44 protein-coding genes and 1 rRNA gene (1 of these 45 running past the window's edge) are annotated in these 57,671 nt (G+C 35.5%); 19 read left to right on the top strand and 26 right to left on the bottom strand.

Annotation, left to right across the window (positions count from 1 at the left end):
* The 6 genes from D0817_RS22360 to D0817_RS22335 form a co-directional block, all read left to right on the top strand.
* Positions 1 to 124, top strand: partial view of a BamA/TamA family outer membrane protein gene (locus tag D0817_RS22360; RefSeq protein WP_127340573.1) — the 3' portion only. 1,703 nt of this gene lie to the left of the window's left edge; 124 of the gene's 1,827 nt are visible here — the last part of the coding sequence; the start codon falls outside the window, past its left edge; it ends in the stop codon at positions 122 to 124.
* Between the two features lie 220 nt (positions 125 to 344).
* Complete coding sequence (locus D0817_RS22355; protein WP_127340572.1) at positions 345 to 878, top strand: hypothetical protein; 534 nt, start codon at positions 345 to 347, stop codon at positions 876 to 878.
* 215 nt (positions 879 to 1,093) lie between these two features.
* Positions 1,094 to 2,716: an LVIVD repeat-containing protein gene (locus D0817_RS22350; protein ID WP_127340571.1), complete on the top strand. Its 1,623-nt coding sequence runs from the start codon at positions 1,094 to 1,096 to the stop codon at positions 2,714 to 2,716.
* A gap of 181 nt (positions 2,717 to 2,897) precedes the next feature.
* Positions 2,898 to 5,429: a PIG-L family deacetylase gene (locus D0817_RS22345; protein ID WP_127340570.1), complete on the top strand. Its 2,532-nt coding sequence runs from the start codon at positions 2,898 to 2,900 to the stop codon at positions 5,427 to 5,429.
* Positions 5,430 to 5,550: 121 nt separating this feature from the next.
* Positions 5,551 to 7,281 (top strand): sodium:solute symporter family protein, encoded by a 1,731-nt coding sequence (locus D0817_RS22340; protein ID WP_127340569.1) that lies wholly within the window; start codon positions 5,551 to 5,553, stop codon positions 7,279 to 7,281.
* A 130-nt stretch (positions 7,282 to 7,411) separates the two neighbouring features.
* Complete coding sequence (locus tag D0817_RS22335; RefSeq protein WP_127340568.1) at positions 7,412 to 8,038, top strand: MCP four helix bundle domain-containing protein; 627 nt, start codon at positions 7,412 to 7,414, stop codon at positions 8,036 to 8,038.
* Positions 8,039 to 8,296: 258 nt separating this feature from the next.
* Here D0817_RS22335 and D0817_RS22330 read toward each other — a convergent pair whose 3' ends face one another.
* From D0817_RS22330 to D0817_RS22310, 5 genes are all read right to left on the bottom strand, one after another.
* The gene (locus tag D0817_RS22330) at positions 8,297 to 9,139 is read right to left on the bottom strand and encodes a DUF2911 domain-containing protein (protein WP_127340567.1); all 843 of its coding nucleotides are present in this window, start codon (positions 9,137 to 9,139) and stop codon (positions 8,297 to 8,299) included.
* Between the two features lie 73 nt (positions 9,140 to 9,212).
* Entirely contained in the window at positions 9,213 to 9,875 is a 663-nt protein-coding gene (locus tag D0817_RS22325; protein WP_127340566.1) for an HAD family hydrolase, read from the bottom strand.
* 191 nt (positions 9,876 to 10,066) lie between these two features.
* Positions 10,067 to 10,783 (bottom strand): tRNA threonylcarbamoyladenosine dehydratase, encoded by a 717-nt coding sequence (locus D0817_RS22320; RefSeq protein WP_127340565.1) that lies wholly within the window; start codon positions 10,781 to 10,783, stop codon positions 10,067 to 10,069.
* A 72-nt stretch (positions 10,784 to 10,855) separates the two neighbouring features.
* A complete protein-coding gene (locus tag D0817_RS22315) occupies positions 10,856 to 11,503 on the bottom strand; it encodes a TatD family hydrolase (protein ID WP_127340564.1) in 648 nt (215 codons plus the stop codon).
* Positions 11,503 to 12,102: a DUF1684 domain-containing protein gene (locus D0817_RS22310; RefSeq protein WP_127340563.1), complete on the bottom strand. Its 600-nt coding sequence runs from the start codon at positions 12,100 to 12,102 to the stop codon at positions 11,503 to 11,505. Before D0817_RS22310 ends, D0817_RS22315 begins: the two co-directional genes overlap by 1 nt.
* Positions 12,103 to 12,199: 97 nt before the next feature.
* Between D0817_RS22310 and D0817_RS22305 the strand changes: the two genes are divergently transcribed.
* The 6 genes from D0817_RS22305 (at position 12,200) to D0817_RS22280 (ending at position 18,548) form a co-directional block, all read left to right on the top strand.
* Entirely contained in the window at positions 12,200 to 13,417 is a 1,218-nt protein-coding gene (locus D0817_RS22305; RefSeq protein WP_127340562.1) for an MDR family MFS transporter, read from the top strand.
* A gap of 153 nt (positions 13,418 to 13,570) precedes the next feature.
* Positions 13,571 to 13,939, top strand: coding sequence for a BlaI/MecI/CopY family transcriptional regulator (locus tag D0817_RS22300; RefSeq protein WP_127340561.1), 369 nt, complete (start codon positions 13,571 to 13,573; stop codon positions 13,937 to 13,939).
* Positions 13,940 to 13,945: 6 nt separating this feature from the next.
* Positions 13,946 to 15,790: a M56 family metallopeptidase gene (locus D0817_RS22295; RefSeq protein WP_127340560.1), complete on the top strand. Its 1,845-nt coding sequence runs from the start codon at positions 13,946 to 13,948 to the stop codon at positions 15,788 to 15,790.
* 112 nt (positions 15,791 to 15,902) lie between these two features.
* On the top strand, positions 15,903 to 17,348 hold the full coding sequence (locus D0817_RS22290; RefSeq protein ID WP_127340559.1) for a serine hydrolase: 1,446 nt from the start codon (positions 15,903 to 15,905) through the stop codon (positions 17,346 to 17,348).
* Positions 17,349 to 17,433: 85 nt separating this feature from the next.
* Complete coding sequence (locus D0817_RS22285) at positions 17,434 to 17,574, top strand: SsrA-binding protein (RefSeq protein WP_127340558.1); 141 nt, start codon at positions 17,434 to 17,436, stop codon at positions 17,572 to 17,574.
* 128 nt (positions 17,575 to 17,702) lie between these two features.
* Positions 17,703 to 18,548, top strand: coding sequence for an EamA family transporter (locus D0817_RS22280; RefSeq protein WP_127340557.1), 846 nt, complete (start codon positions 17,703 to 17,705; stop codon positions 18,546 to 18,548).
* A 79-nt stretch (positions 18,549 to 18,627) separates the two neighbouring features.
* On the opposite strand, the gene D0817_RS22275 is transcribed toward D0817_RS22280, so the two are convergent.
* Positions 18,628 to 19,182 (bottom strand): fasciclin domain-containing protein, encoded by a 555-nt coding sequence (locus tag D0817_RS22275; RefSeq protein WP_127340556.1) that lies wholly within the window; start codon positions 19,180 to 19,182, stop codon positions 18,628 to 18,630.
* 209 nt (positions 19,183 to 19,391) lie between these two features.
* On the opposite strand from D0817_RS22275, the gene D0817_RS22270 reads away from it, so the two are divergent.
* Positions 19,392 to 19,922 carry an ExbD/TolR family protein gene (locus D0817_RS22270; protein WP_127340555.1) on the top strand — a complete coding sequence of 177 codons (531 nt, stop codon included), beginning with the start codon at positions 19,392 to 19,394 and terminating at the stop codon, positions 19,920 to 19,922.
* A 75-nt stretch (positions 19,923 to 19,997) separates the two neighbouring features.
* Here the strand turns inward: D0817_RS22270 and D0817_RS22265 are convergent, their stop codons facing one another.
* The 12 genes from D0817_RS22265 to lon all read right to left on the bottom strand — a co-directional run bounded on the left by D0817_RS22265 (position 19,998) and on the right by lon (position 41,857).
* Positions 19,998 to 22,301, bottom strand: coding sequence for a DUF7619 domain-containing protein (locus tag D0817_RS22265; protein WP_127340554.1), 2,304 nt, complete (start codon positions 22,299 to 22,301; stop codon positions 19,998 to 20,000).
* Between the two features lie 52 nt (positions 22,302 to 22,353).
* Positions 22,354 to 25,953 carry a DUF7619 domain-containing protein gene (locus D0817_RS22260; RefSeq protein WP_127340553.1) on the bottom strand — a complete coding sequence of 1,200 codons (3,600 nt, stop codon included), beginning with the start codon at positions 25,951 to 25,953 and terminating at the stop codon, positions 22,354 to 22,356.
* Positions 25,954 to 26,088: 135 nt separating this feature from the next.
* On the bottom strand, positions 26,089 to 28,887 hold the full coding sequence (locus D0817_RS22255; RefSeq protein WP_127340552.1) for a DUF7619 domain-containing protein: 2,799 nt from the start codon (positions 28,885 to 28,887) through the stop codon (positions 26,089 to 26,091).
* A 58-nt stretch (positions 28,888 to 28,945) separates the two neighbouring features.
* On the bottom strand, positions 28,946 to 31,651 hold the full coding sequence (locus D0817_RS22250; RefSeq protein ID WP_127340551.1) for a DUF7619 domain-containing protein: 2,706 nt from the start codon (positions 31,649 to 31,651) through the stop codon (positions 28,946 to 28,948).
* A 141-nt stretch (positions 31,652 to 31,792) separates the two neighbouring features.
* Positions 31,793 to 33,571, bottom strand: a complete 1,779-nt coding sequence (gene rpsA, locus D0817_RS22245) for a 30S ribosomal protein S1 (RefSeq protein WP_127340550.1) — start codon at positions 33,569 to 33,571, stop codon at positions 31,793 to 31,795.
* A 175-nt stretch (positions 33,572 to 33,746) separates the two neighbouring features.
* Positions 33,747 to 34,625 (bottom strand): hypothetical protein, encoded by an 879-nt coding sequence (locus D0817_RS22240; RefSeq protein ID WP_127340549.1) that lies wholly within the window; start codon positions 34,623 to 34,625, stop codon positions 33,747 to 33,749.
* A 260-nt stretch (positions 34,626 to 34,885) separates the two neighbouring features.
* Positions 34,886 to 35,536, bottom strand: a complete 651-nt coding sequence (locus D0817_RS22235; RefSeq protein ID WP_127340548.1) for a hypothetical protein — start codon at positions 35,534 to 35,536, stop codon at positions 34,886 to 34,888.
* Between the two features lie 198 nt (positions 35,537 to 35,734).
* Positions 35,735 to 37,111 (bottom strand): nucleoside permease, encoded by a 1,377-nt coding sequence (locus D0817_RS22230; protein WP_127340547.1) that lies wholly within the window; start codon positions 37,109 to 37,111, stop codon positions 35,735 to 35,737.
* 68 nt (positions 37,112 to 37,179) lie between these two features.
* Entirely contained in the window at positions 37,180 to 37,872 is a 693-nt protein-coding gene (gene cmk / locus D0817_RS22225; RefSeq protein ID WP_127340546.1) for a (d)CMP kinase, read from the bottom strand.
* Positions 37,873 to 37,993: 121 nt separating this feature from the next.
* Positions 37,994 to 38,149, bottom strand: a complete 156-nt coding sequence (locus D0817_RS25740; protein ID WP_161568457.1) for a hypothetical protein — start codon at positions 38,147 to 38,149, stop codon at positions 37,994 to 37,996.
* An 8-nt stretch (positions 38,150 to 38,157) separates the two neighbouring features.
* Positions 38,158 to 39,177 carry a type IX secretion system protein PorQ gene (gene porQ / locus D0817_RS22220; protein WP_127340545.1) on the bottom strand — a complete coding sequence of 340 codons (1,020 nt, stop codon included), beginning with the start codon at positions 39,175 to 39,177 and terminating at the stop codon, positions 38,158 to 38,160.
* 226 nt (positions 39,178 to 39,403) lie between these two features.
* Positions 39,404 to 41,857, bottom strand: coding sequence for an endopeptidase La (lon, locus tag D0817_RS22215; RefSeq protein WP_127340544.1), 2,454 nt, complete (start codon positions 41,855 to 41,857; stop codon positions 39,404 to 39,406).
* A gap of 283 nt (positions 41,858 to 42,140) precedes the next feature.
* Between lon and D0817_RS22210 the strand changes: the two genes are divergently transcribed.
* From D0817_RS22210 to D0817_RS22195, 4 genes are read left to right on the top strand one after another with little or no spacing between them, the layout of a single operon-like run.
* On the top strand, positions 42,141 to 42,695 hold the full coding sequence (locus D0817_RS22210; protein WP_127340543.1) for an RNA polymerase sigma factor: 555 nt from the start codon (positions 42,141 to 42,143) through the stop codon (positions 42,693 to 42,695).
* Positions 42,692 to 43,231, top strand: coding sequence for an anti-sigma factor (locus D0817_RS22205; RefSeq protein ID WP_127340542.1), 540 nt, complete (start codon positions 42,692 to 42,694; stop codon positions 43,229 to 43,231). The genes D0817_RS22210 and D0817_RS22205 overlap by 4 nt, the downstream gene beginning before the upstream one ends.
* Positions 43,215 to 44,276, top strand: a complete 1,062-nt coding sequence (locus tag D0817_RS22200) for a hypothetical protein (RefSeq protein WP_127340541.1) — start codon at positions 43,215 to 43,217, stop codon at positions 44,274 to 44,276. Before D0817_RS22205 ends, D0817_RS22200 begins: the two co-directional genes overlap by 17 nt.
* Positions 44,277 to 44,295: 19 nt before the next feature.
* Complete coding sequence (locus D0817_RS22195; RefSeq protein ID WP_127340540.1) at positions 44,296 to 45,027, top strand: head GIN domain-containing protein; 732 nt, start codon at positions 44,296 to 44,298, stop codon at positions 45,025 to 45,027.
* Positions 45,028 to 45,169: 142 nt separating this feature from the next.
* On the opposite strand, the gene D0817_RS22190 is transcribed toward D0817_RS22195, so the two are convergent.
* From D0817_RS22190 to D0817_RS22165, 6 genes are all read right to left on the bottom strand, one after another.
* Positions 45,170 to 46,495: an MFS transporter gene (locus tag D0817_RS22190; RefSeq protein ID WP_127340539.1), complete on the bottom strand. Its 1,326-nt coding sequence runs from the start codon at positions 46,493 to 46,495 to the stop codon at positions 45,170 to 45,172.
* A gap of 236 nt (positions 46,496 to 46,731) precedes the next feature.
* Entirely contained in the window at positions 46,732 to 47,541 is an 810-nt protein-coding gene (locus tag D0817_RS22185) for a M48 family metallopeptidase (RefSeq protein WP_127340538.1), read from the bottom strand.
* A gap of 85 nt (positions 47,542 to 47,626) precedes the next feature.
* The gene (locus D0817_RS22180; protein ID WP_127340537.1) at positions 47,627 to 50,026 is read right to left on the bottom strand and encodes a glycoside hydrolase family 31 protein; all 2,400 of its coding nucleotides are present in this window, start codon (positions 50,024 to 50,026) and stop codon (positions 47,627 to 47,629) included.
* A 198-nt stretch (positions 50,027 to 50,224) separates the two neighbouring features.
* Complete coding sequence (glgB, locus tag D0817_RS22175) at positions 50,225 to 52,129, bottom strand: 1,4-alpha-glucan branching protein GlgB (RefSeq protein WP_127340536.1); 1,905 nt, start codon at positions 52,127 to 52,129, stop codon at positions 50,225 to 50,227.
* Positions 52,130 to 52,165: 36 nt separating this feature from the next.
* Positions 52,166 to 53,446, bottom strand: coding sequence for a glucose-1-phosphate adenylyltransferase (locus tag D0817_RS22170; protein ID WP_127340535.1), 1,281 nt, complete (start codon positions 53,444 to 53,446; stop codon positions 52,166 to 52,168).
* Positions 53,436 to 54,863, bottom strand: coding sequence for a glycogen synthase (locus D0817_RS22165; protein ID WP_127340534.1), 1,428 nt, complete (start codon positions 54,861 to 54,863; stop codon positions 53,436 to 53,438). Before D0817_RS22165 ends, D0817_RS22170 begins: the two co-directional genes overlap by 11 nt.
* 143 nt (positions 54,864 to 55,006) lie before the next feature.
* On the opposite strand from D0817_RS22165, the gene D0817_RS22160 reads away from it, so the two are divergent.
* Positions 55,007 to 55,873, top strand: a complete 867-nt coding sequence (locus D0817_RS22160; protein WP_127340533.1) for an alpha/beta hydrolase — start codon at positions 55,007 to 55,009, stop codon at positions 55,871 to 55,873.
* 87 nt (positions 55,874 to 55,960) lie between these two features.
* On the top strand, positions 55,961 to 56,557 hold the full coding sequence (locus tag D0817_RS22155; protein WP_238160928.1) for an endonuclease III domain-containing protein: 597 nt from the start codon (positions 55,961 to 55,963) through the stop codon (positions 56,555 to 56,557).
* On the opposite strand, the gene D0817_RS22150 is transcribed toward D0817_RS22155, so the two are convergent.
* On the bottom strand, positions 56,558 to 56,992 hold the full coding sequence (locus tag D0817_RS22150; RefSeq protein WP_127340531.1) for a nuclear transport factor 2 family protein: 435 nt from the start codon (positions 56,990 to 56,992) through the stop codon (positions 56,558 to 56,560). It abuts the gene before it with no gap.
* Between the two features lie 559 nt (positions 56,993 to 57,551).
* A 5S ribosomal RNA gene (gene rrf / locus D0817_RS22145) occupies positions 57,552 to 57,661 on the bottom strand.
* Positions 57,662 to 57,671: the final 10 nt, after the last annotated feature.

The raw sequence follows: 57,671 nt of genomic DNA, 5'->3' as shown, positions 1-57,671 counted from the left end.
GTCCTACTATCCTACCATTCCGTTGCAGGGCGATAATGTTACGAAAACCAATACTTTTGAAACGACAGATTATGGACTGCAAACTTTTGAGCTGGCCAAACCAAGAGTTGTAGAATATAAATAAGTTTAAAATGAGAATCCTTTCTCTTATTTTTCTTTAAAAAGTAATTTTCTTTTAAATTTTAACCATTTTATAAGATATTAATAATCAAACATTTCCAAAACAATTAAAAATAACCCATCGATAAAACAGCTTTTTTATCGGTCGAATGCATTTAGTTTTTATTTTTGGCACAGTATATGAATATCGATCATTACGATTAATTAACATAAAACTAAAAAAAATGAAAACAATTAAAATAGCAATCGCGGGACTGTTTCTTTTGGTTGCAAGTGCTACACAAGCTCAGGTATCTGTAAACGTAAATATAGGAAGTCCTCCTGCATGGGGTCCTTCAGGTTATGCCGAAATGGAATACTATTACTTACCGGACATCGAAGCATATTACGATGTAAGAGCTTCACAATTTATTTATTTTGGAGGAGGAAGATGGGTCAGAACTGCTCGTTTGCCAAGACAATACCGCAATTATGATTTGTACGGGGGGTACAAAGTTGTTTTGACAGACTACCACGGCAGAACTCCTTATACTTATTTTGACAGACATAAAGTAAGATATTACAAAGGGTATCACGGTGCCCCACAAAGACCTTACAGACCAAGACCGGTTTATGGTTATAATGATCGTCACGATCATCATCGTAATGATTACAGACATGATAGACACGATAGACGACATGATAGACATGATGATAGAAACCATCATGATAAACACGACAGACATGACCACGATGATCACCATGGTGGAAGAAGATAATACTAAATTGCAAATTATTAAAGGGAAGAGAGTATCATAATCAGGATACTCTCTTTTTTTTGCTTCTGTTTTTTTCTAATTTTAGTTAAATCATTGCATTTTTTACATAAATTCATAACATAGTGATTTTGAGTGAATTATTAACAATTCGGATGTTATTTTAATCGAATTAAAACCTACATTTGCACCGAATTTTAAAAAACACCAAAAGATTTATGAAAAAGAATATTTATTTATTTTCATTTTTAACTTTGTTTCTTTTTGCATGTTGCGATAATAACGACAATAATGCAAATGATAATCAACCCGTTAATAACGTTACCATCAACAATGATGTAACAGAATTAGGTAAAAGAATAGATTTCACTACATCAGGTGTAATTTCAATCGAAAACACTTCAGTTACAGGAAAATCTGCTGCAACTGCTTCGACATCTTTTCCTTTAGTGCAAATTGGTGAAATAAAACCACCGGTAGACAGCCAGGGCAGAACATTACAAGCGAGTCATGTTGCCGTAAACGGAAACTACGCCTATGTATCTTATATTATGAGAGGCGATGCATATTCCGGAGCCATTGATGTTATTGATGTTTCAGATCCTTATAAACCAAAATTAGTAACTTCGGCCTTAATTGCCAATACTGATATTACTTCACTTACCTATTCGAATGGGAATTTAATTTTGGGAGGAGCAGCAGATATTGATAAACTTCAGTCTGTACCAAATCCTGCCATTGTAATTAATATGCAATTGAGCTCAGGTTTACTTACAGATAAATATACCACTAACTATTTAGAAAGCAGAGTTACCACTGACGTAGCTTCTAATGCCACTTCTTATTTTGCTGTAACCGGTGACAATGGAAGTTTGTTTAAACTGAATGCTTCAGGCAAAGCAGTAGAAGGAAAAACACCTATGGCAGATTTGCGTTCAATAGCCTTAAACGGAGATAAAATTGTAACCTTAAGCGGAACTAAGGGAGTCAATATTTACAGCCAGTCGACGCTGGCATTGCAAAAAAGCTTTACAGTATCTGCAGATGTAAGCGGTGCAAAAAGAACAATGGATTTTGACGGAACAAAACTTTTGATAGCTGAAGGATATAAAGGTCTTGGTGTTTATGACAGCAATAGCGGATCAAAATTGCAGACTATTGCCATAGCGACTGCAGGAGAAGATAATGTTACCAATGCTGTTGCCGTAAACGATGGTTATGCATTTGTTGCCAATGGTGCATTAGGCCTTAATGTATACAAAACGGGTACGCAACTAAACTTATTAGGAACCTTAGGAATTGCAGGTTCTACCAACTATGTAAAATCAAGTGGTGATTATATTTATGTCGCCAGCGGAACAGGTGGTTTAAAAATTATTAAGATGGAAAAACCAAGTACAACTTTTGCGAGCTGTACACTATTTGGAATCTACAATCAGGGCGCTAATCTGATTTTAAATTCAAATGAAGTAAAATCATATTCGGGAGCAACAGCTATTAATTCGGCTATTGTAAACTCCGGTGCAGTTTTAACACATTGTGGTTCTATCAGTATTTTAAATGGTTTAACCTTAAACAGCGGATCTACTTTTAATATGAGAGGAACCCTTGCACAAGGTAAATACCTGCCTTTAAGTTCAACAGAACTGATCATAAATAACAACGCCTTACTTCAAATTGAAGGTTCAGTAGTGATTTGGGGAGATTTACGATTAAACAACGGTGCTAAAATTAATTTTATTGGTAACGACTCTTCTATAACAATTTACGGCAAAGTGATCAAAAGCGGTACGGTTACGATTACCGGAACTTACAAAGACACAGAAAATAAATTAAAATAAATGCAGACTGCTCAGGCAGTTAAATAGATTTTTCATAGAAAGCTGTCAGATTAGTTCTGACAGCTTTTTTTTGTTTTTATTAAAAAATTAAATCAATTATTGACCATTAACATTTCATTTACATAATCTTCAAAAATATAATTAGTATTTTTGAAGCTCTTTCAAAACACCTAATTACAATATGCGAAAAATTCAGATACAGATTCTTTTTATTTTTTTAGCTGGAACTTTCATTTCTTTTGCACAACAACCACAAAAACCAAATGCTGTTGAAATTTACAATCAAATCAAAAAATTAAACTTTTTAGGTTCCGTATTGTATCTGGCGGCACATCCCGACGATGAAAACACGCGTCTGATCTCGTATTTGGCCAATGACGTAAATGCAAGAACAGGATATTTGTCATTAACGCGGGGCGATGGAGGTCAAAATTTAATTGGTCCGCAACTGCGTGAATTATTAGGTGTTATAAGAACGCAGGAACTAATCGAAGCCCGAAAAATAGATGGCGGAGAACAATTTTTTTCCCGTGCAAATGATTTCGGCTATTCCAAAAATCCGGATGAAACGCTCAAAATCTGGGACAAAGACAAGGTACTTTCGGACGTAGTCTGGACCATACGAAAATTCCAGCCGGATGTCATTATCAATCGGTTTGATCACAGATCTCCGGGTACCACACACGGACACCACACATCCTCTGCCATGTTAAGCGTTGAAAGCTTTAATCTGACCAATGACCCGAAAATATACCCTGAGCAGTTAAAATACGTAAAACCATGGCAGGTTAAGCGTCAGTTTTTCAATACTTCGTGGTGGTTTTACGGAAGCCAGGAAAAATTTGATGCAGCCAGTAAATCCAATTTCACCAAATTAGAAACAGGGGTTTATTACACCGGAATCGGAAAATCCAATCAGGAAATTGCCGCACTGAGCCGCAGCCGTCACCAATCTCAGGGATTTGGAAGTACCGGGGCGCGTGGAAATGAAACAGAATATCTGGAACTTATCAACGGTGATAGCCCAAAAGACCGCGATCAGTTATTTGATGGAATTGACACAACGTGGAACCGTATTAAAAACGGAAAACCGGTTGGGGAATTAATTTCTAAAATTATAGCCAAATATGACTTCAGTAATCCATCGGCCAGTATTCCTGACTTAATAAAAGCCTACACGATGATCGAATCGCTCGAAGACGATCACTGGAAAAGCCTGAAATCTTCTGCCATTAAAAACATCATTGCATCCTGCTCGGGACTTTATCTTGAAGCAGCTACCAGCGAGCAGGAAGCCACTCCCGGAAGTACCGTTAAATTAAGTCTTGAAGCCATTAACAGATGTGCTGTCGAAATGGAATTAACAAGTGTGACGACACTGCCGGATCATAAAAATACCATTCAAAACAGTATTTTAAAAAACAATGCTGATCTGAAAACTACTTTACAGCTTCAGCTTCCCAATACAATCGAATATACGCAACCGTATTGGCTAAAAGAAAAAGCCAGTGTCGGAATGTATACGGTATCCAATCAGGAAAATATTGGAATTCCGGATATTATCAGAGAAGTCAAAGTCATTTTTAACGTAAAAATCAATGGTGTTGAAATTCCGTTTGAGCGAATCGTTGTTTACAAATACAATGACGGTGTAAAAGGCGAAATGTATAATTTCCTTGATATAGTCCCTGAAGCTACCACTTCAATCCTGGAAAAAGTTTTGATTTTTAAGGATACCAAAAGTAAAATGGTCCCTGTAAAAGTCCGCGCCGGAAAAGATGACATCAAAGGAAACGTACAATTGGAATTGCCGAAAGACTGGCTGGTTTCCCCAAAACAAATTCCGTTTGCGTTAGAGAAAAAAGGAATGGAACAAACGTTTTATTTTGAGGTAACAGCACCAGTTCACCCGGAAGAAGCCGTTGCAAAAAGCATTGTCACAATAGAGAATCAGCGTTTTGACAAAGATGTGACGATTATAGATTACAGTCATATTACGAAGCAAATGGTTTTAAAATCTGCAGAATCAAAATGTCTCCGCATTGATCTGAAAACTTCGGGAAATGCAATCGGATATATTATGGGTGCAGGTGATGAAGTTCCTGAAAGCCTGACTCAGATGGGCTATAAAGTAACTATTTTGAAACCGGAAGAAATCACACCTGAAAAACTGGATTCATTTAATGCAGTCATTACAGGAGTTCGTGCTTACAATACCGTTAATGCTTTAGCCAACAAACAAAAAATACTTTTCGATTTTGTAAAAAGTGGTAAAAACATGATTGTTCAGTACAATACGTACGGCAGAACGGTAACCGATCAGATTGCACCGTATCCTTTAAAAATATCAAATGACCGTGTGACGGAAGAAAATGCAAAAATCACGTTTCTCGCACCCAATCACCCGGTTTTAAATACTCCCAATAAAATCAGTACTAAAGATTTTGAGGGCTGGACACAGGAACAGGGCTTGTATTATCCGGATCAGTATGACCCGGCCTTCACTCCTATTCTATCCTCACATGACAAAGGGGAATCTCCGAAAAACGGAGCCTTATTAGTCGCGCCATACGGGAAAGGATACTATATTTACACAGGTCTTAGTTTTTTCAGGGAACTGCCTGAAGGAGTTGCCGGGGCGTATCGGTTACTATCGAATATCATTTCACTAAAACAGCCTATAGAAGCTCCTAAACAGGAATTAAAGAAATAAATATTCAAAAATGGAAGATAAAAAAACAAAAAAATGGAAAAAAAGCTACACCTATGTTTTGGTAGCCAATGCTGTTTACATTCTGATTTTTTTCCTAATCATGCAATTATACTCATAACTTATGCAACTATTTGACTGGATCGTACTTATCGTTACACTTTTGTTTATTGTGGGGTACGGCTCCTGGAAAACCAAGGGAAGTAAAAATGTCGAGGATTTCATTTTAGGAAATCATGAAACCCCCTGGTATACCGTTGGACTTTCTGTAATGGCCACTCAGGCAAGTGCGATTACCTTCTTGTCGACTCCGGGACAGGCGTATCATGACGGAATGGGTTTTGTGCAATTTTACTTTGGATTGCCGATTGCCATGATTGTCATCTGTTTTACTTTTATTCCGCTGTATCATAAAAGTAAAGTTTTTACAGCCTATGAATTTCTTGAAAAACGTTTTGACATAAAAACACGATCGCTGGCGGCCATTCTTTTTCTGGTACAACGAGGCCTCGGAACCGGACTTACCATTTATGCTCCCGCCATTATCCTGTCGGCACTTTTAGGCTGGAACCTGACTTTTATGAACATCATGATTGGGGTATTGGTTATTATTTATACTTTTTCAGGGGGAACCAAAGCGGTGAATGTCACTCAAAAACAGCAGATGTTTGTGATTATGACCGGAATGTTTATCACTTTCTTCCTGATTTTGCATTACCTTCCAAATGATATGACTTTTACCAGTGCACTTCATATTGCAGGAGCAAATGATAAAATGAATATTGTTGATTTTTCCTTTAATCCCGAAGAAAAATATACGTTCTGGAGTGGCATTACCGGTGGTTTTTTCCTGGCGCTTGCCTATTTTGGAACCGATCAGTCGCAGGTGGGACGTTACTTATCCGGAAAATCAGTTCGTGAGAGCCAGATGGGACTTATCATGAACGGCTTGTTGAAAGTGCCAATGCAGTTTTTTATCCTGCTTACGGGTGTAATGGTTTTTGTATTCTTCCAGTTTAACCCGGTACCGTTAAATTTCAATCCGAATAATAAAATTGTCATTGAAAAATCCGCTTTTAAAGAAGAATATCATGTTTTAGAAAAAAAACTGAATACCCTTTCTGAAGATAAAAAAGTAATCAATTTATTATACATCGATCAGCTGAATCAGGATTATGACAATCCTATCTTGAGAAAAGAACTGGTGGCATTATCCAATAAGGAAAAAGATTTGCGGGACCGTGCCAAAGAAATCATTTCTAAAGCGGACAGTAACAGTGAAACCAATGATAAGGATTATGTGTTTTTTCACTTCATCCTGCATTATTTACCAAAAGGCCTTATCGGATTACTGCTGGCTGTGATTCTTTCCGCTGCCATGTCCTCGACAGCATCAGGGTTGAATGCTTTGGCTTCTACAACCGCCATAGATATTTACAAACGAAATCTGAAAACCGAAAAATCGGAGAAGCATTACTTAAATGCAACCAAATTTTTCACGCTTTTCTGGGGAATTATTGCCATTTTGTTTGCCTGCGTAGGTACTTTGTTTGAAAACCTGATACAGTTGGTCAACATTATTGGCTCCATTTTTTACGGAACCGTTTTGGGAATCTTCTTAGTTGGTTTTTACCTGCGTCGCGTTCAGGCGAAAGCCATGTTTTACAGTGCCATCATTAGTCAGATCACCATTTTTGTAATCTATTATTTCATGATCTACATCTACCCAAGCGGACAGGAAAAACTGGGTTATTTATGGCTGAATTTCATTGGTGCAATTTTGACGATTGTCTTATCATTATTAATGCAGCTTTTGGTATTTAAGAGAAATGAACTTGAAATGAATGAATTGTAGTTTTAGGTTTTATATATAAAGACAGCACACGGATTTTACTGATGTAACGGATTCTTCTCATGTCAATTTGAGGAACTCTGTTGCTAAATTATCTATCTTTGAGAAGCTAATCATTGATAAAGGCATCATTATGAAAGATTTAAAAAAATACAGCAATAAAACCAAAGCTGCTTTCATTTTGCTTGTTGTGATGCTTATCATTATTGTTAGCAATTTCAATACGCTTGAGAACTCGAAAAATGTCAACGAAAATATCAATGCCATTTATAAAGACCGACTGGTTGTGGCACACTATATTTTTCAGTATTCGAAAGAGATTCATTTTATAAAAACAGAAGCAGAACAGCTACATCTGAGCGATACCATCAAAAAGAATGAAATTACTACGACCTTAAAAGTCATTCATTCCATAGATGATTTATACAGCAAAACGGTTTTGACGCCAAAAGAGAAAACGTATTTTGAGGCTTTTTTAAATTCCTGTGAAACCATCCGGTTACAATCGCAAAACAATAACTGGAAACAGGTTTCGCAATCAGGTGCTGAAGCTTTGAGAACTTTAGAATTGTTGTCTGAAATTCAGATCACCGAAGGAAAAGCAAAACTAAAAGCGGCAAATGAGATGTACATCGGGAACAATAGCCTCGGACAGCTTCAGATTGCTTTGCTTATTATTCTGGGCGGAATCACCTTCTATTTATTAATTATAAAAAAGAAAAAAACAATCCGGATCCCGGAACCGCCGAGTTTGAATTGAGTTATGAGTTGTGAGTTGTGAGTTGTGAGTTTTGAGTTATGGGTTTTGAGTTTTGAGTTTTGGGTTTTGGGTTGTGAGTTTTGGTTATAAGTTATGCGTTATAAAAAACACAAATCTCCATAAATTGGAATTTGGTATTTTAATATTTTGGAATTTCAAAAATTCAAATCATGGTTTACAGATAAAAAAAATCCAAATCCCAATAAATTGGAATTTGGATTTTAAATATTTTGGAATTTCAAAAATTCAAAGAATTTGTTATCTGCTCCACTCAGCGATGCTGTCTTTGTTCATTTTTACATAATCCTGATTGTTGGCTGTTTCAGCAGCAGCTAAAGAAAGTTTTGCCGTTTCGATCGCTCCTTTTTTATCGCCTTGTTTGGCCTGGATCAATGATTTTAATCGCAAGATAAAATAAGGTTTATCAGTACTCATATCCAAAGATTTATCAACATAACTTCTTGCGTCTGCAATGTTTCCGTTAGATTGGAACAGGTATTGTGCTGCAGCAAAATAATCGTTTGATGTTGGTCCTGCCAGAGTTTTATCAATGCTGGTTGTTGCCGTTTTTGCAGTCGGAACTTCAAATTTTAAAGCCACATGTGAATTTTCCCAGGCAATTTCAAGAAAGGCAAAATTTGGATCTAAACCATTAATTCCAATCGTAAAAGTTTCAACCGGAGTTGGTAAAGCATTTTCTTTAACGGTCGTTCTCAAAGCCACATAGGCATCATTCCAGTTTTCCGGTAATCCCCAATTATCAGTGGAAAGATAGAAAATCACTTCCCAGCTTTCAATTTTAGGAATAGTATAAATTGCATATTTTCCTTTTTTTAATGTTTTACCATCAATCACCACATCATCGCTAAAGTTGATTATAGTGTTTTCGTTAGCACCGGTTCTCCACAATTTTCCAAACGGAACTAAATTTCCGAATACAGCTCTTCCTCTCGCACCTGGTCGTGAATAGGTAACTTCAACATCTGTTAAACCAACGGTTTGTTTGATGTAGGCTTTTGGACTCGCTTGTGGTGTTTTTATCTGCGCTTCCGATACAAAAGGTGCCATTATAATGGTTAATGCAATAAGTAATTTTTTCATTTAGTCTTAAGTTTATTTGTTTTGTTCAAATTTACAAATTCAATCCCCTAACAAATGTTAAATTTTATATAATTCAGGTTCCAAACTGTGATATTTTTTCAGCATTTAATTCCTTAAAATCATTAATAATGAAATCTGCAGTAGACAGGTCCTGTAATTTAGAATGATGGCTATTATAACCTATACACAACAGATTTGCGGCTTTGGCTGCCTTTACGCCATTGGTGCTGTCTTCAATTACAATACAATTTTCCTTTGGTGCGACTGACAGCGAGGCTGCATGAAGAAAAATAGCGGGGTCGGGTTTTGACTGCGGAAAATCTTCACCACTTACGATATCCGTAAAATACGGGTGAAGTTTAAATCGGGTAAAAACGCGTTCAATTGTTACTTTTGAGGCTGACGAAGCCAGTATTAACTGAATTCCGCTTGCATACAAATCCTTGATCAGATCGTGTACTCCTTCCAGCAGATACAGATCTTCTTTAGTATCAAAGGCATCATTAAAAATATTTCTTTTTCTCTGAATCAAATCCTCTACTTCCTGCTCTATCGTTGGAAAAAATCCTTTTAGGGCCTGAAAGGTATTACGCGTGGAAAATCCCGTAAACGAAGTGTACATTTCTTCCGACACATCAATATCCAGTTCAGAGAATTGTTTGTAATACGAATAACGGTGAACGGGTTCTGTGTCTACAATAACACCATCCATATCAAAAATTACTGTTTTTATCATTTTTTTTTAAGGGGCTAAGTGGCTAAGTGGCTAAGGGGCTAAGGTTCTGAGGTTTATTTTTGTTTTTTTTTGTTTCAGGTTTCAGGTTTCAGGTTTCAAGTTTCAGGTTATATGGTGTGGTAACTTTGTGAATGTTTTAAAACTTCAAACATGAAACTTGAAACTTCAAACTTGAAACCTGAAACCTGAAACTATTCCTTCTTAAGCAAATGTCTTATGACAGTTTCTGCGGCATGAAGTCCAAATAATCCGGGCATATAACTGTTGGTTCCGTAAAATGATTTTTTGAAATTTTTACCGTCTGTCAGTTTTAAGCTTTTGGTGTCCTGGATTTCAGAAGAGAAAACTACTTTCAGCTTGTTGATTTTTGCTTCTCTAAGACGTTTGCGGATTGTTTTGGAGAAATAGCAGTTTATGGTTTTGGAGATATCTGCTACTTTTACTTTGGAGGCCAGCATTTTCCCTCCTGCGCCCATACTGCTGATGATTTTTACTCTTTTGCGTTTAGCTGCAAAAATCAGATTCAGTTTAGGCGTAATACTGTCGATACAGTCCAAAACGTAATCAAACTCGGGCGAAACGATTTCAAAGGCACGTTCCGGAGATAAAAATTCCTGAACACGTGTTAGTTTTAGTTCCGGGTTTATATCCATTAAACGATCTCCTACAATCTTGATCTTGGCTTCGCCAACTGTAGAATGCAAAGCCGGTAATTGTCTGTTGATATTGGTAATGTCTACCACGTCGCCATCAACAATAGTCATGCTTCCTACTCCGGCCCTGGCCAGAAACTCAGCTGCAAATGATCCGACACCACCTAAACCAACCACCAGCACATTGGAGTTTTTCAGGTTTTCTAATCCGTTTTTGGTAAATAAAAGCTCGGCTCTTTCTGTCCACTCTGCCATATCTCTGTCTTTTTGTTTAATTTTTATGTTTTTTGTTTCAGGTTTCAGTTTTTTTTGGGCTGAATACCTTTTTTATTTATGGAATACTCTTTTATAATTACTTGAAATTACCTCTCGTAATTCAGTATCATTTAAGTTTTTATACTTTGAGGCTAAATCGTAAACCTGTTGTATGGTTTCTTCAACTGTATCTGTTTCGAGAAAAAAACGGTCATTAGCGATTTGCTGAAAAACAGTTTTTAATTCCGGATTTCTTAATAAATATTTTCCAAAGGAAAGGTAGAATCCTTCTTTTATCAACTGCTCTGCAAGCTGGCTGTTTTTTGAAAATCCATGAATAATCATCGGCACCGTTACCTTCATCTTTTTCTTAATCGCCATCACTTCCTGAAAAGCTGCCACGCAATGAATCACAACCGGTTTTTTGTATTTTTCGGCAAGAAGCAATTGTTTTTCGAAAACTGAAGTCTGCAGCTCCAGTGGAATTTCAATTCGTTTGTCTAACCCGCATTCGCCAATCGCCAGGCAATTTTGGGTTTGTAATTTTTCTTCTATAATTTTCAGATCGTTATCAACTCTGTCTTCTTCAATATACCAGGGATGAATTCCAATGGAATACAACGGAATTGAAGCATCAAATTCCCACGGATATTGATTCACCAGTTCTAAAATATCAGACTGGTTTGTGAACCGATGGGTATGAAAATTAAAAAAATCCATTAATGAAAGGTTTTAACACCTGCTTTAATTTCGATTTTCAAATCATTTTCCAAAGGCACCAACGGGCAGGAATATTTGTGGTTGTAAGCACAATACGGATTGTACGCCTGATTAAAATCAACTGCGATGGTCTCGCCTTTCGGAATTTTCAAATCAATATATCGTCCGCCTATATAGCTTTCTTTCCCCGAAGTCAAATCCGAAAAAGGCAAAAACAAATGGTCTTTATATTCTTTTGTTTTAGAAAGCTCAATACTTCTGTAAACATTCAATTGCAATGCAACACCATCTATCTTAAAATATAAAGTTCCGTATTTAATGTACTTTGGTGTTCTTGTTCCCGTGGTTTTCATTTCAAAAACCTTTTCGTTTTTCGCTTTTACCAATTTTGCATTCACAAAATATTTACCGTTAACCGGGTAAAAATCCAGCGTTTTAAATGACTTTAGATCTTCTTCCATCAGCGGACTGGTCTTAGCGTCAGCATATTCTGCGTTGATCGTCTTCTGAAATTTTTCGGCATCACTTTTATTGAATTTCTTTTGGCTAAAGCCTAAATTAAAAGCCAGCAGTAAAACAAATGCGATAATTTTTTTCATCTTGGAAATTTTATGCAAAAATAGTTTAAAAGTAACAAAGCAGCAACCGCTCTACGTTACAAAGTTTTCTAACTTTGTTGCAAATAACCTTTTTATAATGCTCAAGACCGCTTTTACCCACTACATCAATAACTTCAGAGGATTTTCGAGGGAAATCTGGATCCTTACACTTGTTACTTTTATTAATCGCGCCGGTACCATGGTGCTTCCGTTTTTATCGAAATATTTAAAAGAAGACCTTCATTTTACCTATAATCAGGTGGGCTGGATAATGGTTTCGTTTGGTTTGGGATCGATGCTGGGTTCCTGGCTTGGCGGTAAGTTGTCCGATAAAATCGGATTTTATAAGATCATGATTTTTAGTTTATTCACCAGTGGGGTTTTGCTTTTCTTTGTACAGTATATCACCACTTTCTGGGCTTTATGCGCTGCCATGTTTATATTGATGGTGATTGCAGACATGTTCCGGCCGGCGATGTTTGTTTCTTTAGGCGCTTATGCCAAACCGGAAAACAGAACCCGTGCTTTGACTTTAGTCCGTCTGGCTGTAAATCTTGGCTTTGCTGCCGGACCTGCCTTAGGAGGCCTGATCATTATGGGAATCGGGTATCAGGGATTATTCTGGGTTGACGGATCTTCGTGTATTGTCTCTATTTTAATCTTTGCCCTTTTGGTAAAGGAAAAGAAAAAAGTAACCCATGAGGATAAAATTGAAAGCGCTAAATCGGTAAAATCGGTTTTTCATGATACTATATTCTGGGCTTTTTTATTCGTGAGTTTTGTAACCGCCATGATTTTCTTTCAGCTTTTTACCACTCTGCCTTTATATCACAATGAAAAATTTGGCCTGAGTGAATTTCAGACAGGATTACTAATGACGCTAAACGGCCTTTTGATTTTTGCGTTAGAAATGCCGACCGTTGGTTTTATGGAACGCAAAGGCTTTCCTAAAATAAAGATTATCATTCTGGGCTCTTTTATCATGTCGTTAAGCTTCTTTTTATTACTGATAAATGTCTGGGCCGGAATATTAGTGATTTCAATGATTTGTATTTCTATAGGTGAAATTCTAACCTTCCCCTTCTCTAATGCATTTGCCTTAAGCCGCGCGCCACGTGGTCAGGAAGGACAGTATATGGCACTTTATACCATGAGTTTTAGTCTTGCACATATTGTAAGTTCCAAAGTTGGTTTCGAAATTATCTCCAGACTGGGGTATCAGATCAATTGGTTTTTTATGGCGTGCATCGGAGTTGCGGCCACACTTTGCTGCTTCTGGATTAGGAAGGCTTTGATAGACGAAAAAATCTCTTAAATTTTAATTCTAGTTTAAACTATTCATTTTCAATTTATTAATCTTAAATTGAACTGAATTCCTACGCTGTAAACTGAAATTTTAGTTAAATAACTATTTTTATAGTTGTGTAACTAGAAAAATAGTTGTAGGTTTGAATTAAAATTAGAAAACATGCAAAAGCTAACGAACAAAGAAGAAGAAATCATGCACATTTTATGGAAGCTTAAAAAAGCATTCGTAAAGGAAGTTCAGGCAGAAATAACCGAAGATCAGCCTCATTATAATACACTTTCGACTATTGTACGAAATCTGGAAGAAAAAGGATATGTGAGCCATAATGCCTTTGGGAACACGCATCAGTATTATCCAATTGTGACTATCGAGGATTACCGAAAAGGGTTTATGAGTACTGCTATTGATAATTATTTTAATAGTTCTTATAAAAGTATGGTTTCGTTTTTTGCCAAAGAAGAAAAAATATCCGCAGCAGAATTACGCGAAATTCTGGCTATGATTGAAAATCCAAAAGAAGAAAAATAATCGTTTATGGAAGCACTTTTCATTTTTATCGCAAAATCAAGTGGATTACTGGCTTTGTTTTACTTTGCATATTATTTATTACTGCGCAAGGAAACTTTTTTCAACAGCAACAGATGGTTTTTACTGGCCGGTCTGATTACAGCTGTGGTACTGCCTTTTTTAGTGTATACTAAAGTAGTATGGATCGATCCTGTACCCGTTTCCAATATGGGCTACTCTCCTGCTTTTACACCGCATGCTATACAGGAAGAGCCTTTTGAAATTGACTGGAATCTGGTTTCTCTTGCCATTTACGCACTTGGTTTTACGGCTTTTCTGGTAAAATTCGGAATAGATTTTTACAGCCTGAATTCGGTTTTAAAAGGCAAAAAAGTACAACAGCAAGCTGATTTTAAATTTATCGATACCAATGAAAATATTGCCCCATTTTCTTATTTTGATTATATCGTGTACAACTCATCACTGTACAGCGCCTCAGAATTAGAAAGTATTATTGAGCATGAAAAGGTACATAGCGATCAGAATCACACTGTTGATGTTCTGATCTCAAGACTCTTTTGTGTACTGTTTTGGTTCAATCCTGTTATCTGGCTTTATAAAAAAGCTATTCTTCAAAATCTTGAATTCATTGCAGATAGCGAAGCGGCCAAAAAAATATCCGACAAAAAAGCGTATCAGTACACGCTTTTAAAAATAACAGCTCATGAAAGCTGTGTTTCAATCACCAATCATTTTTATCAATCATTAATCAAAAAACGAATTGTCATGTTAAACAAAAATCAATCAAAAAAGAGGAATTATTTAAAGTATTATGCCATAATTCCGGCACTTCTAGCCTTTGTTTTATTATTTCAGGTTAAAACAATTGCACAGGAGAAAGCAGCAGACCCTATTACAAACATCGATCCTAAAGGGATAGAATCTATGGATGTATTCAATATTTCCAAAACTACTACTGATGCCGAAATTGAGGAAAGACTTAAAATTTTAAAAGAAAAACATCAGATTACAGCAGTTATTTCCGAATTAAAAAGAGATTCTGATAATCAGATCACTTCCATTCAGATTGAATTGAAAAATAAAAACGGAACTGTTAAAGTAAAAAGGACAGAATCTACCAATGGAATTGACAAAATCGGAATCATTGTGATTAAGGAGAAAAGCGGTAAAATCAGTTTTAATTTTTCTGACGACGAGCAAATAAAAAACATTGACAGGTCTGATGAAGACCAGGATGATGAAATGAGAGAAGTCGAAAATATTGAAGCTCCTGATGCTCCCAATGCTCCTGATGCTCCAGGTGCTTACGGTACTCCCACTCCGCCAACACCACCTACACCTCCCTCTTTTCCGGGTGGTCCTATGCCTCAGGTCCCTGCATCGGCTATGGCCAATATGCCAAAACCACCCACACATCCAGGAAATGTGAACGATAAAGCAGCCATGAAAAAATTCGAAAAGGAAATGGCTGAATTTGAGAAAAAAATGGAGGCATTTGAACCGGATATGGCTTCCTACGAAAAAGAAGTAGAAGAAGTAATGTCAAAACGTGAAGCTATTTTTGAAAAAGAAATGGAGAAATATGACATTGCCATGGAGAAATTCAATGCTGATATGGAAAAATTTAACCAGCAAAACAATCAAAATGTCAATTTCAATAAGAGACAATATCAAATCGACATGAAACAGCATGCGATTGATATGAAGCAATATGAAAAAGACATGAAACAGCACGCTAAAGATATGAAGCAACAGGAGAAAGACATGAAGCAGCATCAAAAAGACATGATTCAACATCAAAAAGATATGGCTAAACAGGAAAAAGAAAGAGCCAACAGACAAAATAATTAATGCGTAAAAGTTTAAAAACGTATAACTTATCAGAATCATAAAAAAACCAGTGCACCACACTGGTTTTTTTTACGTCAAAAAATCAATTCTAATTTATTTGAATCCTGTTACAATGAAAAAAATAGTATGTATTTTATTTTTAATACTTTGCTTTTCAGGTAAGGCGCAACAAAAATCAGAAGCCCTGACCGAAAAAGAGATTTTATTCCTAATGGATAAAAGTGCCGCAGATTTGCTGAAAGAAGCAAAAGCAAATTCAGTTTCTGTAGGCGTTGTGAAAGATGGCAAAACCTATACGAAACATTATGGGGAAATAGACAAAGGAAAGGGTAATACCGCCACCAACGCTACGACTTTCGAAGTGGCTTCCATTACAAAATTATTCACGGGTTTGCTCGTGGCTCAAGCCGTTTTAGAAAAAAAAATAAATCTGGATGATGATATTCGAAAATACATTACCGGTGATTACCCTAATTTAGAATATGAGGGAAAAGCGATCAGGTTTCGGGATTTGTTATCGTTCAGAACGGGATTTAGCCATGATTTGCCTGATAATTCGGAAATCAGAAAAAACATAAATGACACCAGCTATCTTGCCTTTAAAAGACTGGACGATTCGTACAACAAAGCAACCTTTTTTCAGGGCTTACATGCCATGAAACTGGATACTTTACCCGGTAAAAAATTTAAATACAGTAACGGCAGCGTTCAGCTTACTGCACACATTCTGGAAAATGTGTATCATAAGAACTATGAAACTTTACTCAAAGAAAATATTTTCGACAAATTAGCCTTAAACGATACGCAGCTTCATCTAAGTCCGAATACCATAATTGCCAACGGATATAATTCAAAGAATATTCTAATGCCAAATTTATCAGATAATTTATGGGGAGCAGCCGGTGGTATCAAGTCGACTTTGGGAGATTTGGTAAAGTTGCTGGCCTTCGAACTGGATACTAAAAATAAACTTGCTGTAGAATCACAACGAAATCTTCTGGATAGCGAAACCATGTGGAACGGTTATTTTTGGGATGGAATTGAAGTAAGCGGTTTTGGGAAAAACAGCTGGAAACATGGTGGGGCTTTCGGTACACAAAATATGTTTTTGGTATATCCTGAAAGTAAATTGGGAATCTCTGTTATTGTAAATGTAAGTGATCAGAATACCAGCAGTGCCATCGGACATGCCGCTGCAAAATTAGCCTTAGCGCTATTGCCAGTAAAAGAATCACAAAAAGGAATTTACGGATATAAAATAAAAGGTAATTCGGTACAATTTACCTACGAATACAATACATTTTTTAATTCAGATTTGGTAAAAAGCGTCTCCGTTGCCGGTTCTTTTAACAACTGGAATACTGAAGACAAGAACTATCAAATGATTCGAAAAAACAAAAATACTTTTGAATTATCCGTTCCTGTATGCAACTTTAAAAAAGATTACCCCAATACTTTTAAATTTGTGATCAATAAAACAGGCTGGGTGGAAGCTCCCGAAAATATTTCGAACAAGGAAAATAGCGGCGACAAAAACCTTATTCTAAAACTTTACTAGTTTACAAATACAAATTACTATTACTCAGAAAGACTTTGCAGTTTAGCAAAGTCTTTTTTATATCTTTGAAAAAAATAAACCTGTCATGTATAAAATTTTAGCTAAAATCAATAAAGTCCTTTTACCTAGTTTTACGAAACAAGGTTTAGATATTACGAAAGCAAAAAAATGGCAAATGGCGCTTATTGGGTATCGCTATTATGTAACGAAACGTGCTTTAGATTAATTTTTTGCCATATTACTTCTGATTTATAACCATATTGTACATTCTTTGTATAATATGTATCCTTTTACATCTTTCAAACTCTTTTCTGTTCCGTAATTTGTAGTTTTGCTTTTCAGTATAAAATTGCAATGAAAAACAAAGAATTTAACCTCCCTCCTGTTCCGGCAGTCCTTTTGGCTATTATAAGTGTACAATGTGGTGCTGCAATTGCCAAAACCATATTTCCGGCACTTGGCGCGGCAGGAACAGCATCGATAAGAATTGGTGTATCTGCCCTGATATTATTATTGGCTTACCGTCCCAATTTATCGAAAATCACGGCGCCACAATGGAAAATAGTCATTCCCTATGGTCTGACTTTGGGTGCCATGAATTTAATCTTTTATATGTCCATCGAAAGAATTCCGATTGGGCTGGCTGTTACTTTAGAATTCATTGGCCCTCTTCTGGTTGCCATATTCGGATCGCGACGCTGGGTGGATTATTGCTGGGTATTGCTCGCCGCTGCAGGAATTGTTTTAATTGCCCCATGGACCAATAGCAGAATAGATCCGTTGGGGGTTATATTTGCATTGTTAGCAGGAGCGCTTTGGGCGGGTTACATTGTTTTAGGAGGGAAAGTTTCTAAAATCATGAACAGTGGCGAGGCCGTTTCTATTGGAATGCTTTTCGCTTCTATTTTAATACTGCCCTTCGGTTTTTATGAAAATGGATTAGTGAATCTGACTCCAAAACTTATGGGACTTGGAGTAGCACTGGCCCTGCTATCGAGTGCCATTCCGTTTACACTGGAGATGAAAGCTTTGGGACAGCTGCCTCCGCGAACGTTTAGTATTCTGATGAGTTTAGAGCCTGCAGCGGCAGCCCTCTGTGCCTTTGTTTTTTTACAGGAAAAACTGAATTTATATGAAATTTTAGCGGTTATCTGCGTTGTTATTGCGTCAGCCGGATCAACCTTAACGGCTAAAAAGTAAACGCATACCAGTCAAATTAGTATATAAAAAAACCTGTAAATCGTATTTACAGGTTTTTTTATATGCTTGATGCTTTTGCTTAGTTTTTAGGCAATAATACTGCATCTACTACATGAATCACGCCATTGGACTGGTTCACATCTGCAATTGTAACTTTAGATTTATTACCGCTTTCGTCGCTGATGTATAAATCTTTTCCGTCCATCCAGGCTGTTAGAGTACCACCGCTTACTGTTTTAAGAGTTGCTTTTCCTTTACCTGTTTTTATTGCTTTTGCAATATCCGAAGAATTCATCTTTCCGGCTACAACATGATAGGTCAGGATCGTTTGTAACGTTTTGATATTTTCCGGTTTCAATAATGTCTCAACAGTTCCTGCCGGCAATTTGTCAAACGCAGCATTTGTTGGGGCAAAAACGGTGAATGGTCCTTTACTTTGTAATGTTTCTACTAATCCGGCAGCTTTTACGGCAGCAACCAATGTGGTATGATCTTTTGAGTTAACAGCATTTTCTACAATATTTTTTGTTGGGTACATTGCTGCTCCGCCAACCATTACTGTTTTTTGTGCATTAGACGTAAATGCAAATCCTAAGGCTAAAACTGCTGTGGCTAAAAATTTTCTAGTTTTCATAATTAATATTTTAAGTTATAAGCTCATTTACGCTGTAATATTTGTTTTGGTTTTAGCAAAAAAATAAAAAATTAGAAATAAATATAAATTATCCTCAAAATATACCGTGAAACAAGGCATTAATGAAGGAAATTATTTTTAAATATTTTTAGAATAGGCTTCCTTATTGCATTACTTTTTTCGATAAATTAGTAACAAATTAATTCATTATGGAAAACCTGCCCCGAAAAGTAAGAAGTAAAAAGTTAAATGCCAGAGTCGATTTAACTGCTATGGTTAGCGTTTCTTTTTTGTTGATCATTTTTTTTATGGTCACTATTGAATTGGGCAAACCGAAAGCTGTCGATTTAACTTTACCTGAGAAATGGCATGATGATGGCGTTATCAGATGTGGAATAGGTACTAATAATCGCATCATCACAGTTTTATTAGATGAAAATAATAAAATAATACTCTATAGTGGGATTTTGGGATTAGAATCGGAAAGTCCAAAAGAAATGAAATACGGTAAAAATGGAATTCGTCAGGAACTTTTTATTAGAAATAAAAATATTCAGGAGTATTCTGCTCAATTGGGAAAACTAAACAGAGGAGCAATTGTGATCATTAAACCAAGTAAAAAATGCAACTTTAAAAATTTAATTGATATCCTTGATGAAATGACAATTGCTAAAATTGATACCTATGCAATTGTCAATGACTTTACTCCGGAAGAATCTAAACTATTAGCAGCAAAATAAAAACTAAACCTAAAACAAAATAGTCAAACAAAAAAGTCCCACGAAATGTGGGACTTTTTTGCTTCAGCTTAAAATCTATTTCTTAATAAATTTCATATTGGAACTGCCTAAATCTGATTTCACTTTTATAAAGTAATTTCCCGTTCTAAGCTTTGAAACATCAATACCGGAAACTGATTGTGCATTGGGAACTGCGATAACAAGTTGTCCCAGAATATCATAGATTTCCAATGCTTTTATTTCTATTGCCTGTATTGTGTGAATGTTTAAAATATCATTTACAGGAACGGGATATACCGTAAAATAATTCGAAAATTCGAAATCCTGAATACCCAGCGTTTTAAAGGTTGAAGTCTCTTTATTGGTCAGAACCGGAAAATTATAATCAAAATAGATATTTGCTTCATTCGTAAATGAATCTCCAACAACAAGCGTCGGTTTTGTCTTGATTTTAAAAGCGATATAACCGTCGTTATGATCGTCATCAAATGCAAGATTGATGTTTTCGAAAATAAATTCCACTTTATTTCCTTCTGAAATTTTGGTTTCAAAAGAATGACTTGAACTTGTCGGCACTAAGGTCGAAATATCGAATTTTGACAAATCGATCTTATCTTTAACGACAATATTTTCAGCAGGATAAGTTCCTGTATTTTCAAACCGAATCATGTAGTGGACATATTCACCTATTAAACCCGGAGCAATAACTGTTCCTTCTAAACAGGTTTTGTCATTAGGGTCTAAAGAGCCGACAACAGTTTGATTTAACGTAAAAACATTGTCGACCGGGGTTTCATCTGTACCAACTGATTCAATTGTTGTCATGAACTTTAATACATCGTCGATATTTACGGCCGGAGTTTCTGTCGGGTCATTCAAATTTAGCTTAAACACTATTTCCCTGCTCTCAAAAGGTTTTAAATTCGTGAAACCCCACTGAATGTTATTTACTGTTTTGTTGATAAAAGCGGTATCTGAAGAAATGTAATCAAAGACAGCGTCATCAAATTTAAAGTTAACAGAACCGGATTGTATGACATTCCCTTTATTTTTATATACTATTTTATAATTGCTGTTAAACCCGGGTCTTGCTGCATTTAAAGGAAGTAAAGTAACCTCTAAATCAGGATGAGTACCATTTGCAGTAATGCAAAAATCCTGGATAAAAGGACTGCTTTGCAACGGGAAATCAGCAATAACTGTGGAAGGCAAAACACTGAAAAATGATGAATTCTCTAAAATAACAGGCGTAATTGTATGTTTTCCTGCCTGAGGATGCAGAACATAATTCCCTGATTTATCAGTAATAAAATCCTGAGACAGCACACCATCTGTAATATTAAACTTTAGGAAAGGAAAAAGGGGATCATCAGTACCACAGCCATTATTATTAGAATCCCATCTTTGACTGCCTTTTACAGTATAAGAAATACCCCCAGGAATGAAAGTGCAATAAGAACCAACCATACATTTACCTGCTAATTGCGGATAAGTTCTATTGATACGATATTCTAAAGTGGAAAATTGAACTTCATCTGCACAGATGTATTTTAATTCATATTTGTTCGTATTATTTCCAAAAGAGACTGTTTCATCACTGCCATTTTTAATAAATATGGAGTTTAGCAGGTAGTTATTGGAGAGATTGATATCTACAGCACTATACATCGCAGAAGCGTCAAGTGTTGTAAGGTTATTGAATTTACAATTCAGGTATTTCAGGTTATCAATTCCGGACATTTTTAAATCAGTCAGCTTTGTGGAACTGCAATCAACATTGACCAGACCTGGAAGATTCTGCAGTACCAAAGTGGTTGAAGTTATGGTGGTATCTCCAAATCCGAATGCTGCACAATTTGCTGTTTCCAGCAAGAGAAAATCTGCAAGCACAAGATCTTTTATAGCATTTTGCGAACAATTAAAAGTGGTCAGTTTTGAAAGTCCGCCCAAATCAAGCTTTTTGATCCCGTTATTGCTGCAGTTTAGATAGGTTAAATTAGAAAGGCCGGCAATATTTATAGTTTTCAGCCCGTTCGAATTACAATCTAAGTATTCCAATTTTTTCAGGGTCGAAATGTTTAAATTGACAAGCTTATTACCCTGGATTTTTAAAGACTTAAGATTTATAAAATATTCTATTCCCGTAACATCAGTAATATAACGGTTCTCCTCCTGCAATTCGTAAATATTTAAAGCTTCAAAAATATCAATTTCCTTATCTCCATTCGTATCAGGCATCAGATACAGACCTTTACTATCTCTCGTAATTCCGCCAGCCAGTAAATCTGACTTAAATTGTGAATTTGAAAAAGTAATGATCTGGGCAGTCAAACCATTAAAAAAACATAAACTAATAACTAAAAAGTAAATTTTCTTCATATAAATAATTTTTCGTATTAAGATTAAAACAATAACCTGTTTTTTGAAATTTCTATCTTTTTATAAACTTCATCGATGAACTTCCTTTATCCGATTTTACTTTTATGAAGTAATTACCGGTTCGCAGCCTGGAAATATCAACACCTGAAAGGGAATGTGCATTCGGGACAGCAATAACAAGTTGTCCCAGAATATCATAAATTTCAAGCGACTCTATTTCGATAGCCTGTGTTGTATGAATGTTCAGAATATCATTGGCAGGAACAGGATACACAGTAAAATAATTCGAAAATTCGAAGTCCTGAATACCCAGCGTTTTAAAAGTGGAAGTTTCCTTATTGGTCAGAATCGGGAAATTGTAATCAAAATAAATATTGGCCTCATTGGTAAATGAATCTCCAACAACCAGCGTCGGTTTTGTTTTGATTTTAAAAGCGATGTAACCGTCGTTGTGATCGTCATCAAATGGAAGTTTGATATTTTCGAAGATAAATTCCACTTTATTTCCTTCTGAAATTTTGGTTACAAAAGGATGGCTTGAACTTGTTGGGATTAAAGTTGAAATATCAAACTTATCCAGATCAATCATATCTTTTACAACGATATTTTGTGCGGGATAAGTTCCGGTATTTTCAAAACGAATCAGGTAGTGAACGTACCCGCCTATTAAACCCGGTGTAATAACAGAGCCTTCTAGGCAAGTTTTATCGTTTGGATCGTAAGATCCTACAGCCGTCTGATTTAAAGTAAATGTATTGTCATCAGGGGTTTCATCTTTGTTTTGAGATGAAACAACAGCTATGAGTTTTAAAACATCTCCATTATTTACGGCAGGAGTATCAATTGGAGCATTTATTTTTAATTTAATTGTAATTTCTCTTGCTTCAAATGGTTTTAGATCGATAAAGTCCCATGAAAAACTATTTGGAGATACTGCTTCCGGAGTAGCTTTTATAAAAGTTAAAGTCTTATCAAAAATTAACTGAGCAGAACCAGACTGCACTTTATTCCCTTTATTTTTATAAATAATTTTATAAGATCCTTCAAATCCCGGCCTGGCAGGCTGCAATGGTAAAAGTGTAATTTCCAAATCATAATGAACACCATTTGGACTAATACAAAAATCTTGTTTAAATGGGCTTACTTCTGTCGGAAAATTAATTTTTGCAGTTTTGGGTGTTACATTAAAATAGGACGGGTTTTCAAGAACGGGAGAAATTGTATGGGAACCATTTACTAAAGATGCAGAATATGTACCGGTTGTGTTTGTTATATAATCAAAACTATTTTCCTGCGATGCAATATGCATTTTTAAATTTGCAAAAGCGGCATCTTTACTATCACATCCATTGTTATCTAAATCAATTTTATTACTGCCCTGTACCAAATTATAATCTTCTCCTGATAAACGATTTAATCCCGCTCCGGGATTTCCTTTAGAATTTAACAATTGCCCGTAAACCAGAGTTTTTCCATCTGCCTGTGAATATAGGTTTACCAAACCATTTGGCGAAAACTGATCGAATGAAGCATCAGTTGTTCCGTTGTTGTTCAACCTCATTATTTTACTTTCAGCAACTGTTTTGTTAAACAAGTAAACTAGAATTTTCTGATTGGGCAGTAGTGCAAAATCATTTACTATAAAATCTTTATTTTGAATATTAAAACTGAATGAATTGTCAAGGCTTCCATCACTAAAAATTCTCACAATGCTCATGGCTGCTCCATTTACCGTAAAAGTTCCGTTTAATAAGATTTTGCCATCCTGCTGAATGTCTATAGAATTTACGCTGCCTCCGGACAATAGTGGATCTAGTATAAAAGAAGTATCTAAAACCCAGTTATCTTTATATCTTTTAAGGGTACCTAATGAGTATTCTCCTCCTCCGGTACTGCTTAACCCTACTAATAATTTACCATCATCCTGAATTTTAAAACAGGTAACTTTGTTTCCAATATCAGGATAGCCAAGCTGGATTCCCTTTGGACTTAAATTTATAATTCCCTTTGCATTTGAGCCGTTATAAGTTACAAATGAACCTCCGACTAAAATATTACCATTTGCCAAAACCACAATATCATTAATTCGGCCGGGATAAGATACTCCGTAATCAATTCCGTTTCCAGTATTAAATGTGGTGTCTTTAGTTCCATCTGCATTGATTCGCACCAGACGTCCGGCAGCTGCTCCGTTAAAAGTATTAAAATAACCTCCCAGGTAAATTTTCCCATCCGGAGATTCGCATATTGCGGTAATATTGCCTCCGGTTCCATTTCCTTCAAATCCGGACATGCCACCATAGGTCAATGTGTTATCTGCAGAACCATCTTGATTTAATCGTATAAAACCATGGCTTTTTGAACCGTTATACGAATGAAAATCACCTCCAACAAGAATTTTTCCGGCTTTTGTCTGGACAACCGTACTCACTCTAACATTGTAAAAACCTTTACCAATATTATTAAAACTATTGTCTTTTGAACCATCGTTATTAATTTTTACAACAAAATTATCCTGCTTTTTATAATCTCCAACACCTCCGGAAACCAGAATTTTTTCATCTGTAAATAAAGAAACAGAACTTAATACATTAATATTCAGAAAATTAACAACATCCTGAAAAGAGCTGTCAAAAGTTCCATCCGGGTTTAATCTTGCTAAATTTTCTCTGTCAGTAGTATCAAACCTTTTAAAACTTCCGCATACTACTATTTTATGGTCTTTTTGCTCGACTACATCTTTTACATAATCAGATGTAGTGGCAAAACCTGCATTAAAACCTAAGCCAATTGCAAACGAAGTATCCAGTGTCCCGTCATTATTAAGTTGTGCCAGATTTCGGGATGATTTGCCACCTGCCCCGGTAAATTTACCGCCAACAATAATTTTTCCGTTACTAAGAATTAATAATTTATATAAATAAACCGAAGAACCTATAAGGGTAGAAAACTTTGCTTTTACAAAAGAAGTATCGAATGAACCATCTGTATTTAATCGTGCAACATAATTATAATCAGAATAAAACTCATTATTTGTATTATGCACTACAATTATTTTCCCGTCCGGCTGAATAGCGACTTTATCAAAATGAAAATCAGGAACTGTTATAAACGATTTGTCATAACTTCCATCAGCGTTTAGCCTGATCAAATTATCAAATTTCCCGGTATTCATTGTTTGTTCCGCTACCAGAATAATTTTACCATCAGCTTGCAATTCAATTTGTATACCGCCTCCAATTAAACTAATACCTTGAAATTTAAAAGTTGCATCAAGTGTGCCGTTTGCATTAAGCCTTATAATATCAGATACATTTTCTCCGTTAAAAGAATTAAACCTGCCCGTAACAAGAATTTTTCCATCCGGTTGAATAAAAAAATCATTTAATGCTGCAGTCTCGTTACCATTACTAAATCCGGTACCCAGATTAAAACCTGTGTCTAATAAATTACCATCTAGCCTAACTAATTGATTGTATTTTGAAAGTAAAAGAATTTTATTATCTGACAAAACTTTACTTTTAATCACAGTTCCGTCTACAAAATAATTATTTATGGGTAATTTAAATTGGTTAAAATCAGGATCAATATTTTGTGCAACAACACAATTAAAAAAACATAGCGTAAAAAACAAAAAGTAGATTTTCTTCATAGGAATAATTTGGTATAAAAGTAACGTTTAAAGACTATATCACAACTTTATCTGTTAAAATTTAAAGAATACATCATTAAATTCTTTTAAAAAGCCCCTCATAAATTTGGAGCTTTTTTATTCAAAACACAATTTCTATTGTTTTATAAACTTCATTGCCGAACTTCCTTTGTCAGATTTCACTTTTATAAAATAAGTACCTCTTGCAAGTCTGGAAACATCAACACCAGCAAAGGATTGCGCATTGGGAACAGCGATAACAATTTGTCCCAGTATATCATAAATTTCCAATGCCTTTATTTCTATGGTCTGTGTCGTATGAATGTTCAGCCTATCAGTTACAGGTACCGGATACAATGTCAGATAGTTCGAAAATTCAAAATCATGGGTACCTAATGTTTTAAAAGTCGAAACAGCCTTATTCGTTAAAATTGGAAAATTGTAATCAAAATAAATGTTTGCCTCATTTGTAAACGAATCTCCTACAACAAGTGTCGGCTTTGTTTTAATTTTAAAAGCAATATAACCGTCATTATGAGCATCGTCGAAAGGCAGATGGATATTTTCGAAAATAAATTCTACTTTATTTCCCTTCGAAATTTTTGTTTCAAACGGATGGCTTGAACTTGTTGGCACTAAAGTCGAAATATCAAATTTAGACAAATCAATCATATCTTTTACGACGATATTTTGAGCAGGATACGTTCCTGTATTCTCAAATCGAATCATGTAATGTACGTATTGTCCAATAAGATCCGGTGTAATCACTGAACCTTCCAGGCAGGTTTTATCATTTGGATCATAAGAACCAACCACAGTCTGGTTGAGTGTAAATAAATTGTCAGCTGGTGTTTCATCTGTTTCTTGTGCTGCGATAGTCGTGGTGAATTTTAAAATATCGCCATTATTAACGGCAGGATTTTCGGTAGGCGCATTTGCATTCAGTGTAAAAACAATTTCCCTTTTTTCAAAAGGCTGCAAATTGGCAAAATTCCACGATAAACTATTTAATGCCTGTGCTGATACCGAAGGATTTGAAAGCAGTATATCTAAAACAGCATCATCAAAAGCAACATTAACAGTTCCCGATTGGGTTACATTTCCTTTGTTCCTGTATATTAATTTGTACTTAACATCAAAACCCGGACGTGCTGCTTCTAAAGGAATTAATACCACTTCCAGATCCTGATGCACTCCATTTGAAGAAATACAGAAATCCTGCGTAAAAGGGCTGCTTTGGGCAGGAAAACTAATATTGGCAGAGGTTGGAGAAACAGTAAAATACCCTGGGTTTTCCAAAACTGGCCTGATGTTAACCGTTCCTTCCTGAACCGGTATACTAAACGAATCTTTATTGGAATAAAAATCACCCGAATTAGTTCCGTTTGTAATGGTATATTTTATATTTGGATAGGTTGAATTATTACGCACACATCCCTGATTGTCAAAGTTAAACTTGTTGACCCCGTTAACAATATAATATGCTTTACCGGGAATAAAATTACAGTACGTATTAATTTCACAATCTTTACCAGCAATTGGCCTGTAATAATTTATATTTTCTTCGTCAACACATAAATATTTTAAGTGCGAAGGTTTATCTTCTAAAAAACTGTAGCCAGAGTAAAGCTTCCCGTTTTTAATCATTAAATGTGTTAATAATGGATTATCCCTAACGCCCAGACTTTCTAATTCCTTAAGATGGGACACATCTAAAACTGCAAGTTTCGTTGCCTGGCAATACAGGCTTGAAAGTTTTAAACTCCCGGACACATCTAAATTGGAGATCCCACTACCGTCACAAGTTAAAGTTTGCAAATTTGGGTAATTGGAGGTTTCTAAAGTGCTTAATAAAGTATTAGCACTACAATCTAATTCTTTTAAATTAGGAAGAGAACCAAGATTTAACGTTGTAAATTTATTGTTGCCGCAATCCAATTGTTCTAAAGCGGTACAACCTGTAACATTCAGATTAGTTAATTGAGAATCTGAACAATCTAAGATCGTAAGATTCGCTAAATTGGAGACATTCAAATTTGTCAGTAAGCTGTTAGAGCAGTAAAAATTTACCAGATTTTTGCAATTTAGTACATTAATATCTATTAATCGATACGTATTTGCAATATCCAGAAGTTTTAAATTCGTTAAGGATGAAACGTCAAGAGTCGTTAATCGGGTGCTCCTGCAATACAGAGACTGAAGATTGATTAATCCTGAAACATTTAAAGTTTTTAAGTATTGATTTTCCCTGCAGTCTAAATATTCCAAATTACTCAGTTTACCCAATGTTATTGTTGTTAACTGGCCTTCAAAACAATACATTTTTTTAAGATTAACCAATTCGGTTACGTCCAGGGCCGTTAAAACGTTTTTATAACATCTTAGTTCTGTGATTTTTGTTAAACCGGATAAATTTAAGGAGGTTATCGGTAACTGGCTACAATTCAAATACTCTAAATTGGTCAAACCGGAAAGATTCAAAGAACCCAGGTTTACACAGTGATTCGTATCCAGGTACTTTAGTTTTGTCAATCCCGAAATATTTAAAGTTTTCATCTGATGGGTTTCCGAGCAAACCAATTTTTCCAGGTTTTTAAGCGATGAAAGATCTAAATTCTGACTGTAGAAGCCCGAACAATTCAAATCTTTTAAATTCGAAAAATACTCAATACCGCTCAAATCCTTAACGATGCCTTCACTAAGCAAGATGTACGTATAGAGACTGTAGACATTTAAAGCCTCACTTACTTCTATCTCTGAATTATTGTTTGCATCAATTTTAATGGCATTTCCATTTATATCTTTTGCAATGCTATTCGTGATATCAGCCTTCAGTAAAATGCCTTTAAAAACAGCATCCGGTATGGTAATTACCTGTGCAGTTAAACCGTTAAAAAAGCATAAGGCCAAAAGTAAAAAGTAGATTTTCTTCATATAAATAATTTTTCGTGTAAAATAATCGTTTAGTAATACTATGTTTTTTGTGAAATTTCTAATGCTTTATAAACTTCATCGAAGAATTCCCTTTATCGGATTTGATCTTTATGAAGTAATTTCCCGCCCGCAGTTTCGAAACATCAACACCTGAAACGGATTGTGCATTGGGAACAGCGATAACAATTTGTCCGAGAATATCATAAATTTCCAATGCTTTTATTTCTATGGTCTGTGTAGTATGAATGTTCAGAATATCAGTTACAGGAACCGGATACAAGGACAAATAGCTCGAAAATTCAAAATCCTGCGTACCCAGTGTTTTAAAAGTCGAAACAGCCTTATTTGTTAAAACCGGAAGATTGTAATCGAAATAAATATTCGCTTCATTGGTGAAAATATCACCCGAAACTAATGTTGGTTTTGTTTTGACTTTAAAAGCCACATAACCGTCATTGGTCGCATTATCAAAAGGCAGATTGATATTTTCGAAAATAAATTCAATTTTGTTTCCTTCTGAAATTTTGGTTACAAAAGAATGACTGGAACTGGTTGGCACCAAAGTAGAGATATCAAATTTATTCAAATCAATCATGTCTTTTACGACGATATTTTGTGCGGGATAAGTTCCCGTATTTTCAAAGCGAATTATATAATGAACATATTCCCCAATTAATTCTGGCGTAATAACGGAACCTTCCAGACAGGTTTTGTCATTGGGATCAAATGAACCTACAACGGTTTGACTCAAAATAAAGGTATTGTCTAATGGAGTTTCTTCACCTGTCTCAGAAGTAATGGTGGTACTTAATTTTAAGATATCACCATTATTTACTGCAGGCTTATCTGTTGGTTTATTCAATTTCAAAATAATAGCAATCTCTCTGCTTTCAAATGGTTTTAAATTAGAGAAATTCCATGATAGGTTATTCACAGTTTGTGTGGAAGCTAAAGGATTAGCAACAATCAAATCCAAAACATTATCATCAAAATTTAGATTTACCACGCCAGATTGTATTTGATTTCCTTTGTTTTTATAAACTATCTTATATGCAGCCTCAAAACCAGGCCTGGCAACTTCAAGCGGAATTAGCAGTATTTCTAGATCAGAATGTACACCGTTAGCGGTAATGCAAAAATTTTGGAAAAACGGACTTATTTGCGTTGGAAAAGTAACCGTTAATGTACTTGGGGAAACATTAAAATAATTCTGGTTTTCTAAAATTGGGGTAATAGTATGAGTGCCGGCTTGTACGGGAATAGAATAACTTCCGTTTTCATCAGAAATTAAACTTCCTTTTTTAGCTCCGTCAGTTATATTAAATTTTAGTTTTGGAATAACTATATCCAGTTTGTCACAGCCATTTTTATCTAAATCTAATTTCTGATTTCCCTCAATCGTATAAAATGTCCCTCCTGGTGTGAATGAACAATAAGAATTATAAACTAAATTTGGAAATGACCCGTCTTTATAGCCTGAAAAATACATTAATGTGGTCATATCAGAAGACATCTTATCTTCATCTAAACAAACATATTTCAGAGTAGGGTTATTGGCAATGGTTAAGGCATCGGAAACTCCATTTTTTAAGAAAAGAGTTTCTAACTTATTATCATTAAAAGTATACTCCACACTATTTTTACAACAATTTGAAAGATCTAAACTTTTAAGGAGATTATATCCGCCATACGCTTTTTTTAAATTATAACAACCTGATAAATTAATAGATTCAATCTGATTGCTACTGCAGTCTAAAGTGGTTAAGCTTTTACAATTTGATAAATCCAACGTATTAATTTTATTTTGAGAACAATCAAGGATAACTAATTCATCTAATCCGCTTGTATTCAGTATTCCAATTTGATTGTTATTACATTTTAAATTTACTAAGTGAATTACCCCTGTTATATCTAATACTTCTATTTGATTCTTTTCGCAAAGTATATCTGACAGGTTTTGTAATCCCGAAAGATCAATTTTTCTTAAACTTTGAGCATTATAAATTTTTAAATTTTTAAGTTTTTTTAAACTTGAAAAATTCAATGACTGCAATTTCAATTTGTCACTGACATTATCTCCTATTGTTAATGATTCTAAATTTATTAAATTAGAAAAATCAAGGGAACTGAAGTTATTGTTAATAGTAAGAGCCTTCAATTTACCCAAATTGGATAAATCAATTTCAGTTAAAGGATTATTGGCGATATTTAATTGAATTAAATTAGACACCCCCTGCAGGTTTAAATTGTTTAATTTATTTCCATTACAATGTATTTGTTCTAACTTTAATAAACCATTTACAGATAAATTTTCTAAATTACTGTTGAAACAAAAAACAGCCTTAAGGTTTACCAAACTGGTAAGAGTAAGACTCGTTAACTTACTATTACTACAGTTTAAAGTTTCTAATTTGGTAAGGTTGTTGAGAATATCTAAATTATTTAAACTCTGAGACTGAATATCTAAATATTTTAAGCTAGCAAAAAACGCAATTCCGGTCAGATCAGTAATTTCATCTTGTGGATTTCCAAATAAATTTGGCAGTTCCATATAAGAAATATTTAAAGCTTCACTGACTTCAATTTGACTGTCTCCATTTGAATCAATTGATGTGGGATTTCCATTAAGATCCTTAAGAGTTCCCCACTTATTGCCGCTTGATAATAATGCTGTCTTAAAATTTACATCAGGAATATTAATAACCTGCGCACTCAATCCATTAAAAAAACATAAAGTAAAAAACAAAAAGTAGATTTTCCTCATAGTGTATCAATTTTCAGACAAAAGTAACTTTTTAAGACAATAACACAACTTTATTTGTTAAAATTAGTTAAACTAAAAAGCATAAAGCAAAAAAAAAGTCCCACATTGCTGTGGGACTTTCTATATAAAGGAAAACGAGAATTATTTTTTCTCTGTTTTTTCCATTTTAGCTTTCAATGCAGCTAATACATCATTGTTATCTCCTAAAGTTGCAGCTGGTGCATTTGTAGTAGAGTTAGATGAAGTATTTTCAGTTGCAGCTTTCACGTTTTTCTCTTCTTCTTCACGGAAGATAGCAGTGTGAGAAGCAACTACTCTTTTGAATTCTTTGTTGAATTCGATTACTTTGAAATCAGCAGTATCACCTTTTTTCAATTTCTTTCCGTCTTCTTTTTCAAGGTGACGAGTAGGAATGAAAGCAACGATATCATCTCCGAATTCTACAGTAGCTCCTTTGTCAACGATTTCAGAAATTTCACCATTGTGGATAGTTCCTACAGCGAAAGAATCTTCGTATTGATCCCAAGGATTAGCAGTAGTTTGTTTGTGACCTAAAGATAATTTACGTCCTTCAACATCTAATTCTAATACTACTACATCAAGTTTCTCACCAACATTTACAAATTCAGATGGGTGTTTGATTTTCTTAGTCCATGATAAGTCAGAAATGTAAATTAATCCATCAATTCCTTCTTCTAATTCTACGAAAATACCAAAGTTTGTAAAGTTTCTAACGATACCTGTATGTTTAGAACCTACCGGGTATTTAGAAGTGATATCAGTCCATGGATCCTGAGTCAGTTGTTTGATACCTAATGACATTTTACGGTCATCTCTGTCTAAAGTTAAGATAACAGCTTCAACAACATCTCCAACTTTTACGAAATCCTGTGCAGAACGTAAATGTGTAGACCATGACATTTCAGAAACGTGGATTAAACCTTCAACACCTTCAGCAACTTCGATAAATGCACCGTAATCAGCGATTACAACTACTTTACCTTTTACTTTATCACCAATAGTTAAATTAGCATCTAAAGCATCCCATGGGTGAGCGTTTAATTGTTTCAATCCTAATTGAATTCTTGTTTTCTCATCATCGAAATCAAGGATTACAACGTTTAATTTTTGGTCTAATTCAAGAACTTCACTTGGGTGGTTGATTCTGCTCCAAGAAAGGTCAGTAATGTGAATTAATCCGTCAACACCACCTAAGTCAATGAACACACCATAAGAAGTAATGTTTTTAACAACACCTTCTAATACTTGTCCTTTTTGTAATTGACCGATGATTTCTTTTTTCTGTACTTCGATATCAGCTTCGATAAGCGCTTTATGAGATACAACAACGTTTTTGAATTCGTGGTTAATTTTTACCACTTTGAATTCCATCATTTTGTTTACATATACATCGTAGTCTCTAATTGGCTTAACGTCAATTTGAGAACCAGGTAAGAAAGCTTCAATTCCGAAAACATCAACGATCATACCACCTTTAGTTCTGCATTTTACAAAACCATTAACGATTTCTCCTGTTTCATTTGCAGAAATAACTCTATCCCAAGATTTGATAGTACGTGCTTTTCTGTGAGATAATACTAACTGACCTGTTTTATCCTCACGGATGTCAATTAATACTTCTACTTTGTCACCTACTTTTAATGCCGGGTTGTAACGGAATTCGTTTAAAGAAATAACACCTTCCGATTTTGCGTTGATATCAACGATAACGTCTCTATCTGTAATTCTAACAACTACACCTTCAACTACTTCTTCCTGATCTGTAGCGATGAAAGTTTTTGATACTAAGTCTTCGAATTCCTGTAAGTTTTTCTCATCTACTGCATCGATACCTTCTTCGAAGTTATGCCAGTTAAAATTTGCTAAAAACTCTTCTTGTGATTTTAATTGTTCAGACATGCTGATAAAAAATTTGTATTCTGTTTTTCTTGAGTTTCTCAAAGCGATAGAAAAAACAGAAGTTGTTTTACATAAATAGTTGATACCTAATGGAAACTCTTCTCTGCCAAAAGGTTTGCAAAATTAATACATTTATTTGTAATAGCAAAACAATTCCAAATGATTATCAATGTCATCATTTATTCAGTAATAATTTTGACAGCTCACTATTAATTGCAATATATTCTACAATCTCATCGCTATCAAATTTTACATTGCCTTTATCATCAACTTTTGAAGTTTTATTATCAACTGACAAATAATTTTTTCCGGATTTAGATTTATAGAGCGTAAACACGCTATGACTATCTACTTCACTATCAATATCTTTACTCAATAAATCAAAACTAGTATGATTGCTTGCCACTATATCGGCTATCATTTGCTGTTGGTCTTCTATATAGCTAAGAGCCGGGAGTGTAATTTCTTCATACCACGAATTAGTAGATTCGGAAAAAGGTTTTTTTGCCTCTAAATAGGATAGGAAACCAGAAATCGTAATAACAATAATAAATTCTATTGACCAGACAACCCAAAGGAACGCACCGCTCGCTGTCGCTCCACGAATACCCCATGTACCATTTTCATTAACCTGGCTGATATATTCTAAAACTAAATCTGGTCGAAATATTAATGAAAAAACCTGTAAAAACTCAATATTACTGACTGTAATCCCTATTCTGTCAGACCCATAACTTTCTCCTGCATTAATTACTAAATCTATCCAGATTGCCCAATGAAGGTACAATGCCAAAAAAGCAGCTGTCAATCCGATAAAAAATCCTAAAAGCGGATTTCTGACTTTTCCTTTTTTAATAACAAATAAAGCAACTACAAATCCAATGAGAAAACCAAAACCTAACGTAATAAAAAAGTTAATATATACGAATGGAATATACCAAATGCAGTAAGCATAGATTAATCCCAATACAGGAAATGCCGTAACACTGACCAGAAAAAAGTATAAGATAAAAATTAACGAAAATTTGCCCGATGGTTTATAATATTTCTCCATATAATTACTAATGATTTAAATTATTGATTGATTTTTTAATGGTTCAAAGAAGAAGTTCATTCCTAAACAGTCAAAACTTATTAAAACTTTCTTACCAAATCATCTGCAAGAATAATATTAAATTTCGGACTTACAAAATAGAAATTGTTGTTAAGTAATAAGAAGCAGAAGCCGTCGATTTTCATGATCCGAAATCCCTTACTGCAATAAACCCGACAAGTTTCAAAACCTGTCGGGTTTAAAAAATGAACCTCTTCAACTCAAAACGCTGCAGTCACGTTTGTGTTTTTACTTTTTGCAAGTAATACGTCCAATTTCAGAACCGTTAGTCTTCCGTCATTATCGATATAATTAAGGATTTCTTTTTTTGCATTGAGCGAAATCGTTTTGGGTTTCTCGAAATTTGGCACAATTTGGGAAAGATTAATTTCAATAGGCTCTCCTGCCCCATCCTTGTAACTTAAAATACCGGTGTTTTTTTCAAATACCGATTCTGTCAGGGTTTTATTATGCGTCGTCATGGCAAGCCAGATCGTTCCGTTATAAAAATAGACATCTCTGGTAGAAAAGTCCAGAAAAAGATCTCCTGCCTGACCATTAGTTCTCGGTATGCCGCTTTCTTCTGTGAGATTTTTCAAGTCATTCCACTTATCGTTGTACCAGTAATAGTAACCCGTTGAAATCTGCGGTCCTTTTACCGTATTGAAAACCAATATAAATTTGGTATTCTTATCCACAATCGTCGACTTATCAGATCTGCTTTTTAATGCTGCTCTTGGAATTATAATCTCTTCATTTTTACAAATTAGATCGAAACGTGATGATATCCCGGACAATTGTTTGTGGCTGCCTGTCTGGCAGAGTGCTATAAAAGGAACTAATAACAGGACATAAAAAATTACCCTTCTCATTCTTTGTATCTTTTTTAAGGATTTAACCATTAAATCCGATACAAAAATACCATGCTGATTTTCAATTAATTAGCTCAAAACAATAAATGACTTACCTGCGTAATAAACGGTATGTTGCTGTATATAAGTGGTAAAAACAAAAAAAGAAAAACCCGTTTCCAATAATTGAAAACGGGTTTTAAATATTTGATGAAGTCATTAATGACTTAAATTTTCTATTTCCTTAGGATCATGTTTATGTTTAAACAGAACAGCAAAAGCAATCGCGATAACCAAAGCGTAAGCTGCAAACGACAACCAGATCGTATGCCAGTCTTTCATTAAAATTGGGTTCGCAAAAATTCCGTCCGTTGAAACTGAATTCCCCTGTCCTTTAACAAATTCCAGCATTTTAGAATTTGTGGTTTCTGTTTGCAAAAATCCGGCTAATTCTGTGGTGTTGGTAAATGATTTTGTAAAGAAACGATCAATTGCCCAACCAGAAGTTAAACTCCCTAAAACAGCTCCTACTCCATTGGTCATCATCATAAATAAACCTTGTGCTGATGAACGAATTTTAGAATCAGTATTACTTTCCACAAATAATGAACCTGAAATATTAAAGAAGTCAAATGCCATTCCGTATACAATACAAGACATAATAATCATCCATAAACCACCCACAGGATCCCCGAAAGCAAATAATCCGAAACGCAATACCCAAGCCAGCATACTAATCAGCATGACCTGCTTGATTCCGAAGCGTCGTAAGAAAAATGGAATCGCGAGAATAAATAGTGTTTCAGAAACCTGGGAAATTGACATAATAATAGTCGAATACTGAATCACGAAAGAATCGGCATACTTGGGAAAATGCTTGAATTCATCTAAGAATACATCCCCGTAAGCATTTGTTAATTGCAATGCGCCTCCTAAAAACATAGAGAATACAAAAAACAATGCCATTTTGTAATTTCCAAACAATTTAAAAGCTTCGAGTCCTAAAGTCTCCACTAATGAAGCATCTTCTTTCGTCAGACGCTGTGGTTCACATTTTGGCAATGTAAAAGCGTAAATCCCCAGAATTAAGGCACCAACTCCCGCAATATAAAATTGATATTCCGTTGCCTTGCTTCCACTCAAATTGGTAATCCACATTGCGGCGATAAAACCAATTGTTCCCCAAACGCGAATTGGAGGAAAGTCTTTTACGATGTTTTTATTGTTCAGTTTTAACGAAGTATAGGATATCGAATTACTTAAAGCAATTGTCGGCATATAGCAGCACATGGCAGCGAACATTACATATATAAAATTATCCGGTGTGGTAACTTGGGCAATACCGAACAAAACTAATGCGTAAATGATATGCAGAAAGCCATATAATTTTTCAGCATTGATCCACCTGTCTGCAATTATTCCGGTAAGAGTCGGCATGAATAAAGAAGCAATTCCCATGGTTCCGAAAACAAGACCGAACTGGGTTCCTTCCCAGTTTTTAGTTCCAAACCAATAATTTCCAATTGTTATAAGCCAGGCTCCCCAAACAAAAAATTGAAGAAAGCTCATTATAATCAACCTGTTTTTAATTCCCATATGATGAAATTGTCTTTGTAAATGAATGAAGCGGTAAAACTACCATTAAAAATGATATCTGCAAAAAATTAAGCGGTTTTAACAACGTCATGTATTAATTCCAAAACAGCAGAGAATTGTTCCTCGCGACTCAGATAAGAATTATCTATTTCGATAGCATCATCTGCAATTACCAAAGGAGAATCGGCACGATGCGTATCGATATAATCTCTTTCAACAACATTTTTCAAAACATCTTCGTATGAAACGTTATCACCTTTTTCCTGCAATTCATCAAAACGTCTTTGTGCACGGGTCTCTGCGCTGGCAGTCATAAAAATTTTCAATTCGGCATTCGGAAAAACTACAGTTCCGATGTCCCTGCCGTCCATCACTATAGCCTTGTTTGTACCCATCGCCTGTTGCTGCTCCACGAGCTTGGAACGTACTTCAGAAACTTCTGCCACTTTGCTTACATAGCTGGACACCTCAATGGTTCTGATCTGTTTTTCAACATTTTCACCATTCAGGTACATTTCAGCAAACCCTAAGTCAGCGTTGAATTTAAATTCTAACTGAATTTTTGAAAGGGACTCTGTAAGGGCTTTTTTATCAAAAGTATTCGGTCCTATAAATTGATTTTGCATGGCAAATAGGGCTACAGCCCTGTACATTGCTCCTGTATCAACGTACACGTATTCTAATTCTTTTGCCAGCTGTTTTGCTAAAGTACTCTTTCCTGTTGACGAAAATCCGTCGATTGCAATGGTTATTTTTTTCAAAATAATCTTTTTGATTTTATAAATTTATAATAAGATGCGGTACATTTAATAGTAGATATCTAAGATGATTTTGGACTTAGAACTGCCTATTATTTTTTCTATTCTTTAAAAAAAGCTTCAATCACCATCGACAGCCCTGGCTGCACGAAATATAATAATCCTGTTCATTCTCCGGAACAGCCGAATACTGATGCGGCATTATCGCTCTTTTCAGAGCATTATTAGTCGTCTCGTCTAAACCTGACGTAACAAAAATAATTAAATAAAATAGTTTCATAAAATTACCTATTGAAAGTTTAAGATTAGTCCAAAAAGGCTCGTATTAGCCGCTAAAGTATATTTTGAATAGGAATAATTAAATTTTAATCGATTCATTTTTAGACCAAACCCCAAGGAAACTCCTGAAAAATTACGTTGTTCTTCTACTCTTAATTCTTCCCCTCTTCTGAAATTATACCCCATTCTGATGTTAAATGCTTTTTTTGGAAAGAGTTCGAATCCCACAACTACATGTCGCAAAGCATTATTGACAAAAGAAACTTTTTCTTCTTTAGTGGAACCATCAATATTCGTTTCTCCGCGAACGGGATTCGAAAAGGAAACATTCCATTGCTGCAGGTTTTCTAAAGAAAGATGCCAGCGAAGCGGTACGTGTTCGAGTTCTTGTGACACTCCTGCAATGATCTCAAGAGGCAAATTCTCCTTTATTCCGGAATATGTGGTAAACTGTGTTCCAATATTTCGAACTACAAGGGCCAGATTTATATCATTTTGTTCGTCTACATACAAAAAGCCCAAATCAATTGCACCACCAATAGAATTGTAAGTTTCTAAGGTCGATGTTATTAATTTTGCATTGGCGCCAAAATGAATATTCGTATAGGGAATATTATAAGCATAACCTACTGAAAGTGCCCCTTCACTCCCTGTAAAATCTGAAGTAGCCTGACCGTTCTCATCATAACCGTCAAATTTGCCGTAGTTTATATAGCTGACGCCCGCGTAAAAAGTCTGAACATGTCTGTCATAAGTATAGGCATAAGAAGCGGTTCCGTAAGACGCTTCTCCATAATAACTTCCGTAATTCATCGCCAGGTGATTATCCATATCCTCATTTAAAGTTGCCGGATTAAACATAACCTGATTGACATCTTCATCATAGATCGTTATCGTATTTCCACCTAAGGCTGCCTGCCTGGGTGAAGTGGTTAAATTAAGAAACTGATAGGTGTGACGGCCTCCAATTTGTCCGAAAGAAACCGAGCAAATCAATAACATTAAAAATAAAACAAGGTGTTTTAGCATGCTTTTTCGAGGCGTTCCTATATATGGGAATAACGCAAATGCAAATATAAAATTATATAATGGATAAAATAATTTTATATTAGATTCCAAAAAGAAAATTCAAATTGAAAAAGAGAAATTCCAAAAAATAAATTCCAAATCTCCATTGAAAAGAAAATTCCAAATCCCAATCTTTAAATAGAGTCTGGAATTTGGAATTTAAAATATTGGAATTTAATTAAAAAATTTATTTTAAGATTTTAGCATTTTTGGCATTTTGGTCTGTCAGGGCTAAAGTCAGGACTTCACTCATTTCTTTCACATAATGAAAAGTAAGGCCTTCTAAGTATTCAGCTTTAATTTCATCGATGTCACTTTTATTTTCGTGACATAAAATGATTTCTTTAATATTAGCTCTTTTAGCCGCTAAGATTTTTTCCTTGATTCCGCCTACTGGTAAAACTTTTCCGCGAAGGGTAATTTCTCCTGTCATCGCAAGGCTTTTCTTTACTTTCTTTTGGGTTAACAAAGAAACCAGCGAAGTCAACATGGCAATACCGGCACTTGGGCCGTCTTTTGGTGTCGCGCCTTCCGGAACGTGCAGGTGAATATTATATTTCTGGAATAATTCTACGCTTAGTCCTAATTTTTTGGCGTTGGCTTTTATGTATTCCAATGCAATGGTAGCTGATTCTTTCATTACGGTACCTAAGTTACCTGTAATACTTAAGGAACCTTTTCCCTCGGAAATTAGAGACTCAATAAATAAAATATCTCCGCCAACACTTGTCCAGGCCAAACCTGTGACAACTCCCGCAACATCATTGTTTTCGTATTTATCACGCTCTAATCTTGGTACACCCAAAACAGTGAGGATATCTTCATCTGTCACTTTTTTATTGTACTCCTCTTCCATCGCTACTGCTTTTGCAGCATTACGAATAACCTGAGCAATTTTAGTTTCCAGATTACGCACCCCTGATTCACGTGTATAACCTTCTACAATTTTCTCCAGTTGTTTTTTACCAATGGTCAAATCTTTGGCAGTTAATCCATGTGCTTCCAGTTGTTTTGGAAAAAGGTGTCTTTTGGCAATTTCCACTTTTTCTTCAATGGTATAACCTGACATCTTAATTACTTCCATCCTGTCGCGTAATGCGGGCTGAATGGCAGCCATATTATTAGAAGTGGCGATAAACATCACTTTTGATAAATCGTAACCCATTTCAAGGAAGTTATCATAAAAAGCACTGTTTTGTTCCGGATCCAGTACTTCCAGTAAGGCAGAAGAAGGATCTCCGCTGTTCCCACTTGAAAGTTTGTCAATTTCGTCTAGAATAAAAACAGGATTTGATGTCCCGGCCTTTTTCAGGCTCTGGATGATTCTTCCGGGCATTGCACCGATATACGTCTTTCTGTGTCCGCGAATTTCTGCTTCATCACGCAGACCGCCTAATGAGATACGCACATATTCACGTCCCAGCGCTTCTGCAACAGAACGCCCAATAGAAGTTTTACCAACACCCGGAGGCCCTGTTAAACAAATAATTGGCGATTTCATATCGTTACGAAGTTTCAAAACAGCCAGATGTTCAACCATTCTTTTCTTCACTTCTTCAAGTCCGAAATGATCCTTGTCTAATATTTTCTGAGCCAGTTTCAAGTCAAATTTATCTTTCGAATATTCGCCCCATGGCAATTCCAAAAACAATTCTAAATAATTACGCTGAATTCCGAAATCAGGAGATTGCGGATTCATTCTGCGCATTTTGGACAATTCTTTTTCGAAATGTTTTTGCGTTTTTTCGTCCCATTTTTTCGTTTTTGCCTTCTGCCCCATTTCATCCATTTCCTCTTCCTGCGAAACGCCTCCCAATTCTTCCTGAATGGTTTTCATTTGCTGATGAAGGAAATATTCACGCTGCTGCTGGTCTAAATCAAAACGGACTTTTGACTGAATGTCATTTTTCAATTCCAGTTTTTGCAGCTCCACATTCATATAACGTAAAGTCTCAAGTGCTCTTTCTTTTAAGCCATTTATCGACAATAAACCTTGTTTCTCCTTTACGGATAAATTCATATTCGAAGACACAAAATTGATTAGAAACGACTGACTCTCAATGTTTTTAATCGCAAAAGTGGCTTCTGAAGGAATGTTTGGACTTTCTTTAATGATCTGAATAGCCAGTTCTTTAACAGAATCTAAAATAGCAGTGAATTCCGTGTCGTTTTCATCCGGACGTTCTTCTGATACTTCTTTTATAGTGGCTGTAATATAAGGTTCCTCTGAAACTACCTGATCAATTTCAAAACGTTTTTTTCCCTGCAGGATGACGGTAACATTTCCGTCAGGCATTTTTAAAACACGCAAAATTCTGGCTACGGTTCCAATTTTATGAATATCATCTTTAGACGGATCTTCATCTTCTTCATTTATCTGGGAAACTACACCTATGATTTTTCCACCGGCGTTAGCGTCATTAATCAGCTTTATGGATTTATCCCTTCCTGCCGAAATCGGAATAACAACACCCGGGAATAAAACAGTATTGCGTAAAGGTAAAATAGGCAACGATAGCGGAAGCTCCTCGTTGTTCATTTCTTCTTCGTCTTCCGGAGTTAATAATGGAATTAATTCTGCTTCTGAGTCAAATTCCTGAAGTGACAGATTGTCAATAGTAAGTATTTTATGGTTTGACATAATAATGTATAAGTCGTTTTGTCATTAAAAGTTTCATTCTAATTGTAAACATAATCCCAGATGCTGCCCTTTTAAGCCAAACAATCATAAGTGTATCCTTTACAAGATAGGCCATAAAAATAGACAATCATTGTGCCAAAAGCAAAAAAGACAGTTTTGAAATTAGGAACAGCATTCAAATTACCATAAAAACAGAAGTTTTAAAAAAAAATACAATTAATTTTATGCAAACTGTAACAAACCAAAAAAAGTCAAGTCATTATAAAAAACCAGCAACCAGTACTTGAATATAACAAACCAAAATATCGAAGAATTAATCACGCTTTGTAAAGAGAATAATCAAAAAGCACAATTCGAAGTTTACAATCGTTACTGTAAAGCCATGTACAATGTAGCTTACAGAATTGTAAAAGACGAACATTTTGCGCAGGACGTCATGCAGGAAGGCTTTTTGAAAGCATTTACAAAAATAAACGACTACAAGCAGGAAGTTGCTTTTGGGGCGTGGTTGAAAAAAATAATTGTCAATTACAGCATTGACTTTTATAAAAAGAATAACGCTTTTCAGGTAGAAGATCTGAGCAAGACTTTATACAAAACAGAAGAAAACGACAGTTTTTTCTCTGAGAACATAGATTTGAATTCACTAAAAGTGAAACAGGTCCTGGATGTAATTTCAGGATTAAAAGACAACTACCGCATGGTCTTAACCCTTTTTTATATTGAAGGTTACGATCAGGAAGAAATCAGCGAAATTCTAAACATTACTTATGCCAACTGCAGAACAACACTAAGCAGGGCCAAAGAAAGCTTACGAAAAAAATTAGAGGAAATATGAAAAAGGAAAATGAAAACGTAGATCAATTGTTTAAAAAATTTGAAAATCAGTGGGATGTTGAAGAGATGAATCCGGACCATCAGCTTGACTTCCTGAATAAATTAAATAAAAAAAAGAAGCCTAAGAAGAATTATTACGCTGTTTGGGGAATTGCTGCTTCGATAGTCCTGTTGCTGGGAATATCTGTTTTTTACAACAATAACCAAAAACCGAAAGAATTCAAATTTGCATCGAATGAAACCAAAAGAACCGATTCAATTTTCAATATTCTAATTGATAATGAACTGGTGAAATTAAAAGAAAAAAGTTCGCCGGAAAACGAGCAGATCATTAACGATGCATTAAAACAGATGAAAGTCTTTGATGCCGATTATCAGAAGATCATAAATGAATTGCAAAAAAACGGCGAAAACAAACAAATTATTTACGCTATGATTAGCAACCTGCAAACAAGAATCTCTTTTTTGCAGACCGTTTTGCAAAGAATTGAAGAAAACGAAAATTTAAAAAACACTACACATGAAAAAACACTATAACATACTGATTTTATTCATTTTGATTCCATTTTTGGGATTTGCAAATGATGACACTTTTATTTCAAAGCAAAAGACCATAAAAAAAACATACCTTGTTAATTCGAATGCAGGAATTGATATCGATAATAAATATGGAAATATCACCGTAACAACATGGGATGAAGATAAAATTGATCTTGACATTACCATAAAAGTAACAGGAGGAAATGAAAACTGGGTAAACGAAAGACTGAACAGTATTGATGTTGAAATTACAGCCTTAAAATCACTGGTTTCCGCTGTTACTTCTACCGGAAATTCCTCGATAAAAAGTAAAGGAAGCAGTAACAGTTTTGAGATTAATTATGTGATTAAAATCCCAAAAAACGGAACCGTAAAACTTAGCAATAAATACGGAAATATTATTGCGGGCGATTTAGCTTCAACAACTGATATCTTCTGCAAATACGGCAAAATAAGCCTGGGAAAACTAAACGGAAGTGCAAACACTGTGCATATTGAATATTGCCAGAATTCAAACATTGAATACATTAAAGGTGGAAATATTGAAGCACGCTATTCCGGTTTACGAATTACGGATGCCGGAAAAATCAATCTTGATACCAATTATACCGATCTTGTGGTTGGTGACGGCCAGAACATAAAATACGACTGCAATTACGGGACATTTAAATTTCAAAAAATGGGCAGCGTTACAGGAGCAGGTAATTATCTGACTGTTAGCATTGCAGAGATTTCAAACACATTGATCTCAGATCTTAATTACAGTAAACTAAATGTTGGGATCATAAACGAAAAGGCCAACAATATCAATGTCACCTCGGGTTATTCAGACGTTTCATTGGGGTATGATACCAATTATTCTTTTGATTTTGACATTAATACTAAATATGGAAATATAAAAAGTGACAATTCTTTGGATGTCTCCGTTAACGAAAGCAAAAATGCAAGTAAAAGGGTAAGCGGATACAATAAGAAAAAAGGCCAGAACAAAGTCGTTATTATTTCAAATTACGGAAATGTAACATTAATCAAAAAACAATAATCATAAAATCAGTCAAAAAATGAAAAAGTCAATCAAACTATTAATTTGCGGTATATTTCTTCTTAGCACGGCAGCCAATGCTCAGTGGTCTAAAACCAAAATAAAAGGAAACGGAAAAGTGGTAACCAATAATCGCTCGACAGGCGGATATGACGAAATTAAGGTTTCCGGTTTCTTTGATGTGGATTTGGTATCGGGAAAAGAAGGAGCGATCACTGTAAAAGCCGAAGAAAATTTACAAGCCTATATTAAAGTTGAAGTGGAGGGCAATGTGCTTAAAATTTATACCGAGAAAAATACAAACATTAGTCCAGGCAGCGGAAAAACAGTTCAGGTAACCATACCTTTTGAAAAAATAGCCGCTATTTCACTTTCAGGTTCAGGAGACATACGATCAAAAAGCACTATAAAATCGGATTCTTTTTCGGCGGCACTATCTGGTTCCGGCGATTTAAATCTGGCTATTGATGCGACAAAATTTAACCTTGCGGTAAGCGGTTCCGGAGATATTGTCTTAAAAGGAAATACTGGAAATTTCGTAACGAAATTATCCGGTTCCGGAGATATTGATGCGGCTTCATTAAAAGCTAAAAATGTAGATATCACCATTTCGGGTTCAGGTGACGGTAAAGTATTTTGCAGTGAAAACCTAAAAGCAAGAGTTTCGGGCTCGGGTGACATTGAATACGTGGGTAATCCAAAAACAAAAGACACGAAAGTCAGCGGATCAGGAAGTATTTCGAAAGCCTAAAAAAAACGGCTTCTTTATATTCTTTGAATGATATTTTGAATAAATCCTAAAATGAAATTTAAAATGAAATTTTTTTTTTTTAAAAGACCTGGCGCATACTAAAGTATGCGTCAGGTCTTCTTACTATATTTTAAAAGCTATATTATTTTGAAGTGGCATTTTTAGGAATCCTTCTCAACAGAAAAATAGCTGTTACGAAGAATACTCCCAATATTACAATAGCAGCACGAGGACTGCCGGTAATCTGATCGATAATTCCGTAAACGCACATTCCGATTACAATTCCGATTTTTTCCGCTACATCATAGAAACTAAAAAATGAAGCGGTGTCTTCTGTCTCAGGCAATAATTTAGAATAGGTAGAACGAGACAACGCCTGAATTCCCCCCATTACCAGTCCGGCCATAGTCGCCATCGCGTAAAAATGCATCGGTAATGTTATAAAATAAGCAAGGGCACAAAATACAGCCCAAATGATATTGATCACGATTAGGGTTGGAATATTACCCCATTTATCCGAAGCCCTGGAAGTCAAAAACGCTCCTAAAACAGCTACCAGCTGTATTAACAGAATACAAATAATCAGACCGATAGTACTTTCTTCTTTGGAAGCCCACTGAATTTCCTGTGCACCAAAATAAGTGGCTACCAACATCACGGTTTGTACCGCCATGCTTGAAACAAAGAAACTTCCTAAATAACGCTTTAAAGGAATATTTTCTTTTAACAAAGCCCAGACTTTTTTTAACTCTTTGAAACCGTTAAACAATACGTTTTTTGTCAATTTTTGTCCGGTTTCCTTACTTCCCTTTGGTAAAAAATAATATGTATACTGACTGAAAAGAATCCACCAGACTCCGACCATTATAAAAGAATATCGCATCGCTTTCATCGCTGCTTCGCCATCGGTTCCACTAATTCCAAAAAGTTTTGGTTTCATAATCATCGCCAGATTGACGATTAAAAGAATAACACTTCCGATATATCCCAACGAATAACCTTTGGCGCTAATTTTATCCTGCTGCTCCGGAAAAGCAATATCAGGCAGATATGAATTATAGAAAACCAGGCTACCCCAATACCCTATCAATCCTAAGAAATAAAATAACAATCCCACATATATATCCGTAAGATCAAACCAGTATAGACCCATACAGGATAAAGCGCCCACGTAACAAAAGAACTTCATAAATGATTTCTTGTTGCCCACATAATCTGCAATTCCGGATAACAAAGGAGAAATAAACGAAACAACCAAAAATGCCGCTGCTGTTATAAAACTAATCAGGGCAGAATTTTTTAAATGCATTCCGAAAACATCAATATAATGATCGCGTTCGGAAAATAGAGCTTCATAAAAAATTGGAAATACTGCTGATGCAATTGTTAATGTGTAAACAGAATTGGCCCAATCATAAAATGCCCAGGCATTTAGCAATTTTTTATCTCCCTTTTGTAAATTTTTCATAGAAATGGTTCGGTTAATTAAGCTACGAATTTATCTAATTTTTATTAAGAATTCATTACTACAGTATTAAGAACTTTATTTTTTTTTTATGTGTGTAGTCGCAGTCGCAGTTTTCAGTCACAGTTTTCAGTTTCAAGTTTCAAGTTTCAAACCGAGACTCAGACTGAGACTGAAAACTAAAAAAGAGGTTATCTACCTAGTAAATAACCTCTTTTTGAGATACGTAAAAAATACGTTTATTTTATAACTCCTACTTTAAGCGCGGTTGCTTTTGCTTCCGGAATTAGTGATTTTATATTGGCAATTCTTGTCGCATCTGACGGGTGTGTACTCATAAACTCGGGTGTTGATCCTCCACCTGATTTAGCAGACATTCTGCTCCAGAACGAAACAGCGTCATCAGGATTATAACCTGCAATGGCCATTAAAGTCAATCCTATTTTATCGGCCTCTGTTTCATTTCCTCTGCTAAAGGGAAGCATTACTCCAACCTCTGTCCCAAGTCCGTATGCTTGTGAAAATATTTGTTGTGTCTGCTCTGATTTGCCACTTGTAGCAGCTCCAAGGGCTACACCGCCAATTTGCTGCAATTGTGCCGCACTCATTCTTTGTGCACCGTGATTCGCTAAAGCATGCGAAACTTCGTGCCCCATAACGGTTGCTAAACCGGCATCATTTTGGGTTACCGGCAAAATTCCCGAATAAACCACAATCTTACCTCCCGGCAGACACCACGCATTAACTTCCTTATTGTCTACCAGTTTATATTCCCAGCGATAATCCTGTAAATACTGACCCTGTCCTAAAAATTTCAGGTATTTCTCTGCAGCAGCTTTAATTCTGGATCCTACAACATCTACTCTTTTAGCATCGGCTGTACCTGTAATGACTTTATTTTCAGTTAAAAACTGATTGTATTGCTGAAAAGAAGACGGAAACAATTCGCTGTTGGATACAAAATTCAAATTTTGTTTTCCTGTAATTGGATTTGTTGCACAAGCAACCAAAAGAATAGTAAATATTCCTCCTATTAAATATTTTTTCATAATTTTTCGTATTTAGCAAAACAAAAATACGATTATTATAAAATCATCATTTACATAATTTAACATAAACATATCAAAAATTCGACTATTCCCCGATGATATGAAGTTCACTAAATTCCTTATTCACAATTAGAAAATGGCTTTCAGAAAAACTTACTTCATCAAAAGCAACTTTTTCGTTATCAATTTCGATTTCGGTGACTTTAAACGGCAATCCAATTAAATTGATTTTATATTTACTGTAATTCGTTTCAAATTTTCCTTCTTTATGCAGCTGGACAATTAATTCTTTTTCTTTACCGATGGCTGTTAAGGAAAGAAAACTGTAGCGTCCTTTTTTATAATCGTAACCATCCTGGGAATCTTCGTAAACAAATGACTTTTCTTTTCCGTTTTTAAAGTATAAATCCAGTGTCAGTTCATCAAATTCAAGCTCTCCTACATATTGCTGAACGGGATATTTCGGAATAATAGCTCCCGCTTTTACAAAAATCGGAATTTCATCAAATTTCGTATCCACCCAGACTTCACGCCCTCCATTCGAAAACTCGTTTGTCCAATAGTTATACCATTCTCCACGTGGAATATACATGCGTCTGCCTACAGCGTTAGGCTCAAGTATCGGGCAAACCAGTATTTGATTTCCAAAAATAAACTCATCATTTCTGTAATGCGTTTGTGTGTCTTCCTGATCGTAGTATACCAATGGTTTTAGCATCGGAATACCTTCTTCAATATACTGCCAGAACATGGTGTACAAATATGGCAGTAACTGATATCTGAGGCTAACAAATTTTCGGGTAATATTAATCACTTCTTCATCAAACGCCCAGGGTTCCTGATTGCCATGATCTCCCGAAGAATGTGTCCTGCAAAACGGATGAAAAACCCCTAACTGAATCCAACGTGCGTACAATTCTCCCGTGGGTTGTTCGGCGAAACCTCCAATATCAGAACCTGTAAAGCCCATTCCTGAAATAGACATTCTTTGTACCTGTATATTGGCAATCCATAAATGTTCCCAGGTTGCGACATTGTCTCCCGTCCAGGATGATGTGTAGCGCTGCGCACCTGAATAAGCAGATCTGGTAATCACAAAAGGCCTTTTCGGATACGCAAATCGTTTTACGCCATGATAGGTTGCTCTGGCCATTTGCGTACCATAAATATTATGCGCTTTTCTGTGACTGCAGGGATTTCCATCGTAAGAATGGCGAACATCCATCGGGAAAGTTTTATTAGGAACCTCCATAACGGCTGGTTCATTCATATCATTCCACACTCCTTTTACACCAAAGTCTGAAATTAATTCCTTAAATAATCCTGCCCACCATTCTCTAACTGCGGGATTTGTATAGTCCGGAAAATTACATTCACCGGGCCATACTTTTCCTTTCATATAAGGTCCGTCGGCTCTTTTACAGAAATAATCTTTCTCTAATGCTTCCTGGTAAACGGAGTATTCTTTGTCGATTTTTATTCCCGGATCAATAATGACAACGGTTTTAAAACCATCTTCGGCCAATTCCGCAATCATTCTTTTCGGGTCCGGAAAATATTCCTTGCTCCAGGTAAAACATCGAAAGCCTTCCATGTAATCGATATCCAGATAAATGGCATCGCACGGAATTTTGAGTTCCCTGAATTTCGAAGTGATTTCTTTTACTTTGCTTTCCGGATAGTAACTCCATTTACATTGGTGATACCCTAAAACCCAAAGTGGCGGTAATTCCGGTTTGCCTGTCAAATCAGTGTAGGTCGTGACAACATCCTGCATTTGTGGCCCGTAAATGAAATAATAATTCATTTCACCTCCTTCTGCCCAAAAACTGGAAACATTTCTTCTTTCCTGACAGAAATCAAAAAACGTTCTAAAGGTATTATCAAAGAAAATACCGTAGGATTGTTTGTTATTTAATCCGATATAAAACGGAACTACCTTATATAAAGGGTCCTGTTCTTTTTGAAAAGCGTATTGATCGGTAGCAAAATTTTCCAGCCTTTTGCCTTTCAAATTCATTTGAGTGGCCTTATCTCCAAGTCCGTAAAAACATTCCCCGTCTTTGGAGGATTTACTCATTTTTACGATATTCCCTCCATATTCGTAGCTTTCTTCCCAATGAAAACCAAGCTCATCTTCCAGAATAAGAAAATCATTTAAATCATATATAGACAAACGTAGATCTGCTTTCTGAATTTTACATTTGACTTTGCTGGTTCTGATCTGAAAATAGGTTTCTTCCTCAGTAAGTTCAAGAAAGTTATAACCGTGCAATTGTGTTTTATCAATGGCATACGAAAAATCATTACTAAAATAGCCTTTTGTCGTAAAACGAAACCGAATTAAACTGTCTCTGAGAATGGTAACTTTTAGTATTACTTTATTATCAGTATGAAAAAAAATGGAATCCCCTTCATGTTCATACGAAACAATTTTTGATGGATATAAATCGCCTTTGTACTCTAATGATGTGTTTGTAATCATATCGATAATGAATTAGTTATAACAACGCTACCTCTTCCAAACATACAAAAAAACTATATAAGCCGCTATGAATATAAAGATTATTCACGAAAACGTTTTTTCTGTATGAGTGATAAATTCGGCAGTAAAAAACCAAAAAATCGATAATTTATGAGCTCAAAATTAACAAATACTCATCCCGAAAAACCAGGCTGAATTTTATTCAAAAGAATATACGGTTACACTCAAAGGAGGCAAAATTAATTCGATAGAAAAATCCCTGCCATCATAGGGTGAAGCGTCAATTTTAAGGGAACCCGAATTGCCAATTCCACTTCCGCCATACTGCTTTTCATCACTATTAAAAACCGGAACTAATTTTCCTTGCTGAGGAATTCCGATCCTGTAATTTTCGCGGACTACCGGAGTGAAATTACAAACGATAACTAAATTTTCATTCGGATTATTTCCCTTTCGAATATAGGAAAGAATGGCATTTTGATGATCGGAATAATTGATCCACTCAAAACCTTCACCGCTAAATTGTTTTTCATACAAAGCCGGTTGTGTTCTATATAAATGATTCAGGCCAGTAATCACTTTTTTAATTCCGGAGTGATAATCGTATTGCAGTAAATGCCAGTCGAGGCTTTTTTCGAAGCTCCATTCATCGCTTTGTCCAAATTCAGAGCCCATAAACAATAATTTTGTTCCGGGATGCGTAAACATATAGCCGTACAACAAACGTAAATTGGCAAACTTCTGCCATTCATCGCCGGGCATTTTATTCGCAATTGATTTCTTTCCGTAAACCACTTCATCATGCGAAAACGGCAGCATGAAATTTTCGGTAAAAGCATAGGTCATCGAAAAAGTCAGTTCATTTTGATGGTATTTTCTATAAACCGTTTCTTTTTGGAAGTATTTCAGCGTATCGTGCATCCAGCCCATCATCCACTTCATTCCAAAGCCCAAACCTCCGGTAAAGGTTGGCCTCGAAACCATAGGAAAAGAAGTGCTTTCTTCGGCAATCGTCTGCACGCCAGAAAAATTAGCATAAATAACTTCATTGAATTCTTTAAGAAAACTAATAGTGTCAAGATTTTCTCTTCCTCCATAAATATTGGGTTCCCACTCTCCCTCTTTTCGGGAATAATCCAGATACAGCATCGAAGCCACAGCATCGACCCTCAAACCGTCTGCATGATAATACTGCAGCCAGAAAACAGCATTGCTAATCAAAAAAGCACGCACTTCATTGCGGCCATAATTAAAAACAAGGCTTTTCCAATCTGGATGATAGCCTTTTCTGCGATCCGGATGTTCATATAAATTTGAACCGTCAAAAAATCCTAAACCGTGTGCGTCATCAGGAAAATGAGATGGAACCCAGTCCAGAATAACGCCTATTCCCGCCTGGTGCAATTTATCGACCAGCACCATAAAATCCTGTGGTTTTCCAAATCTGGAAGTCGGTGCAAAATAGCCTGTGAGCTGATATCCCCAGGAAGGATCGTACGGATATTCCATTATGGGCATAAATTCGACGTGCGTAAAACCCGTTTCCTTTACGTAAGCTACTAAATCTTCCGCTAATTCCAGATACGTTAAAAAACGATTGTTTTCGCCGCGTTTCCAGGAACCCAGATGCACTTCATAAACCGAATAAGGTTTATCCAGGCCATTTTTCTCCTGACGCGATTGCATCCAGTTTTCATCTTTCCAGTTATACTCCAGATCCCAGACTACAGAAGCCGTATGGGGCGGTTTTTCACAATATAAAGAGAAAGGATCTGCTTTTTCGGTCACTATGCCGTTGCTATTCGATTCAATTTTATATTTATAAAGAACGCCTTTTTCAAGCTGTGGAATAAACCCTTCCCAAATCCCGGAAGAATCCCAGCGTACCTGCAATTGATGTTCTCCTCCTGTCCAGTAATTAAAATCTCCTACAACAGAAACAGATTGTGCCGTTGGAGCCCAAACCGCAAAATAAACGCCTTTTACTCCATCAACTTCTATTAAATGTGCACCAAGTTTCTCATATAATCTGAAGTGTTTCCCCGCTTTGAATAAATCAATATCAAAATCAGTAAAAAGGGAGTGTGTGAGGACTTTATTCATATTTGGTTTTTAAGGCAATACATTAATTTTTAAGTTCTATTCAATTCTAAAATTATCCGAAAGAACAACTCCTTTTTTGATCACAACAATTCCGTCTTTTATACTGTATAATTCGTTGGTAAAATTATCTAAATGTTTACCTCCATTAATATGAACATTGTTTCCAATACGCACATTTTTATCTACAAGCACATTTTTTATAAAACAATTTTCGCCTATTCCAATATGAGTTTTATTGCTTTCAGTATCCTCATGGAGTTCATCAAGGTCCTGATAAAAATCATTCCCCATAACATAACAGCTCTCCAGCACTGTTCCCTCGCCAATTCTGGAACGAATACCAATTACGGAACTCTTAATTTCTTTGGCATTAATAATACAACCCTCAGAAATCAGGGACTGATTGATAACGGAATTTCTAAATTTTGACGGAGGCAGCAATCTTGGACGCGTAAAAATCTTATTGTCATTGTCAAACAAATTAAATTCAGGAATATCTGCCGTAAGACCAATATTTGCTTCAAAAAAGGATTCAATATTCCCAATATCTGTCCAATAGCCTTCATACTGATAGCTTAGAATTTTATGTTTACCAACGGCTTGTGGAATAATTTCCTTTCCAAAATCTTTGGTATCAGGATCAGACATTAAGTCTTCTAACAATTTCTTATTAAAGATATAAATTCCCATTGAGGCTAAATACTTTTTACCCTTAGCCTGCATGTGTTCACTTACTTCTGATTCCCATTGCGGTAAAAGTGAAGCATCCGGTTTTTCAATAAAAGCTTCTACACAATTCTCGTGATCTGTTTTCAGAATTCCGAACTCCGGAGCATCTTTTGCATTTACAGGCAATGTCGCAATAGAAATTTCTGCATTGCTGGCAATGTGAGCCTCCAGCATTTCGTTGAAATCCATCTGATACAACTGATCACCGGATAAGATCAACGCATGGTCAAAATCATGCTTTTGAAAATGTGACATACACTGACGAACTGCATCCGCCGTACCCTGAAACCAGGTCGGATTATCGGGAGTTTGTTCAGCTGCTAAAATATCAACAAAAGACTGGCTGAAAATACTGAAATTGAAGGTATTTTTGATGTGTGCATTCAAAGATGCAGAATTAAATTGTGTCAGTACAAATATTTTAAAAATATCAGAATTAATACAATTTGAAATTGGAATATCAACCAATCTGTATTTTCCCCCGATCGGAACAGCCGGTTTTGATCTTGTTTCTGTTAAAGGGAACAAACGTGATCCCTGTCCTCCTCCTAAAATAATGGCAACTACATTTTTCTTTTTAAACTTCATTTTGCTGAATTATTAAGTTGTATATTTTTATGTATTCCTCACATACTCTTTCCCAGGAATGGTCTGTTGTCATTCCTCTTTCAATTATTTTATTGAAATTTACTTTATCGTCATACAATTTTACGGCACGATTAATCGAATAACAAATATCACCAACGGAAGCCTGATCGTGACAAATTCCGTTTCCATCATCCCCAAAATCAATCACAGTATCGCGCAATCCGCCTGTTCTCCTGACAATAGGCACTGTTCCATAGCGCAATGCATACATCTGGTTTAAACCGCAGGGTTCCACACGCGAAGGCATTAAAATAAAATCGGAACCTGCATAAATCAAATGGGCTAATTCTTCATTATACCCTATAAAAACATTGTAATTTCCGCTATAATCATTTCTAAGCTGCGTCAATTGTGACTCAATCTCCGCATTCCCCGATCCAAGAATAAGGATATTTATATTTTCAAAATTCTCTGACAAAGCTAAAGCGGAAGCCTGCGGCAATAAATCTCCGCCCTTTTCTTCAAACAATCGGCCAATAAAACTAAACAGTGGTTTTGCAGGATCTAAATCAAATTGCTCGCAGATTTTCTCCTTGTTTTTCTGTTTTCCCGGACCAGAAGTTTTGGTTGTATAATTCTCATAGAGCATTTTATCCGTAGACGGATCCCAGATTTCAATATCAATTCCGTTTAAAATACCTTGTGATTTGCTTCGCACCGTTTTGAATAATTCTTCCAGCCCATTAGCCGAATAATTGATTTCGTTCAGATAACTTGGCGAAACCGTTGTAACGGCATGGGCACATTTAATTCCGACCGCCAACGAATTTATAGCATTATTCCATTCCAAAAAGCCCACATGAATTAAATCGAATTCCGGTAAATAATGCAGTTTATCAAAGCCAAACCAGCCTTGATACAATCCGTTATGGATGGTAATAACTGTTTTTACATTTTTTATTTTATCGTATTTATAAGCATATTTTATCAAAAATGGGATTACACCGGTATGATGATCGTGACAATTGATAATATCCGGAACCGTTGCCCTTGCCGAAATCCAGTCTAATGCCGCTATCTGAAATGATAAAAAGCGTTCAATATCATCTTCATATCCATATACATTGGGCCTGTCAAATAATTCCTTAATTTCGATCAGATACAATTCGTATCCTAACTTGTCCGTTTTTTCTTTTAAAACGCTGAATGGAAAATCAAAACTTCCTAATTTGATTTCTCCCCAGTGAACGCATTCAAATTCATTTTCCTTTTTGAATTTCGTATCATAACACGGTACAACAACACGAACCTGATGACCTGCCTTATTCTGATATTTGGGCAATGCCCCTACAACATCGGCCAATCCGCCAACTTTTGCCATAGGATAACATTCAGCACTGATATGAAATATTTCCATTTTAGAAATTTATAAATCTTTTAAATAATTAATCAAAAGCAAAATTCTTTTTTAAGCAACCATTTATTAATTATGTTACTTTTATGTTCTTTAAATTTAGGAAAAAATATACAGAATAAAGACTCGAAAAAAAAATTATCAATATGGCAAAAAAGGCTGTCAATCCTACCCAATCCTTAAAAATTCCGCAGTTTATAATCATATCCTGCAAAATATGCGCTTTTATTTCTACTAAATTGGCTACAAAATACGCCGCGAGGCTTTTTACATCGCCCATAAAACATAAGGTTCCTAAAAGAGAACTGGAAATGGATCGTAAAAGCATTCAGAAAACAATCTTTGTTCCTGCGATCCATAAAAATATTGTTACCTATGAATATGGAAAAAGCGAGCAAAAAATACTGCTGGTTCATGGCTGGTCCGGACGAGGAACCCAACTGTTTAAAATTGCCGAAGAACTTTTACAAAATGGTTATGCAACCGTAAGTTTTGATGCTCCGGCTCATGGAAAATCAAAAGGAAAAACAACAATTATGTCTGATTTTATAGAATCTGCTTTAGAAATCGAAAAGCATTACGGTCCCTTTGAATTTGCAATTGGTCATTCTTTAGGAGGAATGTCGGTTCTTAATGCGATAAAAGACGGATTAAAGGTCAAAAAAGCAGTTATTATTGGAAGTGGAGATATTGTACAGGACATCTTAGATGATTTTATTTCAAAATTAGAATTGAAACCGGAAATGAGTACGTTATTATGCACTTATTTTGAAAATAAATATCAAACTAAAATGGATAATTATTCTGCTTACAGGGCAGCTTCTCAGGTAAAAATCCCAGTTCTGGTAATTCATGACAACCATGACCCCGAAGTTGCAGTAAAAGCGGGAATCCATATTCACGAACATTTAGAGAACGGAACCTTAATGTTAACGGATAATTTAGGTCACAGAAAAATTTTAGGAAATCAAAATGTCATTAAAAAAATAATAGATTTTATTAAAAGCACTTAATTTTGTATTTTACAGTTCACATTTAAAGAAGCTAAAATGGATTTATTTGGAGAAACATCCGATTGGGGCATAAAATTAAAACCCCTCTTGAAAAAATATAAGGGTAAAAAACATCCCCTTGAGTATCACAGCACTTATCAATTACTTGTAATGGTAGTTTTGTCTGCGCAGGATTCTGACGCCAATATAAATTCCATTGCTCCCGCCTTGTTTGATAAATTTCCAACTTTAAGCAGCTTATCCAAAGCAAATACAGAAACATTTGTGCCCTATATAAGCAAAGTCAGGAATTATCCGACTAAAGCTAAATGGTTATTGGAAATCGCAGAAACACTACAAAAAGACAAAAATATCCCTTTAAGCATGAAGGAATTAACGGATTTAAAAGGAATTGGAAGAAAATCTGCCAATGTAATTTTACGAGAAACCAATCAGCCGGCAGAAGGCATCATAGCCGATTTACATGTAATTCGGGTTGCCCCAAGAATCGGAATAATCAAAGAAGCTAAAGATGGCAACAAAGTAGAAAAAGAGCTGATGCAGGTACTTCCTAAATCCATTTGGTCGGAAATCGGAATGGCAATTTCGTTTTTAGGACGCGAAATCTGCAGGCCAAAACCTAAATGTGAGGAATGTTTAATGAAAGATTTTTGTCAATACTATGCAACACACTTAATTCCGTAATTATTTTCTTCTTGTGTCAATCAGATAAATAATCCGCCATTTATCTTTCTCTTTAAACAAAGTAAAAGTATTCACACCGGAATGGCTTAATTTGTCATTGAAATAAAATTCATAAGGCGCCCAAACATGAGCCATGCTTCCATCAATTTGAATAACAGAACTTAATATCTTCTCTTTAAATGTAACATTCGAAGGAATTGCAGCAATAGATTTATAGAACTCTTTTACGTTTTCGTCTGATAATTTATTTCCTTTTATTGCACTTTCTGAAATAGATTGCAAAATAAGTTTATCCGAACAGACTAATTTCAGTTTGAGTGTATCTTTTTGATGAAATGCAACAAAGAAATTATCAATCACTTCCTGGACATCTTTTTTTTGAGCATTACCAACTACCCCGAAAAGCAATAAAGTCAAAACAATTACCTTTTTCATAGAAATGAATTTAAGTTGTAGATTAAAAGTATAAAATTTAATTCATTAATATATACAGGTATTCAACTTATACCTAACTCATTTTGCGCTGTAGCAATTTTATAAATTATTTCAGCCGTTTAATAGAATCTCATATCATCAGCTATTCATTTGGGCGTTTCCCTTCGGGCCGGGCTCTTCGCTAAATCTTTTGCGGGAGTGGTTTGGTTGTTACTTCAGGACTTTGGGGGTTCCGCAAAAGGATACCGCTGCGATCCCTAACGTACTGAGGTATAGATACAAAATTCCAATTAAGATCGCCATCGGACAAGCTCCAAATTCCAATACTTTCCGCACAGCCTTTGCGCACCTTGCAATCTAACCGTATTCCAAAAAACCTTTGCGGCCCTTGCGGTTAAAAATCCACGAATCAGTATAAAACAAAAAATCCTCATCAAATAAATGATGAGGATCTTTAAAAGAAAGGCGACGACCCCCGATAGCTATCGGGGGTCCCACATTATTACAGTACTTTGAAAACAAAAAATCCCCATCAAATAAATGATGAGGATCTTTAAAAGAAAGGCGACGACATACTCTCCCACATAACTGCAGTACCATCTGCGCAGGCGGGCTTAACTACTCTGTTCGGGATGGGAAGAGGTGAGCCCCGCCGCAATAACCACCTTAAGGTCGTTGT

This window comes from Flavobacterium cupreum (assembly GCF_003996965.1).
GTDB classification, from domain to species: domain Bacteria; phylum Bacteroidota; class Bacteroidia; order Flavobacteriales; family Flavobacteriaceae; genus Flavobacterium; species Flavobacterium cupreum.
Note: the sequence above shows the minus strand (reverse complement) of the source record. Positions and strands in the feature narration are given on the sequence as shown.

Coding starts and splice junctions, on each gene's coding strand:
- D0817_RS22355 (WP_127340572.1), top strand. CDS start 345: ATGAAAACAATTAAAATAGCAATCGCGGGACTGTTTCTTTTGGTTGCA.
- D0817_RS22350 (WP_127340571.1), top strand. CDS start 1,094: ATGAAAAAGAATATTTATTTATTTTCATTTTTAACTTTGTTTCTTTTT.
- D0817_RS22345 (WP_127340570.1), top strand. CDS start 2,898: ATGCGAAAAATTCAGATACAGATTCTTTTTATTTTTTTAGCTGGAACT.
- D0817_RS22340 (WP_127340569.1), top strand. CDS start 5,551: ATGCAACTATTTGACTGGATCGTACTTATCGTTACACTTTTGTTTATT.
- D0817_RS22335 (WP_127340568.1), top strand. CDS start 7,412: ATGAAAGATTTAAAAAAATACAGCAATAAAACCAAAGCTGCTTTCATT.
- D0817_RS22330 (WP_127340567.1), bottom strand. CDS start 9,139: ATGAAAAAATTACTTATTGCATTAACCATTATAATGGCACCTTTTGTA.
- D0817_RS22325 (WP_127340566.1), bottom strand. CDS start 9,875: ATGATAAAAACAGTAATTTTTGATATGGATGGTGTTATTGTAGACACA.
- D0817_RS22320 (WP_127340565.1), bottom strand. CDS start 10,783: ATGGCAGAGTGGACAGAAAGAGCCGAGCTTTTATTTACCAAAAACGGA.
- D0817_RS22315 (WP_127340564.1), bottom strand. CDS start 11,503: ATGGATTTTTTTAATTTTCATACCCATCGGTTCACAAACCAGTCTGAT.
- D0817_RS22310 (WP_127340563.1), bottom strand. CDS start 12,102: ATGAAAAAAATTATCGCATTTGTTTTACTGCTGGCTTTTAATTTAGGC.
- D0817_RS22305 (WP_127340562.1), top strand. CDS start 12,200: ATGCTCAAGACCGCTTTTACCCACTACATCAATAACTTCAGAGGATTT.
- D0817_RS22300 (WP_127340561.1), top strand. CDS start 13,571: ATGCAAAAGCTAACGAACAAAGAAGAAGAAATCATGCACATTTTATGG.
- D0817_RS22295 (WP_127340560.1), top strand. CDS start 13,946: ATGGAAGCACTTTTCATTTTTATCGCAAAATCAAGTGGATTACTGGCT.
- D0817_RS22290 (WP_127340559.1), top strand. CDS start 15,903: ATGAAAAAAATAGTATGTATTTTATTTTTAATACTTTGCTTTTCAGGT.
- D0817_RS22285 (WP_127340558.1), top strand. CDS start 17,434: ATGTATAAAATTTTAGCTAAAATCAATAAAGTCCTTTTACCTAGTTTT.
- D0817_RS22280 (WP_127340557.1), top strand. CDS start 17,703: ATGAAAAACAAAGAATTTAACCTCCCTCCTGTTCCGGCAGTCCTTTTG.
- D0817_RS22275 (WP_127340556.1), bottom strand. CDS start 19,182: ATGAAAACTAGAAAATTTTTAGCCACAGCAGTTTTAGCCTTAGGATTT.
- D0817_RS22270 (WP_127340555.1), top strand. CDS start 19,392: ATGGAAAACCTGCCCCGAAAAGTAAGAAGTAAAAAGTTAAATGCCAGA.
- D0817_RS22265 (WP_127340554.1), bottom strand. CDS start 22,301: ATGAAGAAAATTTACTTTTTAGTTATTAGTTTATGTTTTTTTAATGGT.
- D0817_RS22260 (WP_127340553.1), bottom strand. CDS start 25,953: ATGAAGAAAATCTACTTTTTGTTTTTTACGCTATGTTTTTTTAATTGT.
- D0817_RS22255 (WP_127340552.1), bottom strand. CDS start 28,887: ATGAAGAAAATCTACTTTTTACTTTTGGCCTTATGCTTTTTTAACGGT.
- D0817_RS22250 (WP_127340551.1), bottom strand. CDS start 31,651: ATGAGGAAAATCTACTTTTTGTTTTTTACTTTATGTTTTTTTAATGGA.
- rpsA (WP_127340550.1), bottom strand. CDS start 33,571: ATGTCTGAACAATTAAAATCACAAGAAGAGTTTTTAGCAAATTTTAAC.
- D0817_RS22240 (WP_127340549.1), bottom strand. CDS start 34,625: ATGGAGAAATATTATAAACCATCGGGCAAATTTTCGTTAATTTTTATC.
- D0817_RS22235 (WP_127340548.1), bottom strand. CDS start 35,536: ATGAGAAGGGTAATTTTTTATGTCCTGTTATTAGTTCCTTTTATAGCA.
- D0817_RS22230 (WP_127340547.1), bottom strand. CDS start 37,111: ATGGGAATTAAAAACAGGTTGATTATAATGAGCTTTCTTCAATTTTTT.
- D0817_RS25740 (WP_161568457.1), bottom strand. CDS start 38,149: ATGAAACTATTTTATTTAATTATTTTTGTTACGTCAGGTTTAGACGAG.
- porQ (WP_127340545.1), bottom strand. CDS start 39,177: ATGCTAAAACACCTTGTTTTATTTTTAATGTTATTGATTTGCTCGGTT.
- lon (WP_127340544.1), bottom strand. CDS start 41,857: ATGTCAAACCATAAAATACTTACTATTGACAATCTGTCACTTCAGGAA.
- D0817_RS22205 (WP_127340542.1), top strand. CDS start 42,692: ATGAAAAAGGAAAATGAAAACGTAGATCAATTGTTTAAAAAATTTGAA.
- D0817_RS22200 (WP_127340541.1), top strand. CDS start 43,215: ATGAAAAAACACTATAACATACTGATTTTATTCATTTTGATTCCATTT.
- D0817_RS22195 (WP_127340540.1), top strand. CDS start 44,296: ATGAAAAAGTCAATCAAACTATTAATTTGCGGTATATTTCTTCTTAGC.
- D0817_RS22190 (WP_127340539.1), bottom strand. CDS start 46,495: ATGAAAAATTTACAAAAGGGAGATAAAAAATTGCTAAATGCCTGGGCA.
- D0817_RS22185 (WP_127340538.1), bottom strand. CDS start 47,541: ATGAAAAAATATTTAATAGGAGGAATATTTACTATTCTTTTGGTTGCT.
- D0817_RS22180 (WP_127340537.1), bottom strand. CDS start 50,026: ATGATTACAAACACATCATTAGAGTACAAAGGCGATTTATATCCATCA.
- glgB (WP_127340536.1), bottom strand. CDS start 52,129: ATGAATAAAGTCCTCACACACTCCCTTTTTACTGATTTTGATATTGAT.
- D0817_RS22170 (WP_127340535.1), bottom strand. CDS start 53,446: ATGAAGTTTAAAAAGAAAAATGTAGTTGCCATTATTTTAGGAGGAGGA.
- D0817_RS22165 (WP_127340534.1), bottom strand. CDS start 54,863: ATGGAAATATTTCATATCAGTGCTGAATGTTATCCTATGGCAAAAGTT.
- D0817_RS22160 (WP_127340533.1), top strand. CDS start 55,007: ATGGCAAAAAAGGCTGTCAATCCTACCCAATCCTTAAAAATTCCGCAG.
- D0817_RS22150 (WP_127340531.1), bottom strand. CDS start 56,992: ATGAAAAAGGTAATTGTTTTGACTTTATTGCTTTTCGGGGTAGTTGGT.